At 72.3% G+C, this 56,171-nt stretch carries 52 protein-coding genes and 1 pseudogene (1 of these 53 running past the window's edge); 27 read left to right on the top strand and 26 right to left on the bottom strand.

Annotated elements, in window-relative coordinates; all coding sequences use genetic code 11:
• From pgm to katG, 3 genes are all read left to right on the top strand, one after another.
• Window positions 1-990 carry the 3' portion of a phosphoglucomutase (alpha-D-glucose-1,6-bisphosphate-dependent) gene (gene pgm, locus IE318_RS18970; protein WP_189901881.1) on the top strand. Its footprint begins 651 nt before the window's first position, so 990 of the gene's 1,641 nt are visible here — the last part of the coding sequence; its start codon lies off the left edge, out of view; it ends in the stop codon at window positions 988-990.
• Window positions 991-1,221: 231 nt separating this feature from the next.
• A complete protein-coding gene (locus IE318_RS18965; protein WP_030173590.1) occupies window positions 1,222-1,668 on the top strand; it encodes a Fur family transcriptional regulator in 447 nt (148 codons plus the stop codon).
• 24 nt (window positions 1,669-1,692) lie between these two features.
• Entirely contained in the window at window positions 1,693-3,924 is a 2,232-nt protein-coding gene (gene katG / locus IE318_RS18960) for a catalase/peroxidase HPI (protein ID WP_189901879.1), read from the top strand.
• Between the two features lie 76 nt (window positions 3,925-4,000).
• Here the strand turns inward: katG and IE318_RS18955 are convergent, their stop codons facing one another.
• Window positions 4,001-4,579 carry a hypothetical protein gene (locus IE318_RS18955; RefSeq protein ID WP_189901877.1) on the bottom strand — a complete coding sequence of 193 codons (579 nt, stop codon included), beginning with the start codon at window positions 4,577-4,579 and terminating at the stop codon, window positions 4,001-4,003.
• A 213-nt stretch (window positions 4,580-4,792) separates the two neighbouring features.
• Here IE318_RS18955 and IE318_RS18950 point away from each other — a divergent pair, with 213 nt between their 5' ends.
• The 5 genes from IE318_RS18950 to IE318_RS18930 all read left to right on the top strand — a co-directional run bounded on the left by IE318_RS18950 (window position 4,793) and on the right by IE318_RS18930 (window position 11,305).
• Window positions 4,793-5,287, top strand: coding sequence for a MarR family winged helix-turn-helix transcriptional regulator (locus IE318_RS18950; RefSeq protein ID WP_373311221.1), 495 nt, complete (start codon window positions 4,793-4,795; stop codon window positions 5,285-5,287).
• A complete protein-coding gene (locus IE318_RS18945) occupies window positions 5,284-7,707 on the top strand; it encodes an MFS transporter (protein ID WP_189901875.1) in 2,424 nt (807 codons plus the stop codon). The genes IE318_RS18950 and IE318_RS18945 overlap by 4 nt, the downstream gene beginning before the upstream one ends.
• Window positions 7,708-7,855: 148 nt before the next feature.
• On the top strand, window positions 7,856-8,761 hold the full coding sequence (locus IE318_RS18940) for a serine hydrolase (protein ID WP_189901873.1): 906 nt from the start codon (window positions 7,856-7,858) through the stop codon (window positions 8,759-8,761).
• 88 nt (window positions 8,762-8,849) lie between these two features.
• Entirely contained in the window at window positions 8,850-9,872 is a 1,023-nt protein-coding gene (locus tag IE318_RS18935) for a LacI family DNA-binding transcriptional regulator (RefSeq protein ID WP_189901871.1), read from the top strand.
• Window positions 9,873-10,162: 290 nt separating this feature from the next.
• Window positions 10,163-11,305 (top strand): glycoside hydrolase family 12 protein, encoded by a 1,143-nt coding sequence (locus IE318_RS18930; protein ID WP_189901869.1) that lies wholly within the window; start codon window positions 10,163-10,165, stop codon window positions 11,303-11,305.
• A 212-nt stretch (window positions 11,306-11,517) separates the two neighbouring features.
• On the opposite strand, the gene IE318_RS18925 is transcribed toward IE318_RS18930, so the two are convergent.
• Both IE318_RS18925 and IE318_RS18920 read right to left on the bottom strand, forming a co-directional pair.
• A complete protein-coding gene (locus IE318_RS18925; RefSeq protein ID WP_373311222.1) occupies window positions 11,518-12,696 on the bottom strand; it encodes a cellulose-binding domain-containing protein in 1,179 nt (392 codons plus the stop codon).
• A gap of 206 nt (window positions 12,697-12,902) precedes the next feature.
• Window positions 12,903-13,991 carry a lytic polysaccharide monooxygenase gene (locus IE318_RS18920; RefSeq protein ID WP_189901863.1) on the bottom strand — a complete coding sequence of 363 codons (1,089 nt, stop codon included), beginning with the start codon at window positions 13,989-13,991 and terminating at the stop codon, window positions 12,903-12,905.
• A gap of 233 nt (window positions 13,992-14,224) precedes the next feature.
• Between IE318_RS18920 and proP the strand changes: the two genes are divergently transcribed.
• The 3 genes and pseudogenes from proP (at window position 14,225) to IE318_RS44980 (ending at window position 16,525) form a co-directional block, all read left to right on the top strand.
• Window positions 14,225-15,733, top strand: coding sequence for a glycine betaine/L-proline transporter ProP (gene proP, locus IE318_RS18915; RefSeq protein ID WP_189901861.1), 1,509 nt, complete (start codon window positions 14,225-14,227; stop codon window positions 15,731-15,733).
• Window positions 15,734-15,891: 158 nt separating this feature from the next.
• Window positions 15,892-16,041, top strand: a pseudogene (locus IE318_RS44985) (FAD-dependent monooxygenase); the annotation flags it as partial.
• A gap of 10 nt (window positions 16,042-16,051) precedes the next feature.
• Complete coding sequence (locus IE318_RS44980; protein WP_229903612.1) at window positions 16,052-16,525, top strand: aromatic-ring hydroxylase C-terminal domain-containing protein; 474 nt, start codon at window positions 16,052-16,054, stop codon at window positions 16,523-16,525.
• Between the two features lie 72 nt (window positions 16,526-16,597).
• Here the strand turns inward: IE318_RS44980 and IE318_RS18900 are convergent, their stop codons facing one another.
• Window positions 16,598-17,134: an SRPBCC family protein gene (locus tag IE318_RS18900; RefSeq protein WP_189901856.1), complete on the bottom strand. Its 537-nt coding sequence runs from the start codon at window positions 17,132-17,134 to the stop codon at window positions 16,598-16,600.
• 115 nt (window positions 17,135-17,249) lie between these two features.
• On the opposite strand from IE318_RS18900, the gene IE318_RS18895 reads away from it, so the two are divergent.
• Window positions 17,250-18,701: a WGR domain-containing protein gene (locus IE318_RS18895; protein WP_189901854.1), complete on the top strand. Its 1,452-nt coding sequence runs from the start codon at window positions 17,250-17,252 to the stop codon at window positions 18,699-18,701.
• Between the two features lie 179 nt (window positions 18,702-18,880).
• Here the strand turns inward: IE318_RS18895 and IE318_RS18890 are convergent, their stop codons facing one another.
• Together IE318_RS18890 and IE318_RS18885 are read right to left on the bottom strand one after the other, a co-directional pair.
• On the bottom strand, window positions 18,881-20,095 hold the full coding sequence (locus tag IE318_RS18890; protein WP_229903592.1) for an MFS transporter: 1,215 nt from the start codon (window positions 20,093-20,095) through the stop codon (window positions 18,881-18,883).
• Window positions 20,096-20,164: 69 nt separating this feature from the next.
• Window positions 20,165-21,643 carry a glutamate-cysteine ligase family protein gene (locus IE318_RS18885; protein WP_189901852.1) on the bottom strand — a complete coding sequence of 493 codons (1,479 nt, stop codon included), beginning with the start codon at window positions 21,641-21,643 and terminating at the stop codon, window positions 20,165-20,167.
• Between the two features lie 184 nt (window positions 21,644-21,827).
• Here IE318_RS18885 and IE318_RS18880 point away from each other — a divergent pair, with 184 nt between their 5' ends.
• Together IE318_RS18880 and IE318_RS18875 are read left to right on the top strand one after the other, a co-directional pair.
• Entirely contained in the window at window positions 21,828-22,682 is an 855-nt protein-coding gene (locus IE318_RS18880; RefSeq protein ID WP_189901844.1) for a DMT family transporter, read from the top strand.
• A gap of 59 nt (window positions 22,683-22,741) precedes the next feature.
• Window positions 22,742-23,926, top strand: a complete 1,185-nt coding sequence (locus tag IE318_RS18875) for a PP2C family protein-serine/threonine phosphatase (RefSeq protein WP_229903591.1) — start codon at window positions 22,742-22,744, stop codon at window positions 23,924-23,926.
• A gap of 36 nt (window positions 23,927-23,962) precedes the next feature.
• Here IE318_RS18875 and IE318_RS18870 read toward each other — a convergent pair whose 3' ends face one another.
• Window positions 23,963-24,445, bottom strand: a complete 483-nt coding sequence (locus IE318_RS18870) for a GNAT family N-acetyltransferase (protein WP_078917159.1) — start codon at window positions 24,443-24,445, stop codon at window positions 23,963-23,965.
• A 504-nt stretch (window positions 24,446-24,949) separates the two neighbouring features.
• Entirely contained in the window at window positions 24,950-25,756 is an 807-nt protein-coding gene (locus IE318_RS18865; RefSeq protein ID WP_189901842.1) for an SAM-dependent methyltransferase, read from the bottom strand.
• Window positions 25,757-25,824: 68 nt separating this feature from the next.
• Between IE318_RS18865 and IE318_RS18860 the strand changes: the two genes are divergently transcribed.
• The gene (locus IE318_RS18860) at window positions 25,825-26,238 is read left to right on the top strand and encodes a MarR family winged helix-turn-helix transcriptional regulator (RefSeq protein ID WP_030173655.1); all 414 of its coding nucleotides are present in this window, start codon (window positions 25,825-25,827) and stop codon (window positions 26,236-26,238) included.
• An 81-nt stretch (window positions 26,239-26,319) separates the two neighbouring features.
• Here the strand turns inward: IE318_RS18860 and IE318_RS18855 are convergent, their stop codons facing one another.
• Window positions 26,320-27,204 carry an endonuclease/exonuclease/phosphatase family protein gene (locus IE318_RS18855; protein WP_189901839.1) on the bottom strand — a complete coding sequence of 295 codons (885 nt, stop codon included), beginning with the start codon at window positions 27,202-27,204 and terminating at the stop codon, window positions 26,320-26,322.
• Window positions 27,205-27,355: 151 nt separating this feature from the next.
• On the opposite strand from IE318_RS18855, the gene IE318_RS18850 reads away from it, so the two are divergent.
• The gene (locus tag IE318_RS18850; protein WP_030173657.1) at window positions 27,356-28,174 is read left to right on the top strand and encodes an SAM-dependent methyltransferase; all 819 of its coding nucleotides are present in this window, start codon (window positions 27,356-27,358) and stop codon (window positions 28,172-28,174) included.
• Window positions 28,175-28,241: 67 nt separating this feature from the next.
• On the opposite strand, the gene IE318_RS18845 is transcribed toward IE318_RS18850, so the two are convergent.
• Together IE318_RS18845 and IE318_RS18840 are read right to left on the bottom strand one after the other, a co-directional pair.
• On the bottom strand, window positions 28,242-28,874 hold the full coding sequence (locus IE318_RS18845; RefSeq protein ID WP_189901837.1) for a TetR/AcrR family transcriptional regulator: 633 nt from the start codon (window positions 28,872-28,874) through the stop codon (window positions 28,242-28,244).
• A 125-nt stretch (window positions 28,875-28,999) separates the two neighbouring features.
• The gene (locus IE318_RS18840; RefSeq protein WP_189901835.1) at window positions 29,000-30,055 is read right to left on the bottom strand and encodes a TerC family protein; all 1,056 of its coding nucleotides are present in this window, start codon (window positions 30,053-30,055) and stop codon (window positions 29,000-29,002) included.
• Between the two features lie 225 nt (window positions 30,056-30,280).
• On the opposite strand from IE318_RS18840, the gene IE318_RS18835 reads away from it, so the two are divergent.
• Window positions 30,281-31,414: a PP2C family protein-serine/threonine phosphatase gene (locus tag IE318_RS18835; RefSeq protein WP_051844236.1), complete on the top strand. Its 1,134-nt coding sequence runs from the start codon at window positions 30,281-30,283 to the stop codon at window positions 31,412-31,414.
• On the opposite strand, the gene IE318_RS18830 is transcribed toward IE318_RS18835, so the two are convergent.
• Complete coding sequence (locus tag IE318_RS18830; protein ID WP_189901831.1) at window positions 31,368-31,709, bottom strand: hypothetical protein; 342 nt, start codon at window positions 31,707-31,709, stop codon at window positions 31,368-31,370. The two genes, IE318_RS18835 and IE318_RS18830, sit on opposite strands and share 47 nt — an antisense overlap.
• 320 nt (window positions 31,710-32,029) lie before the next feature.
• Between IE318_RS18830 and nadE the strand changes: the two genes are divergently transcribed.
• A complete protein-coding gene (gene nadE / locus IE318_RS18825) occupies window positions 32,030-32,860 on the top strand; it encodes an NAD(+) synthase (protein ID WP_308438580.1) in 831 nt (276 codons plus the stop codon).
• A 201-nt stretch (window positions 32,861-33,061) separates the two neighbouring features.
• Here the strand turns inward: nadE and IE318_RS18820 are convergent, their stop codons facing one another.
• Window positions 33,062-33,739 (bottom strand): hypothetical protein, encoded by a 678-nt coding sequence (locus tag IE318_RS18820; RefSeq protein ID WP_189901829.1) that lies wholly within the window; start codon window positions 33,737-33,739, stop codon window positions 33,062-33,064.
• Between the two features lie 343 nt (window positions 33,740-34,082).
• Here IE318_RS18820 and IE318_RS18815 point away from each other — a divergent pair, with 343 nt between their 5' ends.
• Window positions 34,083-36,731 (top strand): SpoIIE family protein phosphatase, encoded by a 2,649-nt coding sequence (locus IE318_RS18815; protein WP_189901826.1) that lies wholly within the window; start codon window positions 34,083-34,085, stop codon window positions 36,729-36,731.
• 17 nt (window positions 36,732-36,748) lie between these two features.
• Here the strand turns inward: IE318_RS18815 and IE318_RS18810 are convergent, their stop codons facing one another.
• From IE318_RS18810 to IE318_RS18800, 3 genes are all read right to left on the bottom strand, one after another.
• Window positions 36,749-37,759 (bottom strand): cytochrome d ubiquinol oxidase subunit II, encoded by a 1,011-nt coding sequence (locus IE318_RS18810; RefSeq protein ID WP_229903609.1) that lies wholly within the window; start codon window positions 37,757-37,759, stop codon window positions 36,749-36,751.
• A gap of 62 nt (window positions 37,760-37,821) precedes the next feature.
• Window positions 37,822-39,228 (bottom strand): cytochrome ubiquinol oxidase subunit I, encoded by a 1,407-nt coding sequence (locus tag IE318_RS18805; protein ID WP_189901824.1) that lies wholly within the window; start codon window positions 39,226-39,228, stop codon window positions 37,822-37,824.
• A gap of 372 nt (window positions 39,229-39,600) precedes the next feature.
• Entirely contained in the window at window positions 39,601-40,479 is an 879-nt protein-coding gene (locus tag IE318_RS18800; protein ID WP_189901822.1) for a hypothetical protein, read from the bottom strand.
• Window positions 40,480-40,751: 272 nt separating this feature from the next.
• Here IE318_RS18800 and IE318_RS18795 point away from each other — a divergent pair, with 272 nt between their 5' ends.
• Entirely contained in the window at window positions 40,752-41,555 is an 804-nt protein-coding gene (locus tag IE318_RS18795) for a class F sortase (protein WP_189901820.1), read from the top strand.
• Window positions 41,556-41,558: 3 nt separating this feature from the next.
• On the opposite strand, the gene IE318_RS18790 is transcribed toward IE318_RS18795, so the two are convergent.
• Window positions 41,559-41,978, bottom strand: a complete 420-nt coding sequence (locus IE318_RS18790) for a DUF2267 domain-containing protein (protein ID WP_030185109.1) — start codon at window positions 41,976-41,978, stop codon at window positions 41,559-41,561.
• 288 nt (window positions 41,979-42,266) lie between these two features.
• On the bottom strand, window positions 42,267-43,010 hold the full coding sequence (locus IE318_RS18785; protein WP_189901818.1) for a type 1 glutamine amidotransferase: 744 nt from the start codon (window positions 43,008-43,010) through the stop codon (window positions 42,267-42,269).
• Between the two features lie 157 nt (window positions 43,011-43,167).
• Here IE318_RS18785 and IE318_RS18780 point away from each other — a divergent pair, with 157 nt between their 5' ends.
• On the top strand, window positions 43,168-44,331 hold the full coding sequence (locus tag IE318_RS18780; protein ID WP_051845240.1) for a CapA family protein: 1,164 nt from the start codon (window positions 43,168-43,170) through the stop codon (window positions 44,329-44,331).
• 24 nt (window positions 44,332-44,355) lie between these two features.
• Here the strand turns inward: IE318_RS18780 and IE318_RS18775 are convergent, their stop codons facing one another.
• The gene (locus IE318_RS18775) at window positions 44,356-44,787 is read right to left on the bottom strand and encodes a hypothetical protein (protein WP_189901816.1); all 432 of its coding nucleotides are present in this window, start codon (window positions 44,785-44,787) and stop codon (window positions 44,356-44,358) included.
• A 142-nt stretch (window positions 44,788-44,929) separates the two neighbouring features.
• Between IE318_RS18775 and IE318_RS18770 the strand changes: the two genes are divergently transcribed.
• Together IE318_RS18770 and IE318_RS18765 are read left to right on the top strand one after the other, a co-directional pair.
• Window positions 44,930-45,361: an SRPBCC family protein gene (locus IE318_RS18770; protein WP_189901814.1), complete on the top strand. Its 432-nt coding sequence runs from the start codon at window positions 44,930-44,932 to the stop codon at window positions 45,359-45,361.
• A gap of 37 nt (window positions 45,362-45,398) precedes the next feature.
• The gene (locus IE318_RS18765) at window positions 45,399-45,854 is read left to right on the top strand and encodes an archease (protein ID WP_189901812.1); all 456 of its coding nucleotides are present in this window, start codon (window positions 45,399-45,401) and stop codon (window positions 45,852-45,854) included.
• A gap of 53 nt (window positions 45,855-45,907) precedes the next feature.
• Here IE318_RS18765 and IE318_RS18760 read toward each other — a convergent pair whose 3' ends face one another.
• The 4 genes from IE318_RS18760 to IE318_RS18745 form a co-directional block, all read right to left on the bottom strand.
• Entirely contained in the window at window positions 45,908-47,320 is a 1,413-nt protein-coding gene (locus tag IE318_RS18760) for an RtcB family protein (RefSeq protein WP_189901810.1), read from the bottom strand.
• Between the two features lie 9 nt (window positions 47,321-47,329).
• On the bottom strand, window positions 47,330-47,722 hold the full coding sequence (locus IE318_RS18755) for a DUF2267 domain-containing protein (protein ID WP_189901808.1): 393 nt from the start codon (window positions 47,720-47,722) through the stop codon (window positions 47,330-47,332).
• Window positions 47,723-47,879: 157 nt separating this feature from the next.
• The gene (locus IE318_RS18750; protein WP_229903590.1) at window positions 47,880-48,644 is read right to left on the bottom strand and encodes a PepSY domain-containing protein; all 765 of its coding nucleotides are present in this window, start codon (window positions 48,642-48,644) and stop codon (window positions 47,880-47,882) included.
• A gap of 118 nt (window positions 48,645-48,762) precedes the next feature.
• The gene (locus tag IE318_RS18745) at window positions 48,763-49,425 is read right to left on the bottom strand and encodes a response regulator (RefSeq protein WP_189901804.1); all 663 of its coding nucleotides are present in this window, start codon (window positions 49,423-49,425) and stop codon (window positions 48,763-48,765) included.
• 489 nt (window positions 49,426-49,914) lie between these two features.
• Between IE318_RS18745 and IE318_RS18740 the strand changes: the two genes are divergently transcribed.
• The gene (locus IE318_RS18740; protein WP_189901802.1) at window positions 49,915-50,313 is read left to right on the top strand and encodes a hypothetical protein; all 399 of its coding nucleotides are present in this window, start codon (window positions 49,915-49,917) and stop codon (window positions 50,311-50,313) included.
• 22 nt (window positions 50,314-50,335) lie between these two features.
• Here IE318_RS18740 and ku read toward each other — a convergent pair whose 3' ends face one another.
• From ku to IE318_RS18725, 3 genes are all read right to left on the bottom strand, one after another.
• The gene (gene ku, locus IE318_RS18735; protein WP_189901800.1) at window positions 50,336-51,445 is read right to left on the bottom strand and encodes a non-homologous end joining protein Ku; all 1,110 of its coding nucleotides are present in this window, start codon (window positions 51,443-51,445) and stop codon (window positions 50,336-50,338) included.
• A 124-nt stretch (window positions 51,446-51,569) separates the two neighbouring features.
• A complete protein-coding gene (locus IE318_RS18730) occupies window positions 51,570-52,514 on the bottom strand; it encodes a hypothetical protein (RefSeq protein ID WP_189901798.1) in 945 nt (314 codons plus the stop codon).
• Between the two features lie 15 nt (window positions 52,515-52,529).
• Window positions 52,530-52,823, bottom strand: coding sequence for a hypothetical protein (locus IE318_RS18725; protein ID WP_189901796.1), 294 nt, complete (start codon window positions 52,821-52,823; stop codon window positions 52,530-52,532).
• A gap of 328 nt (window positions 52,824-53,151) precedes the next feature.
• On the opposite strand from IE318_RS18725, the gene IE318_RS18720 reads away from it, so the two are divergent.
• The 3 genes from IE318_RS18720 to IE318_RS18710 all read left to right on the top strand — a co-directional run.
• Window positions 53,152-53,562 (top strand): hypothetical protein, encoded by a 411-nt coding sequence (locus tag IE318_RS18720; protein WP_030185061.1) that lies wholly within the window; start codon window positions 53,152-53,154, stop codon window positions 53,560-53,562.
• Window positions 53,563-53,738: 176 nt separating this feature from the next.
• Window positions 53,739-55,826 carry a SpoIIE family protein phosphatase gene (locus IE318_RS18715; protein WP_189901794.1) on the top strand — a complete coding sequence of 696 codons (2,088 nt, stop codon included), beginning with the start codon at window positions 53,739-53,741 and terminating at the stop codon, window positions 55,824-55,826.
• A gap of 120 nt (window positions 55,827-55,946) precedes the next feature.
• Window positions 55,947-56,171: alcohol dehydrogenase catalytic domain-containing protein (locus IE318_RS18710; RefSeq protein WP_189901792.1), on the top strand; the 225-nt coding region annotated here is incomplete at its 3' end.

The raw sequence follows: 56,171 nt of genomic DNA, 5'->3' as shown, positions 1-56,171 counted from the left end.
GTGCTGGACCTGGACGCGATCCGCGACGCCGGCCTGCGCATCGGCGCCGACCCGCTCGGCGGAGCATCCGTCGCCTACTGGGGCCGCATCGCCGAACAGCACCGCCTCGACCTGACCGTGGTCAATCCGCTCACCGACCCCACCTGGCGGTTCATGACGCTGGACTGGGACGGAAAGATCCGCATGGACTGCTCCTCGCCGTACGCGATGGCCTCCCTCATCGAGCAGCGCGACCGGTTCCGGATCGCCACGGGCAACGACGCCGACGCCGACCGGCACGGCATCGTCACTCCCGACGGCGGGCTGATGAACCCCAACCACTACCTGGCCACCGCCATCTCCTACCTCTACGCCCACCGCACGCAGTGGCCCGCCGAGGCGGCCGTCGGCAAGACCCTGGTGTCCTCCGGGATGATCGACCGGGTCGCCGCCGACCTCGGCCGCCGGCTCGTCGAGGTCCCCGTGGGCTTCAAGTGGTTCGTGGACGGACTGGTCGACGGCTCGCTCGGCTTCGGCGGCGAGGAGTCCGCCGGGGCGTCGTTCCTGCGCCGGGACGGCTCGGTGTGGACCACCGACAAGGACGGCATCATCCTGGCCCTGCTCGCCTCCGAGATCACGGCCGTCACCGGCAGGACGCCGTCCGAGCACTACGCGGCCCTCACCGCGCGCTTCGGCGAACCCGCCTACGCCCGCATCGACGCGCCCGCCTCCCGGGAGGAGAAGGCACGCCTGGCCAAGCTGTCCCCGGCCCAGGTCAGCGCCGACACCCTCGCCGGGGAGCCGGTCACCGCCGTGCTCACCGAGGCCCCGGGCAACGGCGCCTCCATCGGCGGCATCAAGGTGGCCACCGAGAACGCCTGGTTCGCGGCGCGTCCCTCGGGCACCGAGGACGTCTACAAGGTCTACGCGGAGTCCTTCCGGGGCGCCGACCACCTCCGCCGGGTCCAGGACGAGGCCAAGCAGGTGGTCCTGGCGGCGCTGGGCGGCTGACCGGCCCGGGACGGCGTACGCCGCGGGAACGGACGCATGGCGACGGGAGGACGGCAGGAGGACGACAGGGGTGTACGTCGGTCCGGGCGGGGGCAGTCCTCGCCCGGACCGACGCGTTTGCGGCGGGGCGCCGCCCGGACCCGAGCGCCGGCCGGCCCGCGCGACACGATTCCAGACTTTCACCCTTCGTTTTCTTGAACCGTTCGTGTTTATGGGGGTAGGTTCGGCCGCATGACGGAAGCCGAGCCTCCGACGGCGGCCCAGGAGTTGCGCGGTGCGGGCCTGCGGGTGACAGCCGCGCGCGTCGCACTCCTGGAGACCGTCCGGGCGGGTGACCACCTCGGCGTGGAGGCGATCGCGTCCGGGGTGCGTCAGCGCGTCGGCCATGTCTCCCTCCAGGCCGTGTACGAGGCCCTGCACGCCCTCACCGCGGCGGGGCTCGTGCGCCGTATCGAACCGGCCGGCAGCCCGGCCCGGTTCGAGGGACGTGTCGGGGACAACCATCACCACGTCGTGTGCCGGTCGTGCGGTGCCGTCGCCGACGTGGACTGCGCGGTGGGCGAGGCACCCTGCCTGACCGCGTCCGACGACCACGGCTTCTCGATAGACGAGGCCGAGGTCATCTACTGGGGCCTGTGCCCCGACTGTGCCACCAGCCGTAGTTCCTCAGCACCGTGATCCGCCCTGTCCGGAAGGATTCCCATGTCCGAGAACCACGATGCAGTCGTCACCGACGCCAAGACGGAGGCCGGAGGCGGCTGCCCGGTCGCGCACGGGCGCGCCCCGCACCCGACTCAGGGTGGCGGAAACCGTCAGTGGTGGCCGGAACGGCTGAATCTGAAGATCCTCGCGAAGAACCCCGCCGTGGCCAACCCCCTCGGTGAGGACTTCGACTACGCCGAGGCGTTCCAGTCCCTCGACCTGCCGGCCGTGAAGCGGGACATCGCCGAGGTCCTGACGACCTCTCAGGACTGGTGGCCCGCCGACTTCGGCCACTACGGCCCGCTGATCATCCGTATGGCCTGGCACAGCGCGGGCACCTACCGGATCAGCGACGGCCGTGGCGGCGCCGGCGCCGGCCAGCAGCGGTTCGCGCCGCTCAACAGCTGGCCGGACAACGCCAACCTCGACAAGGCCCGCCGCCTGCTGTGGCCGGTGAAGAAGAAGTACGGCCGGAGCCTGTCGTGGGCCGACCTGATGATCCTGGCCGGCAACGTCGCCCTGGAGTCGATGGGCTTCAAGACCTTCGGCTACGCCGGCGGCCGCGAGGACGTCTGGGAGGCCGAGGAGGACGTCTACTGGGGTCCCGAGACCACCTGGCTCGGCGACGAGCGCTACACCGGTGACCGGGAGCTGGAGAACCCCCTCGGCGCGGTCCAGATGGGTCTGATCTACGTCAACCCGGAGGGCCCGAACGGCAACCCGGACCCGATCGCCGCGGCCCGCGACATCCGCGAGACCTTCCGCCGGATGGCGATGAACGACGAGGAGACCGTCGCCCTGATCGCGGGCGGCCACACCTTCGGCAAGACCCACGGTGCCGGCCCGGCGGACCACGTCGGCCCCGACCCGGAGGCCGCCGGCCTGGAGGACATGGGCCTGGGCTGGAAGAGCACCTACGGCACCGGCAAGGGTGGCGACACGATCACCAGTGGTCTCGAGGTCACCTGGACCAACACGCCGACGACCTGGGACAACAGCTTCTTCGAGATCCTCTTCGGCTACGAGTGGGAGCTGTTCAAGAGCCCCGCCGGCGCGAACCAGTGGCGGCCGAAGGACGGCGCCGGAGCCGGGACCGTGCCCGACGCCCACGACCCGTCCAAGACCCACGCCCCGACGATGCTCACCACCGACCTCTCGCTCCGGTTCGACCCGGTCTACGGGCCGATCTCGCGGCGCTTCCTGGAGAACCCCGAGGAGTTCGCGGACGCCTTCGCCCGGGCCTGGTTCAAGCTGACCCACCGTGACATGGGCCCGGTCGCCCGCTACCTCGGCCCGGAGGTTCCGGCCGAGGTCCTGCTGTGGCAGGACCCGCTGCCCGAGCGGACGTACGAGCTCGTCGGCGCCGAGGACATCGCCTCCCTCAAGGCCAAGGTCCTCGACTCCGGCCTCACGGTGTCCCAGCTGGTGTCCGCCGCGTGGGCGTCGGCCTCGTCCTTCCGCGGCAGCGACAAGCGCGGCGGCGCCAACGGCGCCCGGGTCCGCCTGGAGCCGCAGCGCAACTGGGAGGTCAACGACCCCGACCAGCTGGCCCTGGTTCTGCGCACCCTGGAGGGCATCCAGGAGTCCTTCAACTCCGCCCAGAGCGGCGGCAAGCGGATCTCGCTCGCCGACCTGATCGTGCTCGCCGGCGGCGCGGCCGTCGAGCGGGCCGCCAAGGAGGCCGGCTTCGAGGTCGAGGTGCCCTTCACGCCGGGCCGCGTGGACGCCTCGCAGGAGCAGACGGACGTGGAGTCGTTCGCCGCGCTGGAGCCGACCGCCGACGGCTTCCGCAACTACATCGGCAAGGGCAACCGCCTCCCGGCCGAGTTCCTGCTGCTCGACCGCGCCAACCTGCTGACCCTGAGCGCCCCGGAGATGACGGTCCTCGTCGGCGGTCTGCGTGTGCTGGGCGCGAACCACCAGCAGTCGCAGCTCGGCGTGTTCACCACGACCCCCGGGTCCCTGACCAACGACTTCTTCGTCAACCTGCTCGACCTGGGCACGACGTGGAAGGCGACGAGTGAGGACCAGAACACCTTCGAGGGTCGCGACGCCGCCACGGGCGAGGTCAAGTGGGCCGGCAGCCGTGCCGACCTGGTCTTCGGCTCGAACTCCGAGCTGCGGGCGCTCGCCGAGGTCTACGCGAGCGACGACGCGAAGGAGCAGTTCGTGCACGACTTCGTCGACGCGTGGGTCAAGGTCATGAACCTCGACCGGTTCGACCTGGTCTGATCACTCCGGTCACCACGTCCGGGCCGGTCCGCAGGGACCGGCCCGGACGTGCCTTCGCCGCCCCGGCTCCGGGCCGTCAGTGGCCGCCGCTCGGGGGCCGGCAGTCGGTGCCGTCCGGGTAGCCGGCGAAGGCGTCCGCCTCGGTGACTTTGGGGTACATCGTGCCCTCCAGGCACATGGAGGAGGCGTCGATGAGGAAGCCGACCCCCGCCCCGTTCTGGTACGCCTCCACCTTCCCGGCGTCGTAGCCGAGACCGATCAGCACCCGGCGCGTGCCGTCCGGGCTGAAGTCACCGCGCCTGCGCAGCGGTTCGAGCGCCTTCTCGATCCGGGCGACGGCGGCGAGCCCGTCGCAGCGGCGTCGGCCGTACAGCTCGATCGGCACCCGGAAGCCGTGGTTCTCTGCGTAGTGGTCGGTGGGCGGCGTGTCCGGGACGGAGGTGTCCGCGGTCGTGGCCGGCGCCGACGGCGTGGGGCTCTCACCGGGACACCGCACGTTCGCCGATGCACCGGGCGTCGCCGCCGCGGTTCGCGAGGGTCCGTGCGCGCCGACGTCGTCGCCCGCCCGCTCGTTCCCGCACCCAGCCGCCAGCACCGCCAGCAGCGCCACCGGCACCGCGCCCCGCCGGATCCCCACCGTCCTGATCGTCGTCATGCGCCGATCCTGCCGCGCCTGACGGCATGCGGACATGAGCTTTTCCACTCATGCGGCGGGAGACGGCCGGGCTTGTTCTTGCGCCGGGCATGGCCTGTTCCTGCGCCGGGGAGCGGCCTGTTCCTGCGCCGGGGAGTGGCCTGTCCCTGCGCCCGGGCATGTTCTTACGAAGTTTTTATAGCCTGCCTATATAGGCGGCGTGATACTTGAGACGTGGATCAGTCGGACCGCGGGCAGGAACCGCTGGAGACGGCGCGGGCGCTCGCCGAGACGGCCTCCGCCGTGATCAGGGCTGTGACCGACCGGCGGGACATGAGCTTCACCACGGCCTCCACCCTGGCCCGGCTGGAGCGCGAGGGTCCCGCCCGGCTGACCGCGCTGGCGGTGGCCGAGGGAGTCGCCCAGCCGTCGATGACCCAGCTGGTGCAGCGCCTGGAGCGCCGGGGTCTGGTGCGGCGCGTCGACGACCCCGCGGACGGGCGGGTGACCCTCGTCGCCGTCACCGACGCCGGACGTGAGCTGCTCGCCGAGCGCCGGCGGCTGCGGGACAGCCGGCTGGCCGATCTGCTGGCGGCCCTTCCCGCCGAGGAGCAGCAGGCGCTGGGCGAGGCCGTGCGGACCGCCCTCCCCCTGGTGCGACGGATGCTCGAAGGCGCCGCGGGGCCGCGCCACCTGCCCACGCGGCACGACACGGGGAGCACGAGATGACCACCGAGGACACCGGGCGCATACCCGGCACCACCGGCGCCGGACCGCGCACGCGCGGCACCTGGATGGGCGCGGACCACCCCCGCTACAAGTGGGTCGCGCTGACCAACACCACCCTGGGCATGCTGCTCGCCACCATCAACAGCTCCATCGTGCTGATCTCGCTGCCCGGTATCTTCACGGGCATCCGCCTCGATCCGCTCCAGCCGGCCAACGTCAGCTACCTGCTGTGGATGCTGATGGGCTACATGCTCGTCACCGCGGTCCTGGTGGTCGCCCTCGGCCGCCTCGGCGACATGATGGGCCGCGTCCGGATCTACAACGCCGGCTTCCTCATCTTCACGCTCACCTCGGTGGTGCTGTCCCTCGACCCCTTCCACGGCGGCAGCGGCGCGCTGTGGCTGATCGGCTGGCGCATCGTGCAGGCCGTGGGCGGATCGATGCTGATGGCCAACTCCGCCGCCATCCTCACCGACGCCTTCCCCGCCCGGCAGCGGGGGATGGCCCTGGGCGTGAACATGGTGGCGGGCATCGCCGGGTCGTTCCTCGGCCTGGTGCTGGGCGGCGCGCTCGTCACCTGGAACTGGCGCTCGGTCTTCTGGGTCAACGTGCCCATCGGCCTGATCGGCACCGTGTGGGCGTACGCGTCACTGCGCGAGACGGGCGTGCGCCGGCCCGGCCGGATGGACTGGTGGGGCAACATCACCTTCGCCGTCGGGCTGACCGCGCTGCTCGCGGGCATCACCTACGGCATCCAGCCCTACGGCGGCCACACCATGGGCTGGACCAACCCCTGGGTGCTGGCCGGACTGGCCGGCGGGGCCGCGATGCTCGCCGTCTTCTGCGTGGTCGAGACCAAGGTCGCCGAGCCGATGTTCCCGCTGCGCCTGTTCCGCGACGCCGCCTTCGCGGGCGGCAACGCGGCCACCCTGCTGGGCGCGATCGCACGCGGCGGACTGCAGTTCATGCTCATCATCTGGCTGCAGGGCATCTGGCTGCCGCTGCACGGCTACGACTACGCCGACACCCCGCTGTGGGCCGGCATCTACATGCTGCCGCTGACCATCGGCTTCCTGCTCGCCGGACCCGTCTCGGGCGTGCTGTCCGACCGGTTCGGCGCGCGGCTGTTCGCCGCCTCCGGGTTCGTCGTGATGGCGGCGTCGTTCGCCGGGCTGCTCGTCCTGCCCGGCGACTTCGACTACTGGGTCTTCGCCGGGCTGATCTTCCTCAACGGCCTCGGCGGCGGCCTGTTCGCCGCCCCGAACACGTCGATCATCATGTCGAGCGTCCCGGCCGACTCCCGCGGCGCCGCCTCCGGCATGCGCGCCACCTTCCAGAACGCCGGCATGGTGCTGTCCATGGGGGTGTTCTTCTCCCTCATGGTGGCCGGACTCTCCCGCAGTCTGCCGGACACGCTCAGCTCGGGCCTCACCGCCCAGGGCGTCCCGGCGGGAGCCGCCCACCAGGTCGCCGCGCTGCCGCCGGTCGGCGTGCTGTTCGCCGCCTTCCTCGGCTACAACCCGATCGAGCACCTGCTGGGCCCGACCATCCTCGGCCACCTCTCGCCGTCCGCCGCCGCCCACCTCACCGGGCGCGAGTACTTCCCCCATCTGATCTCGCAGCCCTTCCACGACGGCCTGGTCGTGGTGTTCTCCCTGGCCATCGCCATGTCGCTGGCGGCGGCGGGCGCCTCCCTGGTCCGGGGCCGCCACGGCGCGCTCCCCGAGTCGCCCCTGCCCGTGTCGCCGGCCGCCGCGCGGACCCCGGCGCCGCCCGCCGAGACGGGGACCCCGGCCGTGTCCCCGGTGCCTTCGTCCGGCACGTCCGCCGCCGTGTCCCCGGCCCCCTCGCCCGGCACGACCGCCGTATCGGCGCCCTCGCGGAAGGCCGGTCCGACGTCCGGCCCCTCCGCCGGTGCGCTGCGCGGCCGGGTGTGCGACGACGCCGGTCAACCGCTCGCCCACGCCACCCTCACCCTCGTCGACCACGGCGGTCACCAGAGGGACCTCGCCCGCTCGGCCGAGGACGGGACCTACGCCCTGGCGGAACCCGAGCCCGGCGCCTACACCCTGGTCGTGTCGGCCGAGGGGCACCGTCCTCGCGCCGTGCGGGTCGTCGCCGGCAGGGGACCGGTCTTCTCCGAGGTCACCCTGGCGGGCGCCGGCGGCGTGCACGGGACCGTGCGCCACGGGCACACCGGCCACCCCGTGCCCGACGCCCGCGTCACCCTGCTGAACGCGCGCGGCGACGTGGTGGCGTCGGCCACGACCGCCACGGACGGCACGTACACCCTGCGGAATCTGGCCCCGGGCGCCTACACCGTCGTCGCCACCGGCTACCCGCCCGCGGCCGGCGAGGTGGCGCTGGGCGACGGAGGGGCCCACCGAGTCGATCTCCAGGTCGGTCACGCCCCCGGCTGACGGACGCCGGGACCGTGACTGTGGTTGTTGTCTCAATTCGCGCCAAAAGCGGCTTTGAGTGACGGCGGCCACGCCGAAGGGCGCGCGTTTTGTCTACGTTCACTCCTCAGTGCCCCTGTGACGACCCTTCGGTGAGGCCCGTTTGCCTATGTCCTATCTGTCGTATCCGCGTTCCCCGGTCACCGCGAAGACCACCGCCGGGCGCCGTGGCCGCCGCGCCGCCGCGTGCGCCGCCCTGCTCCTGTCCTCCGTGACCACGCTGTTCTCCCTCGGCGCGCTGCACGCACCGCCGGCGGCCGCCGCCACCGGCGCGCCGTCGGGCGAGACCGCCGCGGCGGCGCAGCCCGTGAGCGCGGCGCGTGTCACCACCGCGGTGCTCGACCTCGACGCCCCGGGCCGGGAGCCCACGGTGTACGGCGAGGACGTGCCCTACGACACCGCCAGCATCATCAAGGTCGACATCCTCGCCGCGCTGCTGCTCCAGGCACAGGACGCCGGACGGCACCTCACCGCCGAGGAGCGCGCGCAGGCGGAGCCGATGATCCGGCACAGCGACAACGCGGCGGCGAACGCCCTGTGGCGGCAGATCGGCCGGGCGCCCGGACTGGAGGCGGCCAACAAGCGCCTCGGACTGACGGCGACGAAGGGCGGCTCCGGCGCCAAGTGGGGGCTCACCCAGACCACGGCACGTGACCAGATACGGCTCCTGCGGGCCGTGTTCGACGACACGACGCCGAGCGCGCCCACCACCCACGCGCTGAACGAGGAGTCCCGGGCCTACATCCGCTCGCTGATGAGCCGTGTCGCCGACGACCAGGCATGGGGCGTCTCGGCGGCCGCCGGCTCCGAGTGGGCGCTGAAGAACGGCTGGCTCCAGCGCAACACGACCGGGCTCTGGGACGTCAACAGCGTCGGCCGCATCACCGCGAACGGGCACCACTACCTCGTCGCGGTCCTCTCCAACGGCAGCGCGTCCATGAGCGACGGCGTCTCCCTGGTGGAGAAGGCGGCGCGCCAGGCCCTGTCCTCGACCTCCGCCGTGAAGCAGCCGTGATCGACAGCCGGAACCAGCCGTGATCGACGGTCCCAACCGGCCGTGACCGGCCGTAGTATCGGGTGGTCACCGAGGGGGGTACGCGATCGTGGGGAAGCAGCGCTCCGGCACGCCGACGCTCGAGGAAGTGGCCGCGCTCGCCGGGGTGGGGCGGGGCACCGTCTCACGCGTCATCAACAACGCCGACGGGGTGAAGGACTCCACCCGCCGCGCCGTGGAACGGGCCATCACCGAACTCGGCTACGTCCCCAACCAGGCGGCCCGGTCCCTGGCGGCGCGCCGCGCGGACGCGGTGGCCCTGGCGATGACGGAGACGGACTGGCGGCAGTTCGGCGAGCCGTTCTTCTCCGAGATCGTCTGCGCGGTCAGCGACGCCCTGGCCGGCACCGACATCCAGCTGCTGCTCACCCTGGTGCGCACGGACGCCGAGCGGCGCCGCTTCGTCGAGTACGCGCGCGGCGGCCGCATCGACGGCGTACTGCTCATGTCCGTCCGCGGCGGTGAGCCGTTGCCCGACATGCTCGCCGAACTGCGCCTGCCCACCGTCCTGCTGGGCCGCCGCTCCGGCGACGAGTGTGCCTCCTACGTCGACTCCGACAACGTTGGCGGCGCCCGTGACGCCGTGGACCACCTGCTGCGCAGCGGCAGGACCCACGTCGCCACCATCACCGGCCCCCTGGACATGTACGTCGCCCAGTGCCGGTTGCGCGGATACGAGGAGGCCATGCGCAGGGCCGGTCACGCGCACGGGCCCACGTGGATCGTCGAGGGCGACTTCAGCGAGGAGAGCGGGCGCCGGGCGATGACCGAACTGCTCGGGCGCCATCCCGAGGTCGACGCGGTGTTCGCGGCATCGGACACCATGGCCGCCGGGGCCCTCAACGTGCTGCGTGCCGCGGGGCGCCGGGTGCCCGAGGACGTCGCCGTGATCGGCTTCGACGACTTCCTGCTGGCGCAGCACACCGATCCGCAGCTCACCACCGTGCGCCAGCCGGTCGAGGAGATCGGGCGGGCCATGGTCCGGCTGCTCCTGGAGGCGCTGGAGGACTCCAGCCGCGCCTGGCGCCATGTCATCCTGCCGACCCGGCTGATCCGCAGGGACTCGGCCTGAGCCGTCCTGATGACCCGCCGACCGTAGGTGCGATATGCCTGCTTTTCGGGAGCGCTCCAAGGGCATTCGGCGTCTGTTGTCATCGTCTTGCGCGTACTTCGAGTTGGCGGACCCCCTCGCCGACCAGGTACTTCGACAGAAGTTCGATTCTGCCGCCTCCCGCCTTCTTGTCAGGGTCATGACTGAAGCCTACGCTCCTGGAAGCCGCCGATTGGGAGCGCTCCCATTCCGAAGCCGCTGGGAGCGCTCCCTTTCTCCGGGCCCCACGTACCCCACCGAAAGGACACCCGATGGGTCCGTCGACACTCCCGGTGCGCAGCGCGCGCGGGCTGCTCGCCGCGCTGCTCACCGCCCTCGCCGCGGTGGCCGCCCTGGTGACCGCGACCCCCGCGGCCCATGCCGACACCGAGATCTGCGACGCCTTCGGCTCCACCACCATCCAGGGCCGCTACGTCGTCCAGAACAACCGCTGGGGCACCAGCGCCACCCAGTGCATCACGGCCACGAGCACCGGCCTGCGCATCACCCAGGCGGACGGTTCCGTGCCCACCAACGGAGCGCCGAAGTCGTACCCCTCCGTCTACAACGGCTGCCACTACACCAACTGCTCGCCCGGGACCAACCTCCCGGCCCGGCTGAGCACCATCTCCGCCGCGCCCACCAGCATTTCGTACGGCTATGTCGCCGACGCCGTCTACGACGCGGCTTACGACATCTGGCTCGACCCGACGCCCCGAACCGACGGTGTCAACCGCACCGAGATCATGGTGTGGTTCAACAAGGTCGGCTCCATCCAGCCGGTGGGGTCCGCGGTCGGCACGGCCACCGTCGCCGGCCGCAGCTGGCAGGTCTGGTCCGGCAACAACGGCTCCAACGACGTGCTGTCCTTCGTCGCCCCCTCGGCCATCGGCAGCTGGTCGTTCGACGTGATGGACTTCGTGCGGCAGGCGATCAGCCGGGGACTGGCCGACTCCTCCTGGTACCTGACGAGCGTTCAGGCGGGCTTCGAGCCCTGGTCCAACGGCGCCGGGCTCGCGGTGAACTCCTTCTCCTCCTCGGTCACCGTCGGCGGCGGCTCGGGCGACCCGGGTGACCCCGGCGACCCGGGCACCCCGGTGTCCTGCAAGGTGACGTACAAGACCAATGTCTGGCAGGGCGGCTACACCGCCGACGTGACCGTGACGAACACCGGGACGGCGCCGGTCGACGACTGGCGGCTCGGCTTCACGCTGCCCTCCGGCCAGAAGATCACCAACAGCTGGAACGCCACGGTGTCCCCGTCCTCCGGCGCGGTCACCGCGACGAGCCTCGGGTTCAACGCCCGGATCGCGGCCGGAGGCAGCCAGTCCTTCGGCTTCCAGGGCACCTACACCGGGACGTTCGCCCAGCCCGACCGGTTCACCCTGAACGGCACGGCCTGCACCACCGCCTGAACCGGCTGCACCGCCCGTGCGGTGCCGTCGCCCTGGGACGACGCCCGTGCGGTGCCGTCGCCCTGGGACGACGCCCGTGCGGTGCCGTCGCCCTGGGACGACGCCCGTGGGGCGCCGTCCCAGGGCCTGTCGGACAGAACGTGGGACCACCCGGGCCCGCCCTCTTCCCCCGGTTGGAGAGGGCGGGCCCGGTTGGCGGCCGGTCGCCCGACTCAGCAGGACAGGGGGGACGAGCCGAGCGCCACGTCGTCGTACCAGAGCGTGTCGTCGCCGGTGCCGTAGCTCTCCCAGCCCAGCCGCAGCGTGGTGGGGCGGGGTGCGGTGGTGCGGCTGAGCCACTGGGCGTCGACGTCCTGCGTGGGCGTGCCGTCCACGTGCAGTCCGGCGATCTGCGTGTCGTCCATCCAGGTGTCCATGCTCTGCCGGGTGGTGTCGACGGCGAACCGCAGACACACCCAGCGTCCGGTCGGCAGCGGGGCGCTGAGCGCCACGCCCGCCGGGCTCTGCGCGGGCAGCGTCGCGTCGTCGGACTGGCGGTTCCACTGCAGGGCGCCGTTCTGGCCGCCCATCCTCAGGTCCCGGCCGCCGTCGCGGGCGTCGGCCATGGTGATCATGGTGACGTGCGCGGCGGGCAGCGACGTCGTGTGGCGCACCCACAGTCGGCCGTACACCACAGGGCCCACCGCCGAGACGTCCTTGGTGGTGGCCACGAAGGCGTGGTTGCAGTAACCGGCGGCCCCGTCCACCCGTACCGAGCGGCTTCCGGTGTGGGCCACCGACGTGTCGACCGTCACCTTTCCGGAGCCCTGGCAGTCCGGTGCGACGGTCGTCCAGGCGCCCGACGGCACGCTCCCGGTCTGGTCCTCGAAGCCGGAGCACACCGTGGCGCCGCCGCACTCGGGAGAGGGACCGCCGGACGGCGTGGGCGTGGGGCTGGGCGTCGGGGTGCCACTGGGGGTGGGCGTGGTGCTGGGTGTCGGGTCGGGACTGGGACCCGGCCCCGGGTCCGAACCGTCGCCGCACGGCGCCCCGTCGAAGGTGAAGTCGCCGGGCGCGGGATTGGCGCCGGACCACGTGCCCTGGAGTCCGAAGGACGCCGAACCCCCGGTCGCCAGCGACCCGTTGTAGTCGAGACTGGTGGCGGTCACGGCCGTGCCCGTCTGGTCGACCCGGGCGTTCCAGGCGGAGGTCACCCGCTGGCCGGCGTCGAATGTCCAGCCCAGCGTCCAGCTGCCCACCTGGGGACCGAGGTTGGTCACGGACACCTGGGCGGTGAAGCCCCCGGACCACTGGTTCACCGTCCAGGACACCCGGCACGCTCCGCCCTGGTCGGCTCCCCGCGCCGCACCGAGTGGTCCGTAACCGGCCAGCCAGGCCAGCAGCGCGGACATCAACGCCACGAGCGCCGCCGCCCGCGCCGGCCGCGCCGGCCGCGCCGGCCGCGCCGGCCGCCGGCCCGGCGGTCGCACCGTCCTCGAGACCATGGGTTTTCCTTCCGTGAGGTGGGTGGAAGTTCCTCGATGCGGTGAGGCCGGGCGGCCGCCGGACGGCGCGCCGAAGCGGCCGGCCGGCGGCGCGCCGAAGCGGCCTGTGGCGCCTACGGCGTGGCGCAGCCGACGGAGCCGACCGGCATGTTGTTGCCGGTGGAGGTGGCGGTGAAGCCGAAGGTGACGCTGCCGTCGGCCGGTATGGTCCGGTTGTAGTCGACGTTTCTGACCGTGACCGTGCCGTCCGAGTTCTTCGTCAGCGCACCGTTCCACACACTGCCGATCGCGGTGCCCGCACCCGGCTTCCAGCTCACGGACCAGCCGCTCAGCGGTGCGGTGCCGTGGTTCATCACCTCGACGGAGCCCTGGAAACCGCCGCTCCAGGAGTTCGTCACGGAGTACATGGCCATGCAGGCGCCCGTGCCCGGATCGGTCGGCGTGGGCGTCGGGGTGGGGGTGGGGGTCGGCGTCGGGTTGCCGCCGCCCGAGCCGCGGATGCCGGTGACCTCGCCGTGACCGCCGTCGAAGACGATGTCGGAGCAGGAGAAGAAGTTCTCCTGGCTGTCCGAGCGCACCCACTGGATGAACATCAGCGCGTCACCGGAGCGGCCCGAGGGCAGCTTCAGGTCCCAGTAGTAGTGCCCGCCGTCGGTGCCCGGCGAGCCCGTCTGCGGGGGATTGGTGACCGTCTGGATCAGGTCCAGGTCGTCCCAGCCGAGCTCCGAGGTGGGGGACCAGCCGGGCTTGGTGACGTAGACCCGGAAGTCACCGGGGTGGGCCGCCCAGTTGCTGTACTGCACCTGCATCGAGGCCCCGGACGTCAGATGGGTGCGGGGCCAGTCCGACCGGGCGGCGTTGTAGGCGGAGAAGTCGTACGGCGAACGGTCGCCCGCGCTGCACAGCTTGCCGTCCGGCACATACCCGGGGCCGCGGCCCCCGGCGTTGGAGTCCAGCACGGCGAACCAGTTGTACAGGGCGGTGGCCCCGCTCTGGTTCAGCGCGTCCCGGCAGGCCGGGTTGGTGGGGTCGAGCGCGCCGGTGCTCGTCTGGGCGTCGAGGTAGCACAGATACGTGCGCGAGCCGGGCATCATCGCCACGCCGTGCGCCTGTGCGCTGCCCTGGCCCAGGAGGGTCAGGCCGAGTGCCGCGAACAGGGTGGCCAGCGCCGCGACTAAGGAATACGTCCTGCGTCGGGTCACCGAGGGACTCCCTTCGGAGGGATTGGCGGATGTGATCAGAACATGACAAGTGGACGAAACGATGGGAGCGCTCCCATCCTCACGGTAGCGAGAGGTGGGGCCGATGTAAACGCACCTGCGTCCTCGCCGGTCTCCGCTGTGCCGAATGTCGCACTCGTCCTCTGTGCCGTTTGCTGGTGCCACGACGGAGCATGCGGTCCCAAGCAGCCGTCCGCCGGAAGGAAGGAGCCGTCATGGCGGAGCACGAGGACGGTCTTCGGACGATCGACGCCGCCCCGGACGCCGTCAGACGCCATCGTGTGCTGTTCCGCGCAGTGCAACGGCGCAGGAACCCCCGGTTGCGGCGCACGGACATCACCGTCACGGACGAGGCCGCCGTGAAGCGGGCGGTGAAGGCCGCCGCGCTCGGCAACGCCATGGAGTGGTTCGACTTCGGCATCTACAGCTACCTGGCGGTCACCCTCGGGCATGTGTTCTTCCCGTCCGGGAACGACACCGTGCAGCTGCTGTCGTCGTTCGCGACCTTCGCGGTGTCCTTCCTGGTGCGCCCCGTGGGCGGCATGGTGTTCGGCCCCATGGGCGACAAGATCGGCCGCAAGCAGGTCCTGGCCCTCACCATGATCATGATGGCGATCGGCACGTTCGCCATCGGCCTGATCCCCTCGTACGCCACCATCGGCTTCTGGGCCCCGGCCCTGCTCATCCTCTTCCGGCTGGTGCAGGGCTTCTCCACGGGCGGCGAGTACGGAGGGGCGTCCACGTTCATCGCCGAGTACGCGCCCGACCGGCGCCGGGGCTTCTTCGGGAGCTTCCTGGAACTCGGCACGTTGGCCGGGTACGTCGCCGCGGCCGGACTGGTCACGCTGCTGACCACGTGGCTGGGCGGCGACGGCATGGAGGCGTGGGGCTGGCGGGTGCCGTTCCTGGTGGGCGGCCCCATCGGACTGGTCGGCCTGTATCTGCGGCTGAGACTGGACGAGACGCCCGCCTTCCAGAAACTCGAGGACGCCTCGCTCCACCGGGCGTCCGAGGCCGCGTCCACCGTGGAGACCACCGCCAAGGGAGACGTCGCGAAGATCTTCCGCGAGTACTGGCCGACCCTCGTCCTGTGCGTGTGCCTGGTCGGCGCCTACAACGTCGCCGACTACATGTTCCTGTCGTACATGCCGACCTACCTGTCGGACGAGATGGGGTACTCCGAGACCCACGGCCTGCTGATCCTCATCGGCACCATGGTGGTGCTGATGCTCGTGATCAACCGGGTGGGACAGCTCTCCGACCGAGTCGGCCGCAAACCGGTCCTCATGACCGGCATGCTCGGCTTCCTCCTGCTGTCGATCCCGTCGTTCCTGCTGGTCCAGCAGGGCAGCCTGGCCGCGGTCGCCGCGGGCATGCTGATGCTGGGCCTGTCCCTGGTGTGCCTGCTCGGCACGATGTCCGCGGCGCTGCCGGCGCTGTTCCCCACCCAGGTGCGCTACGGCTCCCTGTCCATCGGCTACAACCTCTCCGCCTCCCTCTTCGGCGGGACGACCCCCCTGGTGATCACCGCGCTGATCTCCGCCACGGGAAGCGACCTGATGCCCGCCTACTACACCATGATCGCCGCGCTCGTCGGGGTGATCTCCGTGGCGTGCATGAAGGAGACGGCACGCCGCCCGCTGGACGGCTCCCCGCCCTCCGTGGCCACGCCGGAGGAGGCCGCGCGCCTGGTGGAGAGCCAGGCACCGGTGCCCAGGTTCTGAACGGGCCGGCACCGGTCGGCACGCACCGCGCGGTCCGGGGCCCGGTGGCGGGGGGCCGGGCCGCGCGCGACCATGGTGAGGAACGGATCCGGCCGCGCGGGCGATCGGCGGTACCTTCACGGGCAGGGCGCGCTCGGGTCGTGTGTCGGGAGTCGCCCATGAGCCAGACCCAAGTCCTGATCGCCGGTGCCGGCCCGGTGGGTCTGACCGCGGCGCTGGAGCTGCGACGACGGGGCGTGCGGTGCCGGCTCGTCGACCGCCTGACGGAACGTCTGCCCTACGCCAGGGCGGCGGGCGTACAGCCGAGGCGCGCGGACCGTGCTGCTGCGCGAGGCCCAAGTGCTCGTCTCCTACCGGGGAAGTCCCGTCGTCGAGCCGGCCGGCGAGGCGAGGAGAGCGGTCGCGGGCGACCGGGCTCCCGACTGCGGCGGCCTGCGCGACCCGCTCGTCGCCCATCCGCTGCGCCTGTACGACCTGCTTCGCGAGCGTGACCACGTGCTCCTGCTCTACGCCGCCACCGGCGATCAGGCCGCGGCCTTCGACGAGCTCGCCGACCTGGCACGCAACACGGCCCGGTCCGCGCTGACCTGCTACGCGGTGCTCGCACCGGACGTCGAGGCGCCACGGCTGCTGCTGCCCTTCGTCCACGACGGCTCGGGGGAGTTCCGCGACGCCTACGGCGCCGAGTCGGCCGCCGCGCTGCTGATCCGCCCGGACGGCCACCTCGCCGCCCGGAGCACTCCGGCGGGCCGGCTGGAGGTGCTGGACGCCCTGGCACGCGTCTTCGACTGAAGGGCAGGCCGCAGGGAGCACGCGGTGCTCGGTGCACCGGCCGCCCGGCCGGTGCGCTGCGCGCCCTCCGCGTCAGCGCCGTTTCCCTTCCTCGGCGAGCGACTTGACGCCGTGCAGGGTGGCCTCCATACCGGCGCGCAGTTCCTTCAGCCGGAGGGCGATGATCTCCTCCTCCCGGTCCGGCCAGCGTTCGAGGGCGAGAGTGACCCCGCTGCGGCCCGGCCCGACGAGGGCCGTCTGGCGCAGCCGCGTACCGCTGCCCTCGGCCTGAAGTTCGTAGCGCCAGGACGCCATGGGTTTCGCCGGATCCAGGGTCGCCTCCCCGTAGCGGCCGTCCGCGTCGGTGACGGCCCAGGCGAACACCCGCGGTTCGTCGAGCTCGACCACATGGGAGACGGTCCGCCACTCACCGAGCACGGCGTGGTGGTTGTAGCCCTCGAAGCGTGCACCCGGCACGGGACGGTCCGCGCCGTCCAGCCAGGCGACGCGCAGCAGTTCCGGGCTGAACCCGGCGGGCAGAGCGATGTCGGTCACCAGTTCCCAGACCCGTTCCACGGGCGCCTCCACGTGCACGTCGCAGCGCACACTCGGGCCGTCGGCAAAGAGCATGTCGTCCCCCTCGTCTCGGTTTCGCCGATCACTCCATTGTCAGTGGCACCTCCTATCGTTCGATCACTGGGATCCGCCGGAGCGACGGCGGATCCGTCATGGGAAGGGGTCTGCCATGTCCACCGGGTCCACCGTGTCGACGACGTATCTGGAGTTGTCGCAGGAAGGCGGCGGCGCGCACAAGTTCTACGAAGTGGCCGTCGACGGCCAGGTGGTGACGGTGCGCTACGGGCGGATAGGCGCCGCCGGGCAGACGCAGACGACGACGTTCCCCACGGCGGAGAAGGCGCGGACGGCCGCGGCGAAGAAGGTCGGGGAGAAGGTCCGCAAGGGATACGCCCCGGCCGTTCCCGGGCAGCGCGCCCCGCGTGCTGTGACGCGTCGTCAGGTCGCCTCCGCCCCGTCCACCGCGCGCGCCGTGGCACCCGTGCTGTGGCGGTTCCGCACCGGCTCCGCGGCGTTCGGCATCCACGTCGACGACGAGCACTGCTGGGTCGGCAACCAGTCGGGCGACGTCTACACCCTGGACCACGACGGCGGCGCCCTCGCCCGCTTCAGCCTGCCGGACGGCGTGAAGTGCCTGGTCGCGGACGACTTCTGGATCTACGCGGGCTGCGACGACGGCAAGGTCTACGACCTGTCCTCCAAGCTGCCGTTCGCGGCGTACGACATCGCCGCGGACGTCGACATCTTCTGGCTGGACATCCACGAGGGCATCCTGGACGTCTCCGACCGCGACGGCCGGCTCACCGTCATCGACCACGAGGACGAGCACCAGTGGTCCCGCCGCAGCCAGGGCGAGCACGCCTGGATGGTCCGCGCCGACGACCGCGCCGTCTACCACGGCCACCACCGGGGCGTGACGGCCTACGCACCCGACGGGACCGGCGAGTTGTGGCACACCCCCACCCGGGGCGGCGTCCTGTTCGGCTGGCAGGAGGACGACACCCTGTACGCGGGGACCGCGCACCGCGTGGTCCAGCGGCTGTCGAAGTCGACCGGCGCGATCCAGGCCACCTACGCCTGTGACGGCGCGGTGTACTCGTGCGCCACCTCACCCGGCGGCCGGTTCGTCTTCGCCGGTGACGCGGCGTCCTCCGTCTACTGCTTCGACCGGGACGGCACGCGCCTGTGGAAGCTCGCCACGGGCGGCGGCTCGGCGCTGTCGATGCAGTACCACGACGAGCGTCTGTACCTGGTCACCACGGACGGCTCGCTGGTGTGCGTCGACGCGAGCGAGGCCGCCGTCTCCGCCGCCCAGCAGGGCACCGTGCCGGTGGCACGGGACGTGAAGCTCGCCGCGGCCCTGCCGACCTACGCACCGGCGACGGCCGCGGCCGCGGTGGCCACCGTCGCCCACGCTCCCGCCGGGGCGATCGTCGTCGAATGCGTCCAGCAGGGCGGCCGCCTGCGCGTGCACGTGGTGTCCGGCGGCTACGACGCCTCCTGGAACGTCCAGTTCCCGCGCGCCATACGCGAACCCGGCGCGCGCTACGTCGTGGACGCCCTGCATCCGGCGGCGGGCGGTTTCTACCGGGTGCGCGGTGACATCCGGCGGCTGCTGTGATGCGAGACGACAGGACCTAAGGGGGTGTCTCGTCGATCATGCCGGGCTCGCGGCGCCTGGCACCGCACCTCGCGGCGTTGTCGTCGGTCGCCGATGCTCCGCATCGACTCCCTCCTCCGCCTTGCGATGTACGGCACCAGCCGCCGCTCCCTGATCCGGCCTGATCGACGAGACACCCCCTACGGCTCGTTGCCCCACCGCGCGCCGGCCCAGCAGACGCCCACGAACGCGGTGGTGGCGGCGAGGACCGCGTAGGCGACCGTGTAGGAACTCGCGGTGGCGAGTGCTCCGGCCGCGAGGGCTCCGAGCCCCGTCCCCGCGTCGAAACCGATGTTCCAGGCGACGCTGACCGAGGAACGCGCCGGTTCGCCCGCCGCGGCGAAGGCGTGAACCAGTGTCAGGTTCTGCAGGCCCCCGTAGGCGACCCCCACGACGAGCATGCCCGCCACGACCAGGACCGGCCCGCCCGCGCCCAGGCCGCGCGCCGTGCCCGCACCGATGACGGCGAGCCCGGCCGCGCCGGCCAGCAGCAGCGGCGCGATCGCCGGGGCCGCCCCCTTGCGGTCCGCGACGTGTCCGAACCTCCACCGGCACAGGGCCGCCGTCGCCGTGAACGCCAGGAGCGCCACGTAGACGGCGGTCGCGTCGGACAGCAGGCTCGGCGTGAAGGTGAGGATGGCGCCGCCGGCCGCGGTGATGGCGAGCAGCGCCGCGATCGGCCCGACCAGGACACGGCGGAGCCGGCCGGCATCCCGCCCTTCGGCCGGTGCCGCACCGGGGTCCTCGGCGCCGCGCAGCGCGTGGGCCACCCGTGGCGCCAGCGGCACCGCGAGCAACGGCACGGCGGCGCACGCGAACACCAGCCCGAAGCCGACGCGTTCGGCGAGCCAGGGCGCGATCGGGACCAGCAGGCACTGCGGGACCGCCACGGCGAGCCCGTAGGCGCCGACCGCGCGGCCGCGGCGCTCGGGCTCGACGAGCGCCGCCACTCCGGTCGCGCCGCACACCGTGAGGATCCCGAACCCGAGCCCCCGCACCGCCGCGAGGGCGACGACCACGCCCACCCGGTCGCTGAGGAAGTGCCCGAGGGCGGGCAGTCCCAGCAGACACGCCCCGAGGGCGAGCGTCCAGGCCCAGCCGAGACGCCGGAGCAGGCGTGCGACCAGCAGCTGGGCGACCACGGTGAAGAGCATCAGCACCGTGTTGACCAGCCCCGCGCCCAGTTCGTCCGCACCGCCGCACTGCGTCCACAGGGGCGCGACCGGCAGCAGCAACGACAGGCCGGCGAAGCCCAGCGCCGCCGAACCGAGCAGCGGCCCCATCCCCGGCGCCCGCCACACGGGTGAACGCACACACTCCTGGTGGGCGCGGCCGGCGCCTGCTCCGTTCGACATCCCGCAGATGCTATTCGCCCGTGACGGATCACGGGACAGCGGGACGATCTCTCCTCCGGGGCGCGGCCGTCAGTCGACCGGCCAGGTGTGGACGGGGGCGTTGAGGTGCATGTACTCGACGTACACCTGCGTCATCCGCCGCAGGGCCTCGTGCCGACTCGCCCGGGAGGTGGCGTCGATGTGGTGGAACATCTCCTTCTGCCACATCGCCCCGTTGCGGCCGGCGACGCACCGCTGCTCGATGATCCCGAGCAGCGGCTCACGCCACGCCTCGTCCATGCCCGAGCGCTCCAGTCCGCGGTGCGCCAGCGGCAGCAGGCGCCGCAGCACGAGTTCGGGCACCGGCACCTCGCCCATCCCCGGCCAGTACAGCCGTGCCTCGATGCCGTGCCGTGCCGCCGTGTGCAGGTTGTCCTCGGCGGCGGAGAAGGACATCCGCGACCACACCGGCCGCTCCTCCTCCACCAGGGCGCGGGTGAGCCCGTAGTAGAAGGCGCCGTTGGCGAGGGTGTCGGCGACGGTCGGGCCGGCGGGCAGCACCCGGTTCTCCACCCTCAGGTGCGGCTTGTCGTGGGCGATGGCGTAGACCGGGCGGTTCCAGCGGTAGATGGTGCCGTTGTGGAGGGTCAGTTCGGCCAGCTCGGGGACGTCGCCGCGGTCCAGCGTCTCCAGCGCTTCCTGCTCGTCGCACAGGGGCAGCAGCGCGGGGAAGTAGCGCAGGTTCTCCTCGAACAGGTCGAAGACACTGTTGATCCACCGTTCCCCGAACCACACCCGCGGCCGCACGCCCTGCACCTTGATCTCCTGCGGCCGGGTGTCGGTGGCCTGCTCGAACAGCGGGATGCGGGTCTCGTGCCACAGTTCCTTGCCGAACAGGAACGGGGAGTTGGCCGCCAGCGCGACCTGGATCCCGGCGATGGCCTGCGCCGCGTTCCAGTACCCGGCGAACTCCTCCGGGGACACCTGGAGGTGAAACTGGGTGCTGGTGCACGCGGCCTCCGGGGTGATCGTGTCCGCGTAGGTCCGCAGCCGGTCGACGCCGTCCACGTCGATGCGCAGGTCCTCGCCCCGCGCGGCGAAGACCTGGTCGTTGAGCAGCCGGTAGCGCGGGTTCTCCGACAGCGCCGCCTCGCCGACGTCCTCCTGGCGCAGCGTGGGCAGGATGCCGATCATGATCAGGTGCGCGCCGACCGATGCCGCGCGCCGCTCCGCGTGGTTCAGCGCGGCGCGGATCTCTGCCTCCCAGGCGTCGGGGCCGCCCGCCGTCAGACGGCGGGGCGGAATGTTGATCTCGAGGTTGAACCTGCCCAGCTCGGTGGACCAGGCGGGGTCCGCGATCGCCTCCAGCACGTCGCTGTTGCGCATCGCCGGTTCCGCCACGTCGTCGCCCAGGTTCAGCTCGATCTCCAGTCCCACCTGAGGCCGTTCGGACTCGAACCGTGACGCGCGCAGCATCTGCGCCAGCGCCTCCAGGCACTCCTGCATCTTGATCCGGTACCGGCGGCGGTCCTCGCGGGTGAAGACCAGCGCCGGGACGTCCCGTCCCATCGGCCCTCCCGGTTCCCCCTCCTCGGACACCTCTCCACCCAGCGTCCCACCGGCGGGCGGCCCGGACCACGCGGGACGGGAGCGTCGCACGGCGGGTCCGACGGTGGGTCCAGGCGGTGCGGCGACAGGACACGGCGGTCGTGTCGCCCAGGGGCCGGCGGGCGGCTCGGCCAAGGATGAGCGCATGGGAATCGTCCTGCCGACGCTGTTCGCACTGCTGGCCGCACTCAGCAACGCGCTCGCCACCGTGCTGCAGCGCAGGGCCGCGCTGACCGTGCCGCAGTCCCAGGGCTTCCGCCCCGGGCTGATTCTCGACCTGCTGCGCCGGCCCGTCTGGCTCGCCGGGGTGCTCACCGTGATCGCCGCCGGTGTGTGGCAGGCGGCCGCGCTGGCCACCGGCCCGCTCTCCCTGGTCCAGCCGCTGTTCGTACTGGAGCTGCCCCTCACGCTGCTGCTGGCGTCGCTGTGGCAGCGCCGTCGGCCGTCCGGTGCGATGCTGCTGAGGCTGTGCGCCGTGGTCGCCGGGCTGGGACTGGCACTGCTGGCCGCCGCGCCCTCCGGGAACCGCACCCATGTGTCCATCGACCGCTGGCTTCCCGTGCTGGCCGCCTGTGCCGGCGGGGCCGCCGCGCTGACCGCGGTGGGACTGCGCAGACCGCCGGGCAGGGCCCGTGCCGCCTGCCTCGGCACGGCCACGGCGATCTGCTTCGCGCTCACGGCCGGCCTGATGAAGACGGCCGTGCACATCCTCACCGAGGACGGCCTCGCCGGGTTCCTCACCTCCTGGCAGACGTACGCCTTCGGTGCGAGCGGCGTCTGCGCGATGCTCCTGATGGAGCACGCCATGCAGGGCGGGCCGCTGATCGCCTCCCAGCCCGCCCTCACCCTGGGCGACGCCATGGTGAGTTTCCTGCTCGGCGTGCTGGTCTACGAGGAGCACGTACGGGCCGGCTGGTGGGTGCTGCCGCAGCTGCTGGGCATCGGGCTGATCGTCACGGGCGTGTTCGCGCTGACCAGGTCCGAGGCCGGGACGCTGTAGGCGCGGCGGCGGGGAGCGGCGTCTGTTAGGGCCGGGGGGAGAGGGGCAGTGGGAAAGATGTGAAGTTCGAGCGAGGCCCGGCAGTGATCCGGCAGCCTTGGCACTGGCCGTCGAGCAAATTGCTGCTGCTGATCCCGATCACCCTGATCGTCGTGATCACGGTGGTGGACCAGCTGGTGCCGGCCGACATCCATCTAGGCCCCCTGCTGGTCATCGCGCCCGCGATCACCGCCTCGTTCGCCGGTCCCTGGGTGACCGGCGTGATCGGGTTCCTGGCCGCCGGGGCGCAGGCGTACATCGGGTGGCACTTCGGCGTGTTGTTCCAGCGCAACGTCCTGGTGCAGATCCTCGCCCTGGCGGTGCTGTCGGCCCTGACCGTCTTCTACTGCGTGATGCGCGAGCGCCGCCGGCGCCAGCTGGAGCGGGTGCGTGCCGTCGCCGAGGCGGCGCAGCACGTCCTGCTGTGGCCGCTGCCGGAGCGGATCGGCCCGTTGACGATCGCCTGTCTGTACCTGGCCGCCGAGGACGAGGCGCAGATCGGCGGTGATCTGTACGCCGCGACCGCCACCGGTGCGGGCGTACGGGTCATGATCGGCGACGTACGCGGCAAGGGCCTGTCCGCCATCGGAGAGGCCGCGCTCATCATCGGCGCTTTCCGCGAGGCCGCGCACCAGCACCCGACCCTGCCCGACCTGGCGGTCGCCCTGGAGCAGAGCGTGGCCCGCAACCTTCCCCATCTCGCGCCCGCGGAGCACCCCGGGGAGCGGTTCGCCACCGTGCTGCTGGCGGAGATCTCGGACGACGACAACACCACGCGCGTCCTCAGCTGCGGCCACCCGCCGCCCCTGCTGCTGAGTTCCGCCGGCGCCGACACGGTCCCGGTGCACCCCGCGGCCCCGCTCGGGATGCAGGCACTGCACCCCACGGACTACACCCTGGACGTGTTCTCCTTCGAACCCGGGGACACGCTCCTGCTCTACACCGACGGCGTCGTCGAGGCCCGCAACGCGGTCGGCGAGTTCTTCCCGCTCGCGGAGCGGGCCGCGCCGTGGGGCGGCAGCAGTCCCGAGGAACTCCTGCACCGCATCCGACGCGACCTTCTGGCCCATGTCGGCGGACGCCTCAACGACGACGCCGCGCTCATCGCGCTGTGCCGCGCCCCGGAGGCCCCCCGGGAGCCCCGGCACCGTCTGGGCATCCACGCGCCCATGTTCGGGCAGGGCGCCGGAACCGCCCTTCCCTGAGCCGCCGCATCCCCCGGCCGCCTCTTCCCTGAGCCGTCAGCGGAGGGCGCCGACGTGCCACGTCGCCTCCAGGGTGGCCTGCTGCCACTGCCACTGGAGCCCGCCGGCGGGGAGGTGCCGCAGGAGCCGTCTGGCCCGGCCGTTGCCGGCCTCCACCGAGAAGCCGACGACGGCGATCCCGGCGCTTCGGGCGCAGGCCGGCACGGCGTCGAGCAGCCGGGTGCCGATGCCCCGGCCCTGCCGGTCGTCCTCGACGAGCAGCGCCATCTCGGCCCGCGGCGCGCCGGGGGCGCGCCGGACGAGCTCCAGGCAGCCGACCGTCCTGTGCCGCTCGGCGGCCACCAGGACCGTGCCGTCCCCGTGGAGCACGGTGTCCCGCATCTCGCGCAGGAGGTCGTCGCGCCGGGTGCCACCGTGCATGCGGTCGCGAATGCTCTCGGCCGAGCACCGCAGGACCATCCGGCCCAGCCCGTCGAGGTCACCGGGCCCGGCGCGCCGCACACACACGGCAGGAGGCATGGGGAGCACCTCTCGTTATGACTACCGTCATAAGCCAGGCTCCTCCATGACAGCCGTCATAGTCAAGTGAAGGGTGGGAGCCGCGCCGAAGGGCGCCGATGAGGTCATGGAGATCGATCTCCTGTCCCCACATGGGAGTGCCATGGAACTCGACTCCCGTACGTCCCCCGGCCGTCGGGCGCTGCTGCGCACCGGCACCGGCACCGGCGCCGGGCTCGCCGTGCTCGGGCTCGGATACGGCGCCCCGAGCGCTTCCGCCTCCGTGAGCACGACCCCGCGGTGCGTGTCCAGCAGAGCTTCGCCTTCGACTGGGTCAACAAGCGGCTGTTCGTCGCCGCCAAGCGGGTCGGCAGCGCGGAGTCGGCCGGGGACCTGTGCATCAGCCACCTGGACTTCCACGCCGACTACGTACATGGACCTCAACGGCTCACGTACGAGCACGTACGGGCAGCACCTACGAGAAGGCGCCGGGCCGGCGCGAACACGCCGGTCCGGCGCGGTGGTTCAGGCGGCGGTGCGCTCGGCGCTGACGAATCCGGCGGAGGTCGCCGTCGGGACCGTCCGGCCGTAGCCGGCGGCCACGCCGCCGAGGTCGCTGACCTGTACGGACCAGCCGTGCCCGGCGAGCCACTCATGGGTGCCGGGACCGAGTCCGCCCTTCCACAGGCCGGTGATGTGCGTCAGGTTCGCGTCCGGGGGAGTGGCGGTCACGTCCCTGCCCCGTTCCAGGAAGAGCCGGCTCCCCGGCGCCGACAGACGGCCCACGTCCGACAGCAGCCGTGCGGCCTCCTGAGCCGTGAGGTAGACGAGGAGTCCCTCGGCGAGCCAAGCCGTGGGCCGCGCCGGATCGAAGCCGGCCCGGCGCAGCTGCTCCGGCCAGTCGTCGTGCAGCAGGTCCGCGGCCAGGGCCGTGCGGTCGCAGCGGGCCGTGGCGCCCTGCTGGGTGAGAACCCGCTCCTTGAACGCCAGCACGGGCGCCATGTCCAGTTCGAACAGGCGGGTTCCGGGCGGCCAGTCGAGCCGGTAGGCGCGGGCGTCGAGTCCGGCCGCGAGCAGGACGACCTGGGTGCAGCCCGCCTCGAGGAGCCGGTCGTCGTAGAAGCGCGTGCGGATGATCCCCTGGAAGACGAGTCGCCGGGCGAAGCCTTCGACGGGACCGGCGGAGGGCATCGGCATGTCGGACGCGTCGACGAAGGCCGCGGCGTACGGGTCCTGGAAGAGCGGGTCGGGACGGGCGCTCTCGTAGGCCCGCACCAGTGCGACGGCGAGGGCGGTGCGGGAGACCGGGCTCAGGGGTTCCGGAGTCGTCATGCCGGCGAAACTATATCTGCACAGATACATCTGTAAAGATCCATCTGTGCAGATGCATAATGTGGCGCATGGACGGTGTACGGCTGCTCAGACTCGGCAAGCGCCTGACGGAACTGGGGCGGGACGTGGTGGCGGACCCGTCCTCCGGCACGCTCACACCCGGCGAGATCGCCGTGATCGCGGACGTGTTCAAGCACCCGGGAAGCTCGGTCCAGGACATCCGTGCCCGGACCGGCTTCGTCCAGAGCCATGTCTCCACCTCGGTCCAGCGGCTGAGGGAACGCGGCCTCCTGCGGGCCACCCCGGACCCCGCCGACGGCCGCCGCACCCTGCTCGAACTGACCGACCGGGCGCGCCGCGCGGTGCGCGAACGCGCCACCCGGCCCGCCGAGCAGGCCGTCTCCGCCGCCCTTCCCGACCCGGCGCAGGCCCGCCGGGTCGTCGAACTCCTCGACGAGCTCGCCGAGCACCTTCTGCCCTGACCGCGCACCGCCCACGGCGAACCGCGCACCACGACCAGCGCACCGCGACCGTGCCGGCCAGGGCGAGGGCGTGAGCCGGGGTCAGCGGCCGCGGCGGTGGAGCAGGAGGTCGGCGACCACCGGACGGTGGTCCGACGCCGCGGTCTCGGCGATGCGCGCACCGGTGACGGTGACGTCGGGGGAGACCGTCACGAGGTCGATGCGCTTGACCGGGTCGATCGCCGGATAGGTCTTGCCGTCCTGCGGGGCGGCGTCGGCCAACGGACCCCACAGTTTCCCGAGTTCCGGCGCGTCGGGCTCGGCGTTGAAGTCACCGACGAGGACCTTGGGCCCGCGGTCCTCGGCGAGGATGCCCAGCATGTCGTCCACCTGGGCCCGCCGGACCGAGGGGTCGGAGCGGTAGTCCAGGTGGGTCGCGTAGACGTGCACGAACGTGCCCCCGACCTGGACCGTCACCTCGGCGAAGCCCGGTGCGGGGGCCGGTACCGGGTCGGGGACCTGGGTGGACAGCCGGGTGATCTCGTGGTTCTCGGCGGCGATCACCGGGTACCGGCTCAGGACCGCCACGCCGTACTGGCGCCGCTGCTCGCCCTCGGACGCGGGCGGCAGATCGTAGATCGGGGCGAAGTAGGCCCGCATGTGCAGCCGTTCGGCCAGCTCCTCGGCCTCGTCGGCGAAGTCGCTGCGGGCGCCCCAGTGCACGTCGACCTCCTCGAGGCCGATCACGTCCGCGTGGAGATCCCGGATCGCCCCGGCGGTGCGGTCCAGGTCGAAGACGCCGTCCTCGCCGGCTCCGGCATGGATGTTGTAGGTGGCCACCCGCAACGGCACGGGCGGTGCGGCGGATCCCGCGCCGGCCGGCTCGGCCGCCGAGGCGACCGGGGACGAGACCGCGCCGAGCGCTGCGGCGGTCAGGGCGGCGGCGATCAGGGTGCGACCAGCGGACCGTCGGATCTTGCGATGCACAGAACCTCCCGATCAGAACTGCGGTGAGAATACCCGTGCGTGAGTGTGACAACTGGGACCGGAATGATGAAGTGGTCTGCACCGCCGGGATGTTGGAACGATAGGTTGTGCGGTGAATGATCCACGCATCGACTCACGACGGACGGTGGCCATGACCGACCCCGCGACCACGCCCGGGCCCGCGGCGCATCAGAAGATCGACACTTCGGTGCCGCACTCGGCCCGGATCTGGAACTACTGGCTGGGCGGGAAGGACAACTACCCGGTCGACGAGGAGGCCGGCGACGCGTACACCGCCGTCTTCCCCGGCATCGTCACCATCGCCCGCAGCAGCCGCGCCTTCCTGCGCCGCAACATCACGTATCTGGTCACCGAGGCGGGCATCCGGCAGTTCCTGGACATAGGCACGGGCCTGCCGACGGCCGACAACACCCATGAGGTCGCCCAGCGCATCGCCCCCGAGACCCGGATCGTCTACGTCGACAACGACCCGATGGTCCTGGCGCACGCCCGGGCTCTGCTCTACTCCACCCGGGAGGGCGCGACCTCCTACGTCGACGCCGACGTGCTGGACCCGGACCGCATTCTGGCGGCCGCCGCCGAGACGCTGGACTTCACCCGTCCCACCGCGCTCATCCTGAGCAACATCCTGGGCCATGTCGCCGACTACGACCAGGCCCGCTCCATCGTCACCCGCCTGATGGACGCACTGCCGCCCGGCAGCTACCTCTCCGTCAACGACGGCTCACGGGGCATCGACCCGGTCTTCGAACAGGCCCAGGACGCCTACAACGACAGCGGTGCCGTCCCGTACATCCTGCGCACCGTCGACCAGATCACCGCGTACTTCGACGGCCTGGAACTCGTGGACCCCGGCGTCGTCTCGGTCCCGCTCTGGCGCCCGGACCCCACCGGCCCCACTCCGGCACCCATCGGCGAACACGGCGGCCTCGCCCGCAAACTCGCCTAGCATCCATCGGCGTCGACGACACGTCCGGCGGGCCACCGCGTCCCGCCCGCCGGGCCGGCGAGTGTCGTCAGGACCCGGTGCGCCGGCCGGTGGCGGCGGGCTCGGAGACGGCCTCGACCAGCAGCGGCAGATAGGTGACCGCCAGCTCTTCCGGGGCGAGCCGGTCCGGTTCGACCAGGCTCTGGGCCAGGGAGCCCTCGTGGACGGCCGTCGTGAGTCGGGCCAGGGAGTCCAGGTCGACGGTGGGCCTGCGGCCGAGGCGGTCGAAGAGCCGGCCGAGGAGACGGACGATCTCCTCCCGCAGGCGCCGGTCGTGTTCGGCCAGGGAGCGCGCCGTGGCCGGGTGCCTGATGGCGTGCAGGGTGAACTCGGTCGACAGCAGGTACCACCGGCGCTCGGCCTCGTCGAGCGCGCTCATACGGCGGAGCACCGCCCGTACCGGGTCCTCGGCGGCGTCCAGTTCGTCGACCGCGGCGGACAGCCGGTCCACGACGCGCTGCGCGTGCAGGTCGAACAGCGCGAAGAACAGCTCTTCCTTGGTGCGGAAGTTGGAGTAGAACGCGCCGCGCGTGAGCCCCGCCCGCTCGCAGATCACCTCGATGGAGGAGCCGTAGAAGCCACGCTCGGCGAACGTCTCCTGCGCCGCCGCCAGCAACCGCGCGGTGGTCTGCGGACGGCGTTTGGTGGGCCCCTTCGGCACGGCGCTCCTTCCCGTCCCTGGACTTCCCCCGGGTGACCGGCACACCCTGCGAACCGCTTCACGATACAGCACTGCATGGGATACAGGCCCGTATCCGATGCGACCGCACGCCGGGCCGCGACGGCCTACGGCGGGCGGTCGCCGTCGCGGCGGTCGTCGGGTGTGCGGTCGGCTCGCTCATCGGGCGTGTGCAGTCCGGCGGCCGGCTCCTCGAGCCTCCCGGGGCCGGCCTCGCCGGGTGAGGCCGGGCTCGGTGGGCGCAGCAGGCTCCATGCGACGGACACGGCCAGGACGGCGATGATGACCGCGAGGCTCACCAGGGAGGGGATCTCCGGAACCCCGGTGTGGATCGTCTTGTGCGCGGCCTGGAGGATCAGCTTCACGGCGATGAAGGCCAGGATGACGGCCAGGCCCTTGCTCAGGTGGTGGAAGCGGTCCAGCATCCCCGCCAGCATGAAGTACAGCGCGCGCAGACCGAGAATGGCGAAGGCGTTGCTGCTGTAGACGATGAAGGCGTTGTCGCTGACCGCCAGCACCGCCGGCACACTGTCCACGGCGAAGACCAGGTCGGCCGCCTCGATCGCGGCGACCACCGCCAGCAGCGGTGTGGCGACGCGCCTGCCCCCCTCCTCGACGAAGAACCTCGCCCCGCAGTACTCCTCCCGGACCGGGACGACCCTGCGCAGCATCCGCACGGTGAGACTCCGCCCGGGGTCGAAGCCCTCGTCCTGACCGCGCAGGATCTTGTAGACGCTGTAGAGCAGGATCGCGGCGAAGACGAACAGCACCGCGGAGAAGCGGGTGACCACCGCGACACCGGCGGCCAGGAAGAGCCCGCGGAACACCAGCGCGCCGATGACACCGAGGAACAACACCCGGTGCTGGTAGGCGCGGGGCACCTTGAAGTACCCGAAGATCAGGGCGAAGACGAACAGGTTGTCGACCGACAGGCTCTTCTCCAGCAGCCACGCGGTCGTGTACTGGACCCCCGCCGTCGTGCCGAGCACGGCGAACACCACCCCGGCGAAGGCCAGCGCGAGACCGACCCAGACCACGCTCCACACCACGGCTTCCCGGAAGCCGATGACATGGGTGTCGCGGTGCGCCAGCAGGTCCACCGCCAGCGACACGACAACGGCCGCGGCGAACGCCGTCCACAGCCACAACGGGACGTCGGGCACGCTGTTGCCTCCCGCGGCGCCGGCACGACAGGGATCATCCGCTCTCGGCACGAGTCTGGGACACGGCGCCGCTCCTGTCCTGCGGACCTGCTCCGTCCCCCCCGGGCCGGTCAGCGGGCCGGAGGCGCGCCCGGACCACCCGTGTCACGCGTCCGGCTGGCAGACCCCGGCCGATGTCCGCAAGTGTGGTGGGTGGGGTTGCCCACACGACGGCGGGAGCGGCATGTGACAGGGCCTGACGATCGCCGTCCCCGGCGAGCCCTGCGGAAGGGCGGCGTCCTGCTGCTTCCCCTGCTGCTGCTCGTCGGCGGCGTCGTGCTCGACCTGGAGACACCGCGCGGTGTCAGCGCCGCGGCATGCTTCTCGGCCGCTCCGGTGGTCGCCGCCCCGCTGCTGTCCCTGTCAGGGACCGTGCTCGTCGGGCTGGCCGCCTGCGCGACCGACCTGGCCGTGCTCGCGCACTTCGGCGCCCTGCGGGATCCGGGCGCCTTCAGCGAGTGGGTCACCGTCGCCGTCATGGCCGTCGTCGCGGTGCTCCTCAACCTTCTGCTCCGCCACCGGGAGATGCGGTTCCAGTCGGTGCGGAGCGTCGCGGCCGCGGTACAGCGCGCCGTGCTGCCGCAGCCCCCGCCGCGCATCGGGACCCTGAGCATCGCCGCCCGCTACGAGGCCGCCCAGGCCGATGCGCAGCTCGGTGGCGACCTGTACGCGGTGCAGGACACCCCGTACGGGGTGCGCTGTCTGATCGGTGACGTACGCGGCAAGGGAATGGGCGCGGTCGAGGCGGTCACCGTCGTCCTGGGCGCCTTCCGGGAGGCGGCCCAGCACGAACCCACGCTGACCGGGCTCGCCGCACGGATCGACCAGTCACTGCTGCGGGAGTCCGCGCTGCGGGACGGGATCGACCAGGTCGAGGACTTCACCACCGCCGTACTGGCCGAGATCCCCCGGCCGGGTGACCGGGTGCGTCTGATCAACCGAGGGCACCCGGCGCCGCTGCTGCTCCTCGAGGGCACGGTGCGCACCCTGGAGCCGGCGCGGCCCGCCCTGCCGCTGGGCCTGGCCATGCTGGCCGCGGATCCCGGCCGCACCGACACGGTGGCCTTCCCGCCGGGAGCCAGCCTGCTGCTGTACACCGACGGGCTGACCGAGGCCCGGGACCCGAGCGGGACCTTCTACGACCCCGCCGACCGGCTCGCCGGCCAGTGCCCCCGCAGCCCGGACGCGCTCCTGGCCGCCGTCGTCGCCGATGTCCGCCGGCACACCCGCGGCCAGGTCACCGACGACATGGCTCTGCTCGCCCTCACCCGGCTCATGCCGACAGGCCGTGCTCCTGGGCCCACTGGATCTGGCCGATGACCCACTGGAGACGGGCGTCCTGGTCGTGTCCGTCCGCGGCCCACTGGATCTGACCCATGACCCACTGCTGACGGGCGTCCTGGTCGTGTCCGTCCGCGGCCCACCGGATCTGACCCATGACCCACTGCCGACGGGCGTCCTCGTCATGACCGTCCGCGACCCTGACGAGGCCGGGCTGTCCACTGCCCGGAAGCGTCGCGGCGGAGGCGGTGCCTCCCGTGGCGATCAGCCCTGCCACGGCGACCGCCGCGGAGGCGACGGCGACGGCGGCCCGACGTGCGATCTTGTGTGTCATGGTCATTCCTCCTTGGCGGTCCCACGATCTCGGCCGTCCGGCGGTGGCGTGGACGAATCATGGTGGTTGTCCCGGTTCGGGCACTGGAGACAGTACTCCGCGTTGGTTGAACACTGAACTAGTTCCGGTGTGAGGTGCGCCATGCCGGGCAGCGGCCGGCGGACATGCCGGGAGCGGCCGGGTTCCGCGCAGCCAAGTGGCACACGCCGATCGGCACTTCGCGGCCGTCCTCTAGAGTGCTGCCGTCCCCCGCACGCGTCCGCGGCCCCGGCCCGGCGGCGCGTGCCGACCGTGCCCAGGGGCCCGACCGAGGAGCAAGCGTGACCGACCTGGCGACCATGTCCCTGCAGCAGGAGATCGCCCGGGATCTCCAGGTGAGCGCGTCCTTCGACGCGCAGGAGGAGATCGAGCGCCGGGTGGCCTTCCTCGCCGGACAGCTGACCTCGACGGGCCTGCGCTCGTTGGTACTGGGCATCAGCGGGGGAGTGGACTCCCTGACCGCGGGCCGGCTGTGTCAGCTCGCGGTCGAACGGGTCCGTGCCGCCGGGCGGGAGGCGGAGTTCTTCGCGATGCGGCTGCCCTACGGCGACCAGGCCGACGAGAAGGACGCGCAGCAGGCGCTGGAGTTCATCCGGCCCGACCGGGTCCTGACCGTCGATGTGAAGCCCGCGAGCGACGCCGCGCTCCAGGCGGCGCTGGCCGGCGGGACGGAGTTCCGCGACGCGCACCACCAGGACTTCGTGCACGGCAACATCAAGGCCCGGCAGCGCATGATCGCCCAGTACGCGGTCGCGGGCGCACACGAAGGCCTGGTCGTCGGCACCGACCACGCCGCCGAGGCGGTCTCCGGCTTCTTCACCAAGTTCGGTGACGGCGCCGCCGACGTGGTTCCGCTCACCGGCCTCACCAAGCGGCGGGTGCGGGCCGTGGCACAGGCCCTGGGCGCCCCCTCCGCGCTGGTCCTGAAGACCCCGACCGCGGACCTGGAGACCCTGAATCCGGGCAGGCCCGACGAGGACGCGCTCGGCGTCACCTATGACGACATCGACGACTTCCTGGAGGGCAAGGCCGTCGGCGAGGCGGCCTTCGAGGCCATCGCCCGCCGCTACCGGCTCACCGAGCACAAGCGCCGGCCGCCGATCGCTCCCTGACCCCGGCACCGGCGAACCGGCGGCCCTTCACGAGCCGCGCACCCGGTGTGTCACCGGATCCGGTGACACCGGCACACGATCCGGTGTGACGCCGGCACACGATCGGACGTGAGACCGGCACACCGCTGATGGACGGCACCGGATCGGCGGTGGCCGTCCATCAGCACCGCGGTGACACCTGTCCCCTCGACGACGCCCGGTTCAGGCCGGCTGCTGCTCCTCGCTCGGCTCCGGTGCCGACGCGGGCTCGCTCGGCTCGGCCGTCGTGTAGAAGACGGACGTGCCCTGCTTGCTTCGCTGAGCCTGGTTCTTGGCCACGAGACCCTCGAGCGTGGTGCGCACGACGGTCGTCTTGACCGTGCGCTCGGGGTGCTGCCGGTCCAGCTCGGTGGCGATCTCGGCCGCGGAACGCGGTTCGCTCTGCGCGGCCAGGTGAGCGCGGACGATCTCGACGAGAGTGGGCCGCGCCGGAGCCGAGCCCGCCGTCGTGTCCTCGGCCTTGCCCTTGGCCTTGTCCCCGGCCTTGCCGGTCGCGGCCTTCTTGGCGGACGCCTTCCGGGCCGGCGTGGCGGACTTCTTCGCCGGCGTCCGCTTGCCGCGACCCCCACCGGTGGCCGTGGCCGTCTTCTTGCGCGGGGCGGGCACCGCCACGGCGGCCGGTTCGGCGGCGGGCGTACGGGGCGCCGCGGCCACCCCCAGCGCCTGCTGGACGTTCACCAGGACGGCGTGGTCCTGCTGGAGGGCGGCCAACTGCTCCTGCAGGGCGGCGATCTCCTCGCTGATGCGTTCCTGTTCCTTGAGATTGTTCTCGAGGTCACCGGCGACCTGGGCGGCGTACTGCGATGTCAGGCCGGAGGCCGCCGTGTCGATCTGCGACATGTTCCTCATAACCCCTTCCGGGTTCGTCGGCTCGCGTGCAGAGGCCCGCGGACGTGTGCGGTGCCAAACACGTGTGCGTGTTCGCCTGGTGCCGCACCAGCGGCGGCGGTTACTGCTGCAAGCCGTTTTCCAGCGATAGTACGGAAGATGGACGCACGGTGGTGTCGGATGTGCCGTGCCCGGTCAACTCCCTTGGCACGACCACCGCGGCACCGGACCTCCCGCGCGGCCGCCGCGGCACCTAGGGAGTGTCTCGCCCGGCAGGCGCACAGCCGCGCCTGCCGTCCCGGTGGCGGGCGTGGCAGCACACCGCGCGGCGGGCCCGCGGAGGCACACTGGTTACATGGGCGACCCTGGTCATTCGGATGCGGTCACGCGGCGCTTTCCGCAGGCACCCGCGAGCGCGGCCGCGGCTCGGAGGTTCGTGGCGGAGGCACTCGCCGACGCCCCCTCCGACCTGGTCCACACCGCTCAGCTCCTGGTCAGCGAGCTGGTGACCAACGCGGTGCTGCATGCGCGCACCCAGGTCGAGGTGGGCGTCCGCGTCCACGGCGGCAGGGTTCGCGTACAGGTCGGTGACGAGCGGCCCAGCCGCGGACTCGTGCCGCAGGACTGTCCGCCGTACGCCGGCACCGGACAGGGCCTGGCCCTGGTGGAGCACCTGGCGTCGCGCCATGGTGTGCACGCCGACGACCGGCAGAAGACGGTGTGGTTCGAACTCTGGGCCGACGGACCGCCACCGCCGTCACCCGGATGGGCGGCCCATGTCCCGCCCTGCGCCACCAAGGGGACGGTGACGCTCGTCGACGTGCCCAGCGCCCTGTACGCGGCCTCCCAGCAGCACCGGCACACACTGCTGCGTGAACTCACCCTCGCCGCGTCCGCCGGTGCCGACCTCGGTGTGGCGTCCCAGGACCTCGTCACCGCCAACGACATCAACAACGTGCTCAGCGCCTGTGTGACGGCCGCGCTGGAGGAGCCGCTGCCCGACGTGGACCTCCGCGCCCTGTCCCTGGCGCTGCCCGCCGACGCGGCCCCCGCGGTACTCATCCTGCGCCGCGTCCTGGAGCTGGCCGAGGACGCCGCACGCGAGGAACGCCTCCTCACCCTGCCGGCTCTGCCGCGCAGCCGCGCCTTCCAGGACTGGCTGTTCGACCAGATCACCGACCAGTTGACCGGCGGCCGTCCCACGGCCTGGACCGTGCTGCCCCGCGAACCGGACGTCAGCCCCTCGGAACTGGTGCCGTGGGACGCCGGCCACCTGCGGGTCAGCAGGGTGCCGGCCATCGCGGCCGACGAGGGCAATCGCATCATCGCGGTCAACGGACTGGCGGCGGACATGCTCGGCTGGGAGGTGGACGACCTCGTCGGGCGCCCGCTGACCACACTCATCCCGAAGCACCTGAGGCAGCGTCACCTCGCGGCGTTCGGCTCCCTGCTGCTCACCGGGCAGAGCCGCATCATGGGCCGCTCCGTGCCGCTCCCGGCGCTCCACCGCGACGGCCGTACGGTTCCCGTCCGGCTGCTCATCCAGAACCAGGAGATGGCCGACGGACGCAGCGTCTTCGTCGCCCAGCTCGTCCCCCGGGCGGACACGACCGACGGCATGCCGAGCCCGGCCGGCGTGAAGAGCCGGATGGATCACGAGCCCGTAGTGGCCCCTGTGCCGGCCGCCGGCGAGCGTGCCGGGACGATGGCCGACGCCGGAGGGGACATGTCGGCGATGGAACGGCTCGCGCTCCTCGCGGACACCGGGGCCGAGTTGAGCAACACCCTGGAGCTGGACGACGCCCTGGCACGCGTCGGCCGGCTCGTCACCCGACGACTGGCCGACTGGTTCGTGGTGGACATGTTCACCGAGTACGGCCAGGTGGACCGGGTCTGTGTCGTCCACCGCGATCCCCCGGGGCCGCGCCCCACGCCGTACGAGGGCAGGCTCCCGCCGCTCTCCGAGGCCTCCGGCGGCCCGCTGGCCCGGGTACTGCGCGGTGCCGGACCACTGCTGCTGACGGAGGCACCGCCGCCCAGCCGGGCCGACAGCGCGCTCGACGTCCACTACCGGCAGCTGTTCCGGCACCTCGGTGCCGCCAGCGCCGTCGTCGCCCCGATGCGGGCTCGCCGCGAGAACTTCGGCGCTCTGACGGTGGCCCGGGCCCGCGGACGGCAGCCCTTCACCGAAGAGGACCTGTCCCTCATCGACGACGTGGTGCACAACCTCGCTCTGGGCGTGTCCAACACGCGTCTGTACCAGGAGACCCGCAACATCGCCCAGCGCCTCCAGCGCTCCCTGCTGCCCGTGCTCCCGGACGTCGAGCACCTGCAACTGGCCGCCCGCTACGCCGCGTCCTCGACCACCGCGCAGGTCGGCGGCGACTGGTACGACAGCTTCGTCGTCCCCAGTGGCGACACCGCCGTGGTCATCGGCGACGTCACCGGGCACAACCTCGACGCGGCCATCGCCATGAGCCAGCTGCGCAGCATGCTCCGCGGCATCGCCGTCGACCGCCAGGAACCGCCCGAGATGGTGCTGCGCCGCCTGGACCTGGCCAACCACAGCCTTCACCGGGAGGCCACGGCCACCTGCATCTACGGCCTCATCAAGGGTTCCGCGCACGGTCCCTGGGAGCTGAGTCACTCCGCCGCCGGTCATCTGCCGCCCCTGCTCACCACCGCGGAAGGCGACACCCACTATCTGGAGCAGGGCGCGGGCCTGCTGCTCGGCATGGACCCCGAGATGCCCCGCCATACGGCCGTCGACTCCCTGCCGGCCCACTCGACCCTGCTGCTGTACACCGACGGCCTCATCGAGCGCCGTGGCGAACCCCTCGGCCACGCGCTGACCCGGCTGCGCCGGTACACCGCCGACCTGGCACGCGAATCCCTCGACACCTTCTGCGACGAACTGCTGATCGGCCTCGGTGCCGACAACACCGACGACATCGCCATCCTCGCCGTCCGCCCCACACCTGCCTCGGCCGACGGCGGCGGGTAGGACACTCACCGGCGGGCTCACCCCGGCGAGGACCGCTCCGGCGCCTCGTGCTGGAAGGTGGCATAGAGCAGCCACAGCGACGGCACGAGCACCACGGCGCCCACGCCCAGGGACACCAGGACCGCCCACAGGACGGAGGAGGTCGCCGCGGCCTGGGACACCGTGGTGCTGCCCACCAGCATGGCCGGGTACTGGGCCGCACCCCATGCCCACAGGATGGCGGCCACTGCCAGAGCCGCCGCCGCGCGGGCCGCCACATAGCGCCGGCGGATCAGCAGGCCGATGCCGGCGACACCGGCCACCGCGCTGAGCACGACCAGCGGCAGCGCGCGATGGGTCAGCCCGTGGAACAGCACGGGCGCGTCCGCGGCGAGCACCGCGATGCCCGCGAGGGCCACCACGCCCGCCCCCGAGCCGGTGACCACGGCGTCACGGGCGAAGGCGGAGGCCAGCTCCGGCCGTCCCGCGCGGTTCGCGTCGGCGCACAGGTAGACGGCCGCCAGGTGCGCGCAGGTCACCACGGCCAGCACCCCGCCGAGCAGCGACGTCGGATTGAGCCAGCCGGTGACCACGTCGCCCGCGGCGAGGCCCGGCGGGACGCGGCCGGAGGCGACGCCGCCCGCCACCGCGCCCAGGAAGAACGGTGTGAGCAGCGACGACAGCGCGAAACACGCCCCGAACAGGCGCTGCTGCCACAGCTCGGTACTGGCCTTGCGGAAGGCGAAGGCGGCGCCCCGGGCGATGATGCCCAGCGCCGCCAGCGTCAGCGGGATGTACAGCGTGGACATCACCGCGGCGAACACGGGGGAGAACGCCGACCACAGCATCACCACCACGAAGATCAACCATACGTGGTTGGCCTCCCACACCGGTCCGATGCTGTGCTCGATGAGCCGCCGCCGGGCCCGGCCCTGCTCGGCGCCGCCGGCCACCAGATCCCAGACGCCCGCGCCGAAGTCGGCCCCGCCGAACAGGGCATAGCACGTCAGGCCCACCCACATCACGGCGAGCGCCGCATCCGCGAGCACGGTCACCTCCAAGGGCTCCTACGACGGCACGAGAGGGGTCACGAGAGGGGGCAGGAGAGGGATCACACCACCGGATACCGCGCGACGTCCTCCTCCTGCGGGGCGCGTGGCACCGGCGTGCCCCGCGCCATCCGCCGCAGGACGTACACCGTCGCGACGGTCATCGCCGCGTACACCACCAGCACCAGCCACAGTCCGCCCATGAGCCCGGGAGCCGGGTTGACCGCGTCCCGCACCCTCATCACCCCCCACACGATCCACGGCTGCCGGCCCAGCTCCGTCACGCTCCAGCCGCACTCCAGCGCCACCACCGACGCCGGTCCTCCCACGGCCGCCAGTGCCAGGAAGAAGCGAGGCGTCGACAGCTCGCCGCCGGTGCGCCGGCGGCGCCACCACAGCCACAGCAGCCACACACCCATCGCCAGCAGGAAGAAGCCGACGGCGACCATCAGGTCGAACGCCCAGTGCACCGCGGTGACCGGGGGCCGCTGCGCCGCCGGGACGCGGTCCAGGCCCTGGACGACCGTGCCGGGGCTGTAGCCGACCAGCAGCGACAGGCCGTCGGGGACCTCCAGGCCGTACTCGAGGCCGTGGTCGCCCGCGACGCCGCCGATCGTCAGCGGGACGTGCGGGCCGGTGCGGTACACGCCCTCGATCGCGGCGAGCTTGGTCGGCTGGTAGTGCGACAGAAACCGTGCCGCCCAGTCGCCCACATACACCTGAAAGGGTGTCACCACGACGCCGAGCGTGAACGGGATGAGGAAGCCGGCCCGGTGGTAGGCGTCGCGCCGCCCGCGCAGCATGGCCACCGCGTACACCGAGGCGGTCAGGAAGGACGCCACCATGAACGCGGCCAGGATCATGTGCACGGTCTGCGGCGGGCTCGCCGGGTTGAGCATCGCCGCCCACGGGTCGACGTGCACCACCTTGCCGTCGCGCAGGGTGAAGCCGCGCGGCTGGTTCATCCAGGCGTTGGCGCACACGACGAAGAACGCCGACAGGGTGCCCGCGATCACGATCGGAACGCCGGTCAGCAGATGACGGCGGGGCGGCAACCGGTCCCAGGCGTAGAGGTAGATCCCGAGGAAGACGGCCTCGACGAAGAAGGCGATGCCCTCCAGTGCGAACGGCAGTCCGATGACCTGTCCGAACCTGCCCATCAGCCCCGGCCACAACAGGCCCATCTCGAAGCTGAGGATGGTCCCCGACACGGCGCCCACCGCGAACAGCACGCCCATGGCGCGCGCCCAGTGACGCGCCAGCAGCCGGTGCGCCGGATCGCCGGTGCGGATGCCGTACCACTCGGCGAGCAGCGTCAGGGCCGGCAGGCCGACGCCGAGACAGGCCACGACGATGTGCCAGGCGAGCGAGAAACCCATCTGCGCCCGCGCCGCCGCCAGGTCGCTCTCCTTCACCCGCTCGGCCATGTACACGGCGAGCACCCACGGGCCGGAGAGCACAGTACGCATCACGAGAACCGTCAGTACCCGGTTCCGACGGCGCACACCGGCGAGCGTCGCAACAGCAACCCGAAGGCGTGAACCTGCGTCAGGCCCGGACCGCCGGGGGGTCGCTGCCGAGCTGCCCGACGCGAACTCTCCTTCCGCGTCGCCCACATGGCGACGCATCACCGATCGCGGTACCGGCCGGCAGCCGCCCGGACCAGCCCTGATCGTCCGCGGCCGAACGGGACGGGCTGCCGATACCACGGCCTGTGACCTGGGCCCTGTCGTCGGTTCCCCGCCGGCGCTCGAGTTCCCTCGCCCGGATGAAGGGAGGGACCGTCAGTAGTCCGAATGCGACGCTCCAATGGTGCGTGTCGGTCATTGAGCTGAAGGTGATCACGTCGCACCTGCGATCCCGACTGAGTGGGCGTCGTGCCGACTCTCGCAGTCGCGACGGAAGGAATACCCATGCGCATTACTCGTACTTTGTTCGTCTCCACGGCGATCGCCACGGCCGTAGCGTTCTCCGCTCCGGGCGCCGGCGCCGTGGAGCTGACCGCACTCGGCCATTCTCCCGGCCACACCCCCGTCAGCAGCACCTCCTACGGTGGCGACTCCGACGACGGCGGCCGCGGCGACGAAGGTGGCCGCGGCGACGAGGGTGGCCGCGGTGGTGACGACGGCGGTCGTGGTGACGACGGTGGCCGTGGTGACAACGGCCGTGGTGACGAGGGCGGCCGCGGTGGTGACGACGGTGGCCGCGGTGGTGACCACGGTGGTCGTGGTGACAAGCCGCACGGTGGCGTGCACGCCGGTGGTGGTGCCCTGGCGATGAAGGGCACCGACCACGGTGGCGGCCGCGGTGACGACGGTGGCCGTGGCGATGAAGGTGGTCGCGGCGGTGACGAAGGTGGCCGTGGCGGTGACGACGGTGGCTACGGTGACAACGGCGGCTACGGCGACGACGGCGGCTATGGTGACGACGGCGGCCGTGGCGGTGACCGCGGTGGTCGTGGTGACAAGCCGCACGGTGGCGTGCACGCCGGTGGTGGTGCCCTGGCGATGAAGGGCACCGACCACGGTGGCGGCCGCGGTGACGACGGTGGCCGTGGTGACGAAGGTGGTCGCGGCGGTGACGAAGGTGGCCGTGGCGGTGACGACGGTGGCCGTGGCGACGAAGGTGGCCGTGGCGGTGACGACGGTGGCCGTGGTGACGAGGGTGGTCGCGGCGGTGACGAAGGTGGCCGTGGTGACCGTCCGCACGGTGGTGTCCACGCCGGTGGAGGCGGCCTCGCGCGGTCCTCGGACAACTCGGACACCGCACTGGAACTGGGTGCGGGGGCCGCGCTGGTGCTCGGCGGCCTCGGAGCGGGCGTGTACATGCTGCGCCGCCGCCGCGCATCGGGCACCTCCGCGGCCTGAACGGCTCCTGAGCTTCACCCTGCTGTCGCGGCCTGCGTCACGTCCCGCGAGGAACGCGCAGGCCGCGGAAGCGGCGTTCCCCCGCCGCGCACGATCAGCTCCACTTTTGACGAAAGGCACCGTCCATGGCCTCTCAGCACCCGTCTCGGACGGGGCAGTACGGGAACGGGTCCGCCCCGCGGCGCGGCCGGCTCCGCCTGCTGTGGCCTGTGGCAGCGGTCGGGCTGGGATTGATGCTCATTCAGCACTCCCTGGGCAGCCCGGTCAGCGAGGCCAGGCAGCAACCCCGGCCCGCGGCCGTCGCCTCGCACGCGGTCCCGTCGGCGCCGCCGTCCACGCTTCCCGAGACGACCACGATTCCCACGCCGTCCACACCGTTCACACCAGCCGCGCCGTCCACGGCACTCCGCCCGTCCACACCGACCACGCCCGCCGCCGGCTCCCTCGACAAGGGACTGCCCCGATCGACACCCGTACGCATCTCCATCCCGGAGATCGGCGTCGACGCGCCCTTCACCAAGCTGTCCCTCGACGCCTCCAAGCACCTGAGCCCGCCACCCGCCAACGACAAGAACCTGGTCGGCTGGTTCCAGGGCGGGGCCTCACCCGGTGAGCGCGGGGCGGCGATCGTCGTGGGCCACGTGGACACCAAGACCGGTCCCGCGGTCTTCGTCGACCTGGCATCGCTGGAGCGGGGCGATCCCGTGAGCATCACCCGCGCCGACGGCGTCGTCGCACGCTTCAAGGTCGACCGTGCGGAGAAGTTCAGCAAGGCCGCCTTCCCCGACGACCTGGTCTACACCGACACGCCGACCGCCGAACTGCGCCTGATCACCTGCGGTGGCACTTTCGACCGCAGCAAGCAGGACTACGAGGACAACCTGGTCGTCTTCGCCCACCTCGACTCGATCAAGATGACCCGACCGTAAGACCTATTCCTCCGTGGCGCGGCCGGCGGGCAGGAGTTCCCGGATGTCCGCCGGCAGCGCCCCGCCGACCTTCTCGGTCAGCTCCGGAGCGAGGGCGGCGTCGAGCACCTCCAGCACCGCGGCGGCCTCGCGTACGGCCGCGTCCTCGTCCGTACCCGCGCGCCCGGCGATCCTCCCGGCGAACACGGTGAGGTCGAACCGCTCACCGGAGGCATGCGTGCCCCCACCGGCGGCCGACTGCGTCACCTCCCGCATGGGGGCGGCCAGTTCGTGCGGAAGCTGGGCGGCCACGTGGTCCGCCAGCCCGGACGGCAGCCGTTCGGCGAGCGTGCTCAGCACGGCCCGCGTCGCCCGCTCGGCCGATCCCCGGTCCGGCAGCTGAGCGAGCGCCTGCACCTTTCCGATCATCTCGTCGTGTCGCATGAGGCGCGTCTCCTTTCCCAGCGTGTGGTGCGTACGATCCGGCTGGGAACACCCGTGTCCCGACACCGGGCGAGTACCCGGTGCGCCGCCCCTACACCGGACCCGCCCGACGACGCAGGCCGCACGGCGGGCCGGGTGCCACGCGGGCCGCACGACCGGCCGGGTGCCACACGAACCCTCACGACACGGCGCCACGTCCTGCGGCGCACCGCGGCGGCGGCCGTGCACGAGCGCGGCGGACCGAAGCGCCGCGCAGGCCGCACGAGCGGCCGGGTGTCGCGCGAATCCTCACGCCGGCGCGACGCCCTGCGGTGCACCGCGGCCGCGGTCGTGCACCAGCGCCGCGAAGCGCAGCGCAACCTCCCGCCACACCGGTACGGCGGCCGGGTCCGCACGCAGCGCGACGCGGTGCAGCTCCGCACGGTCCAGCCCGTGGCGCTCCAGCCGGGCCGCGGACCACCGCACGATCCGCTCCGGGTCCGCCTCGGGGTGGAACTGGACGCCCCACGCCGCCTCGCCGACCCGGAACGCCTGATACGGACACCGGTCGCTGCGGGCCAGCCACCGCGCTCCCTCGGGCAGCCGCACGATCGCGTCCACGTGGTGCTCGATCGCCGTCGGCCGCTGCGGAAGCCCCTCGAACAGCGGGTCGTCCGCCGCCTCCGGCCGCAGCGTCAGCGCCGTGCTCCCGAACTCCGGTTCGCCGTGCGCGCCCGCCACCTTCCCGCCCGCCACCTGCGCGAGCATCTGCCCGCCGAGGCAGATCCCGAAGACCGGCACGCCCCCTGCCAGCGCCTGTGCCATCAGCGTCCGAGCCCCCGCCAGCCACGGCGCCCGGTCGTCGTCGTCCGGCAGAAAGCCGCCGCCCAGCACGATCAGCGCGCCGTGCTCCAGCCGCTCGGGCAGGGGCTCCCCGGCGTCCGCCCGCACCACCTCCATGCCGACCCCGCCCTCGGCCAGCCACTGCGCCCACCGACCAGGCCCGCCGTAGGCGCTGTTCTGCACCACCAATGCCGTGGCCGCACTCCGCATGGCCCGATTCCACCCCTCTCCCGCACCGACCGGCCGACCCGCGCGGCCCCCGTGATCCTGCCCCCCTGACCGGCCCGGCCATGCCGGGTACCCGCCCCCCGAAGCGGGAACTCGCCGTTCGAACCCGTTCGCGTCCTCGGTCCCCAAGGAGGCGATCATGGTGGAAGCGGCGCAGCCGGTGGCCGCGCGGCGGGGCGTGGTGACGCTGTTCCTGTGCGGTGACGTGATGCTGGGCCGCGGGGTCGACCAGATCCTGGAGCACCCCGGCGCTCCGGCCCTGCGCGAGGACTGGATACGGGACGCGCGAGCCTATGTCGAGCTGGCGGAGGCGGCCTGCGGCCCGATCCCCGCGCCGGTCGCGCCCGCCTGGCCGTGGGGCGAGGCACTGCCGATGCTCAGGGACGCCGCACCGGACGTCCGGATCGTGAACCTGGAGACGGCGGTGACGTGCAGTGACGCCTTCGCCCCGGGCAAGGCGGTCCACTACCGGATGAACCCGGCCAACCTGGCCGCCCTGACGGTGGCCCGGCCCGACGTCTGCGTGCTGGCCAACAACCACGTGCTGGACTTCGGCCGCGCCGGTCTCCTGGAGACGCTCGACACCCTGCGCACCGTCGGACTGCGGTCGGTGGGCGCGGGCCGCAACGCCGAGGAGGCGTACGCGCCCGCCGTGTGCCCCGTCGCGGACGGCGCCCGCCTGCTGGTGTTCGCCCTCGGGACGATGTCCAGCGGCATACCGCCGAGCTGGGCGGCCACGGCCGACCAGGCGGGCGTCGCCTACGTCGCGGAGCCGACGGAGCGGGCCGCCGCCGCGGCGGCCGGACGGGCCCGGGAGTTCCGGCGCCCCGGCGACATCGCGGTGGTCTCCGTGCACTGGGGGTCGAACTGGGGCCACCACATCCCCCGGGAGCAGATCCGCTTCGCGCACACCCTGGTCGACGGCGGGGTGGACGTCGTCCACGGGCACTCCTCGCATCACCCGCGCGCCATCGAGATCTACCGCGACCGGCTGATCCTGTACGGCTGCGGCGACTTCATCGACGACTACGAGGGCATCACCGGCTACGAGCAGTACCGCGACGACCTGCGCCTGGCCTACCTCGTCTCGCTGGAGGCGGAGACGGGCCGGCTGCGTGACCTGCGGATGACGACGCTGCAGGCTCGCAGGATGCGGCTGGAGCCCGCCGCCGAGGAGGACCGGACGTGGATGGCGGCCACCCTCGCCCGGACCAGCCCCGGCACGGCCGTCGTGCCCGATCCGGACGGCGTGCTCCACGCGGTGCCGGGCACGCCGGACACCGGCGGCCCGAAGGGGTGGTGAGGGCGGTGGATCCGGCCGCGCCGGTCACCCGCCGGGATCCTCGGTTTCCGGCGGCACGGGCAGCGGCTGCCGCCAGGGCGTGGACTCGTCGATCCTCGGGGCGGCCCGGCGCACCGCGCGTGCCAGCGCCTCGGCCTGGGACTGGGTGCGCGCGGCGACGACGAGGAGACGCAGCGGGGCGGAGGGCCGTAGCTCGACACACACCAGGGGTCTCCCGGGCCGTACGGCGATGAAGTCCTCCCCGCCCTGATGAGCGCGGGTGCCGATGCACACCAGGCCGGGCACGCAGGTGCCGCGCCGCCGGCTTCCGCGCACCGTGCGCCACCAGTCGGTCTCCACCGTCACACGGCACACCGCCGTCAGCGGCACGCGCACGTTCCCATGACGGGCCGCCGCCTTCTCCCACAGCGCCGGCCGGACGACCAGATCGTCACCCTCGACGCGCATCCGTGCCATTGCTCCACACCTCCCTTCCATCGTCGCTCCGGTCTCCCACCGCCGCTCCGGACGACGTCGGCGACCGCCGCCGGCCGACCGCCACGGGGCGCACACTGGAATCAGAAGCTGAACGCACACGAGTCGCACGTGGAGGCCGGCCATGAGCACCCTCGAAGAACACGTCGACGTCGGAGTTCCGATCGACGAGGCCTGGGACAGCCTGCACCGGGTCGAGAACTATCCGCGCTTCGTGGCCGGAGTCCGCGAAGCCCGCACGGAGGCGGGAGGCCGGGCGCACCTCGACATCGAGGCCAGTGGCCGGTCCCGGGAGATCGAGGCCGAACTGTCCGACCGCGCGGCGGAACGCGTGATGGAGTGGCAGACCACCGGCGCCCCCGACCTCATGGGCTCCTTCACCCTGCAGCCCATCGACGACAACCACACCCGCATCCAGGCACGGCTGGAGTACGACCCCGACACCGTCAGGGAGGCCCTGGGCGGACCGAAGGGCTTCGCCCAGGCCAACGCGATCGAGCGCACGGTCCGCAGCGATCTGGAGCATTTCAAGGAGTGCGTGGAACAGGGGCGGTGAGCGCGATGAGCCGCCGCCGAACGGGCACCCGGTGAGCATGGTCGGCGACACGGGTGACGACAGGGAAGCGCGGCGGCAGGGCGAGAACGGCCACCGGGCCGTGCCGCACACCGCCGATGTGCGCCTCGAGGCCTGGGCCACGAGCCGGGAGCGCTGTCTGACGGAGGCGGCGCTGGCGATGGTGGACTGCTTCGCCGACGTGTCCGGGGTGCGGCCCGCCGCCGTGGAGCACGTACGGCTGGCCGAGGGCAGCGACGAGGATCTGCTCGCGGCGCTGCTGGACGAAGTGATCTACCGGCTGGAGGTGCAGGGCCGGATACCGGTCGACGTGGCGGCCGCCGAGGTCGACGACGGCCTCGACGTCCATCTGGCGATGGCCCCGCTCGCGGACGTGGAGATCATCGGCGCCGCGCCCAAGGGCGTCTCGTGGCACGGGATGCACATCGGCCCCGATTCCTACGGCTGGTCCTGCGCGGTGACCGTCGACGCCTGAGCCGCGGCGCCCGATGCGTGGCGCCCGAGCCGGGGGCTTGAAGGGGCGGGGGTTCAGCCCTTGACCACGCCCAGCGGCACCAGCCGCGCCACCGTGCGGCACAGCCCGGCCGCCTCGCTCACCGCGACCACCACGCCGACGTCCTTGTACGCCTCGGGCGTCTCCTCCGCCAGACCGCGCAGCGAGCGCGGGCGCACCGCGATGCCCTCGTGCTCCAGCCGGTCCCGCAGCTGCCTGCCGCTGACCGTGCGGGCGGCCTGATGGCGGCTCAGCGTACGGCCCGCGCCATGGCAGGTGGAGGCGAACGCGTCCCCGCCGGGCACGCCCGCCAGCACGTACGAGGCGGTGCCCATGGTGCCGGGGATCAGCACGGGCTGCCCGGCCTCGCGCAGATCCTCCGGCAGGTCGGGGTGGCCGGGCGGGAAGGCGCGGGTGGCGCCCTTGCGGTGGACGCACAGCCGGCGCCGTACCCCGTCGACCGTGTGGCTCTCGATCTTGGCGAGGTTGTGCGACACGTCGTACACGAGCGAGAGCGAGGTGCCCGCGCTGCGCCGGAAGATGGTGCGGGCCGCGTCGGACAGCAACTGGCGGTTCGCCCGGCCGTAGTTCGCGGCCGCGGCCATCGCCCCGAGATAGGCCTGCCCCTCGGGCGACTCCACGGGTGTGCAGGCCAGTTGCCGGTCGGGTACGGAGATGCCGTACCTGGCCATGGCCCGGTCCATCGCCTTGACGTGATCGGTGCAGATCTGGTGACCGAGGCCGCGGGAGCCGCAGTGGATCATCACGCACACCTGGTCGCGGGCGATCCCGAAGGCCGCCGCCGCCTTCTCGTCGTACACCTCGGCGACCTGCTGCACCTCCAGGAAATGGTTCGCCGACCCCAGACTGCCCACCTGACCGAGGCCGCGCTCCCGCGCCCGCTCGCCGACCTGCGTCACATCGGCCTCGGCGACCGCCCCGCGGTCCTCGCACCGGACCAGGTCGCGCTCCTCGCCGTGGCCCTGCTCCACCGCGTACCGTGAACCGCCGCGCAGGATCCGCTCCATCTGCTCGGGGCCGGCCAGCCGCCAGACACCGCCGGGTCCCGCGCCCCGGGGGATCGTCCGGTCGAGGGCGTCCATCACCGCGGGCAGCGACCGCTCGAACTCCTTGCGTTCGCAGCCGGCGGCCAGCAGCCGCACCCCGCAGGAGATGTCGAAGCCGACCCCGCCGGGCGAGACCACACCGCCCTCCTCCACCGCGGTCGCCGCCACCCCGCCGATGGGGAAGCCGTAGCCCCAGTGGATGTCGGGCATCGCGTACGAGGCGCCGACGATCCCCGGCAGGGTGGCCACGTTCACCACCTGCTGCAGCGACTGCTCGGCGTCGGCGAGCAGCTCCCGCGAGGCGAACACCACCCCGGGCACCCGCATGTCCCCGTGCCGTTCGATGCGGAAACGGTGGGGACGCTCCTCGACCAGTTCCATCGTTCCCGCTCAATCCGCGAGGTCCGCCTTGCCGAACAGGGCGGCGTAGCCGGACGGGAGCTCGCTGATGACGTGGTTGAGTTCGCCGCCGGAGATGGCGTCGGCGACGGTCGTCAGCACGGCGCTGGCGTCCCACTGGGCGGTCCGCGGCCGCGCACCCGTACGCTCGGCCACTTGGTGGTAGAACTCCTCGACACCGAAGCTCTCCGCCCGCTCCCGCTTGGCCTCGGTCAGCAACTGCCCCAGCGGCATGGGCAGCTGGGAGGCGAGATCGTCGACCTCACCGGGGCTGATCCTTGTGGCCAGCACCCCGAGAACGTCCTCGGTGATCTTCTGGGCTTCGTCCTGGCTGTAGAACTCGCCGCGCTCGCGCACCCGGGCGAGGAACTCGTCGCACTTCATCGCCGCCTCGCTTTCCCGCGCCGTACCCGGCGCGGCACCCTCGGTCGAGACCTCTGCCGGTTCTGCCGACGAGTACCCCGATCGGTCCCGTATGACCGAAGGCGCGCGGGACGACTGAAGGCGCGCGGGACGACCGAAGGCGCGCGAGACGCGGAGCTCAGTCGTGGTCGACGTGTTCGCGCACGATCTTGCCGTTGGCCGCGTCGACGTCGAAGGTCGTCTTGTTCCAGTTGTCGGTCGTGACCACGTCGACGGACCAGACGAGGCGGTGGTCGTGCTCGTCGAGGCTGATGCCGGTGACGGTGCCCTTGGTCTTGTCCGTGGCCGTCTTCACGGCCTGGGCCGAGGTCTGGGTGGCCTTATGCAACCGGTCGGCGACCTCGCGCTTGTCGTCGGCGTCCTGGTTCGGTTCCGTCCGGCTGCGGGAGACGGTTCCGCTGACCGCGTCGATGTCGACCCGGTGCACCGTCCCGTCGGCGGCGGCGACCTTCGCCTCCCACTCGGGGGCGCCCGCGGAGGGGGACGGACTCGGGCTGCCGGTGCCGGGACTGGGCGTGCCGGGACTGGGCGTTCCGGGGCCGGCGGTGCCGGGGCTGGCCGTGCCCGGTGAGGCGGTCGCGCCGCCGGAAGCGGTCTTCAGGTCGAGATCGACGAGCTTGCCCCCGGGGACCTCCTTCACCGCGGTGGCGGCGGCCTTCTCCCAGCTCACGTGCGTCTTGGTGATGAGGTCCCTGCGGTGTGCCTGGTCCTCGTTCAGCGACGGGGTGGGGGAGGCCGGGGTGGGGGAGGCCGGCGAGGCGGCGGTGGGGGACATGGCGGTGGGGCTCGTCGGAGCGGCCTCGGCGACGCTCGAATGTGTCGCGTCGGTGCCGCAGGCGGCCATCAGCAGGACGGAACTGCCCAGGGCACAGGTCAGGGCCATGGTACGGAGTGGCGGAAGACGTCGCGCAGTGGTCATGCAGCTCTCGGTAACCATGGCACGGTCCCTTGACACCGGCCCGGAGGCGAAACCACCGGAATGGCCGGGCACGCGGCACCGCTCAGCGGCGGATGTGGACCAGACCGGTCTCGTAGGCGACCGCAACCGCCTGGGCCCGGCTGCTGAGGTCCAGCTTCGCCATCATCCGGTTCAGATGCGTCTTCACCGTGGCGATGGTCACCGTGAGCCGGTCCGCTATCTCCGGATTGGACAGCCCCTGCCCGACCAGACTGAGCACGTCCCGCTCGCGGTTGGTCAGCGACATCAGGGGTCCGTCCCCGTCCACGTCGGGCGACGGGCAGCGCAGATAGGTGTCGATGAGCCGCCGGGTGACCGTCGGCGCGAAGAGCATCTCGCCGTCCGCGATGGCGCGGATGGCGGTGAACAGCCGCTCCGGCGGCGTCTCCTTGAGCAGAAAGCCGCTCGCGCCCACCCGCAGCGCGGCGTACACCAGCTCGTCGAGGTCGAACGTGGTCAGCATGATGATGCGCGGCTTGGGCTCGTCCGACGCGGCGAGGATGCGCTCGGTCGCCGCGACCCCGTCGAGGCCGGGGAGCCGTATGTCCATCAGGATCACGTCCGGCCGCCGCCCGGCGGCCAGTTCGACCGCCTCCTCACCGGTCGCCGCCTCCCCGCACACCTCCAGGTCGGGCGTGGCGCGTAAGAGGGCCGACAGGCCGCTCCGGACGAGTACTTGGTCGTCGACGACGAGCACGCGTGTCATCTTGTGCAGTCCCCCGAACTTGGTTCCCATCACCGGCCCGCAGGGGGCACCGCGTCCGGGTGGTCGTCCCGGTCCGCGCGGTACGGGCGGGCGGCGTGAACGCCACCTCGAACCCCGCCGCGGGCCTGGGCCCGGCGCGGAAACCGCCCCCGTAAAGCCTCACGCGTTCATACATGCCGATCAACCCGTGCCCGGTTCCCCATGAGTTTTGTCCGATTCCTGTCGGGCACGCACCGACTCCTGTGTCGTGTGAGGCGCGGGTGTGCTTGCGGTGAACTCCAGGTCAACCCAGGGGCCGACCCCTCTCAGCCCGTGGGTTGAATCCAGGCCCGACCGCCCCGGCCGACCCACGCCGAAGACCAACCCGCTGCCCGACGCGCCCGCCGCCGCCGGATCCGTAGTTTCTCCACCGCAACCGGCTCTCGCAGCCGTGCAACCCACCGTTCGGCCCGGCTCCGACGGGGGACCGGACCGGAAAGGAAGGACGTCATGAACGTACGCAAGAGCCTGGCCATCGCGTCGGCGACGGTGGCCCTCGGAGGCGGTCTCGCCCTGGCGGCACCGGCGGCGCAGGCCACGCCGGCATCCCACGGCGGCACCGCCGCCACCGCGGCCATGCAGTGCAAGCAGCACAAGATCACCGTGCCGTCGGACCGGGGCGCCGTGGCGTACTGGGAGTGTCACCGGACGTACCACGGCCACAAGCAGGCCAGCACCCAGATCTGGGTGTACGACAAGAAGGCCGACGGCAAGTGCGTCTACGGCACCGTCAAGATCGGCAGCTGGCGGCACACCTACAAGGCCTGCCCCAAGGGCCACAACGTGAGCGGGGCCCGCTCCGGTTGGCACAACGGCGCCGACGCCCAGGTCATCATGTCCATCCGCTGATCCGGCACCGCCGGTCCGGAGGTCAGGCGGCGGTCTTCGCGGTCTTCTTCCGCCTGCCTCCGGCACGGGCGAGCGCATCGATGAGCTCCTCGCGGCTCATCTTCGAGCGGCCGGGGACGTTCTGGTCGGTGGCGCGCTCGTACAGCTCCGCCTTGCTCAGCCGCCGCAGCTCGCTCTTCTCGCTCTTCGTGCTCTTCTCGCCGCCGGGGCCCCGGCCGGTCCTCGCCGGGGCCTCCTCACGGGCGGGCTTCTTCGCCGCCTTCGCGGCTTTCGTGGCCTTCGTAGCCTTCGTGGCCGGAGCCTTTCTCTCGGGCTCCTTCTCCCGAGGCCGTTCGGCGCCCTCGCCACGGGCGCCGCGGGCCTGGTCCACGCTGCCCTGAAGGACCTTCATCAGGTCGATCACATCGGTCGCCGAGGGCGGTGCCTGAGCCGCCACGATCTCTTGGCCCTCCGCCTTCGCCCGCACCATCTCCAGCACCTTCTCCTGGTACGTGTCGTGGTACCGGGCGGAGTCCCACGGTCCGCTGAGTGCCTCGACCAGCTGGACCGCCATGTCGAGCTCCTTGCCCTTCGCGGCGTGGCCGGAGGGCAGCTCGGGCAGCTCCTTGCCGGGGTCGCGGACCTCGTCGGCCCAGTGCAGGGTCTGGAGCACCAGGAGGTCGCCCTCGGCGCGCAGCGCGGTCAGGTACTGCCTGTTGCGCATCACGAACGTGGCGATGCCCGCCTTGCCCGCCTCCGCCAGGGCCGTGAGCAGCAGCTCGTAGACCTTGAGGTACTCCTTGCCGCGGGGAGCGACGTAGTAGGTTCGGTAGAAGTAGACCGGCTCGATGTCCGCGAGGTCGACGAAGTCGGTGATCTCGATGGTCTGGGAGCGTCCCGGCGCGATCTCGTCCAGTTCGTCGGGCTCGACGACGACGTACTCGCCCTCGGCCAGCTCGTAGCCCTTGACGATGTCGTCCGGGGACACCTCCTCGCCGGTGCGTTCGTTGACCCGCCGGTTGCGGATCCGGTCCGTGGTGCCGCGCTGCAACTGGTGGAAGTGGACGGTGTGGTCCTGTGTTGCGGTGAACAGGCCCACCGGGACGCTGACCAGCCCGAAGGTGATCACGCCGGTCCACATCGCGCGTGCCATGACTACCCGCTCCCGTCCTGCCTGCCCCGGCCGCCACACCGGCACGACGCTCCTGTCCACCACGCTGACACCTCCCCGCCCGGAGCGCGCGTCGAGCGCCGTCCGGCGGTGCGCCGCCCACCCTCTACCTGACGCGTGCGGCCAGGCGGTCGACTTCCTTCGCGGCCTTTCGGGCCTCCTCCTCGGCACGGGCGAGGGCATCGGAGGTCTCCGCGCGCCGCTCCTCGGCATCCCGTTGGTCGTCCTCGGCCCGGCCCAGGTCCTCGCGGGCCTGGTGCAGTTGGCGCTCGGCGGCGGACACCTGCTGTTCGGCCCGATCGCGACGGTCACGGGCCTGCCCCACCGCCGCCTCGGCGTCCGCCTGCTCGGCCCGCAGGGCGGCGAGGCGCCGCTCGGCCTCCTCGGCCGCCTTCCGGGCCGCCGCGAGCCGGGCCTGCCGCTCGCGGCGCCGTTCGGCGAGTTCGTCCTTCGGAGCCCTCCGCGCCGGTGGAGCCGCAGTGCGTGCCGGTCCGGGCGCCGACCGGGGCCGCTTCGGGGCTGCTGCTCCCGCCTCCCCGCCGCCGGTGGGGAACACCGACGGCGGGCTCAGGGCACTGTGCAGGCGGCCCGTGGCCCACTGCCCGGCCGCCTCGGGATCGGTGAGCACGGCGAGCAGCGTGGATTCGACGTCCTGCCGTACGGCGTCGGACAGCCGGTGACCGCTGTCCGACGCGAGCTGTGCGGCCTGCCGGGACAGGCCCGAGACCACCTGGCGGCGTTGCGCGGACAGCTCCTTGAGTCCCGCCGCGTCCAAGGTGCGGTACGCCTCGCGCAGCGCCTCGCCGAGCTCGAGGAACTGCCGGCTCTCCTCCGGCCGGGAGCGCAGCAGCAGGTTCGCGGCCCAGGCCGCGAGGGTGGGACGGCGCGCGCCGTGGATCCGGCGGGCGTCCTCGGTCCGGCCGTCCGCCTTGAGGGCGGCGGCCAGCTCTTCGCGGCGGGCGACGAAGTCGGCCGGCGGCGTGGTGTGGAGCTCGTCGAGGACCGCCTCCACGTCCTGCGGCCCGCCACGCCGTCCACCTTTGCGCCCCATGGTGCTCGTCGCCGGTCACACGCTGTCGCAGATCCGTTCCGCCTGCGCGGCAGCGGTGCTGCGTGCGACGTCGGCGTCCGCCAGTGCCTGGCGTTGGGAGGCGTCCGGGTGGCCTCCGGCGGCGACGAGGTCCTGGAGCTCCTTCTTCAACTGGTCGTAGTCGCGTGCGGCCTGTTCGGCCGCCGCCGTGGCCCTGTCGCAGTCCTGCTGAGTGGCGGCGGGCACGGCTGTGGCCGGGCGGGCTGCCCCGGAGAGGGCGAGGACCAGGGCGGCACCGGTCGTCGTGGCGAGCATGCGTACCGAAGTCATGGGGTGACCTCCAGTCCGGCGGTCCGGCGCGGAGACGCTCAGGTGGGGGGACGCCGCCCGACCACCATGAGCCAAGAGCCCCGCCGCTGCCACTCGCGGGGCACCGAGCGGGAGGGCGCGTTCCCGGACCGCGCGCTCTCGGCCGGCGCGCCTTCGGACCGCGCGGTTTCGGGTCACTGTTCACCCCTGCGGGTGAACATGTGAATGGATGTCCAGACTGATCCCGGTCGGTGCGCTCTCCTGAGGCACGAACGCCACGAGGCGTGCGAACGCCCCGCGGGACGGGACGGGGCGCGACGGAACACTGACCGAGGGGGGAGCGAGGGGCATGCGTGTCTTCGTTCTGTGGGTGTGGCTGCTGACCGCGAGTCTGGGCGGCTATCTCGCCACGGTGTGGATCCGCCACGGCGGCCTGCGGCAGCGCACGCCCGGGGTGACGCGGCTGCCGCTGTGGCTCGTCGTGGGTCATGTGGCGCTCGCCGTGGCCGGACTGGCCGCCTGGACGGTGTACCTCGTGGGAGGGCTCAGAGGCTCGGCGTGGACGGCCTGCGCGGTCGTCCTGATCGTGGCCGCGTTCGGCTTCATGATGCTGCTGCGCTGGCTGCCCAGCCCAGGACGGCACTCCCACGGCGCCGTCACCGCCGAGCGGCACTTCCCGCTCACGGCCGTCGTCGCCCACGGCATGTGCGCCGGAGCCACCGTGCTCCTCGTGGTGCTGGTGGTGCTCGGCCAGATGTGAGACCTCGCCGCCGGTCGTGCCGGTGCCCCACCGTGCCGCGTCGTCGCCCGCGCCCGCCGCGTCCGTTTCGTGCCACCTCCCTCTCCGGTTCGTGCCACGGCCGATTCGGGAGAGCATGGAAGGGCGGCCTCTCAGCAGTCGCGGCCATCGGCTGCTGTCGAGGAGGGAGCTTGAGGATGACCACACGGGAATCGTTCCGGGGCGACGAGGAGGCCCGTCAGGTGGGCGCCTCGCCGCCGGGAGGGCTGCTCGATCTGCTCAGCGTGTCCGCGGTGGTGCTGGACGACCATGGGCGGATCGTTTTCTGGAGCCCGCAGGCCGATGACGTGTTCGGCTACACCGCCGAGGAGGCGCTGGGCCAGTACGCGGCCCGGCTCCTGGTCCACGAGGAGCACCGGGATCTGGTGATCAAGCTGTTCGCCGAGGTGATGGGCACCGGGGCCAGCTGGGCCGGCGCCTTTCCCATCCGGCACAAGGACGGCAGCAGCCGCTTGGTGGAGTTCCGCAACATGCGGCTGCTGGACGACCTCGGTGACGTCTACGCCCTGGGCATCGCCGCCGACCGGGCCATGCTGGAGCGGGTCGAGACCGAGCTGGCCCTGTCCGAGCGGCTGGTGTCCCAGTCGCCCATCGGCGTCTCGCTCCTGGACACCGAGCTGCGCTACCTCCTGGTCAACCCCGCGCTGGAACGCATCAACGGCATCCCCGCCGCCGACCACATCGGCCGCCGCCCGCGCGACGTCCACCCCCTGACCGGCATCGACACCATGGAGTCCGCCCTGCGGCAGGTGCTGGTCACCGGCACCCCGCTGATCGACCAGTACATCGTCGGCCGTACGCCGGCCGACCCGGACCACGATCACGCCTGGTCGGTGTCGTACTACCGGCTCGAAGGGGCCGGCGGGCAGGTGATCGGTGTGGCGAACTCGGTCGTCGACGTCACCGAACGCCACCGGGCCGCGACCGAGGCGGACCGGGCCCGGCGCAGGCTGGCGCTGATCGCCGACGCCGCCGCCCGGGTCGGGACCACCCTGGAGGTGGAGCAGACGGCCCATGAACTGGCGAAGGTGGCCGTGCCCGTCCTGGCCGACGTGGCGGCGGTCGACGTCCTCGACGCCGTGCTGGCCTTCCGCCGCACCGGAGGCCCGCACGAGGGGCCGGAGTTGTTCCGCGCGCTCGCCATGGTCTCCGACCACCCCACCGAGGCCACCGCCGCCGCGGACAAGGTCGGTGGCCTGGCCGCCTACGGCCCGGACCGTCTGATCACCAGGTGCGTGCACACCGGGCAGCCGGTCATCGTGGCCCACACCGGTGAGGAGGAGCTGCAGCGCATCGCCCGAGACCCGGACGCGGCGGAGGCCTTCGCCCGGGCGGGCGTGCACTCCTACCTCGCTGTGCCGCTGATCGCCCACAACGAGGTGCTCGGCGCGTTCGACCTGCTGCGCATCGACAACCCGCTGCCCTTCGACGAGGACGACGCGATCCTCGCCGGGGAGCTCGCCGCCCGGGCCGCGGTGGCCATCGACAACGCCCGCTGGCACCAGAGCGTGCGCAACTCCGCGGAGACCCTCCAGCGCAGCCTGCTGCCCGGCCGCCACCCCCGCCTCGTCGGTCTGAACGTCGCCTCCCACTACCAGCCCGCCCAGGCGTCCTGCGAGATCGGGGGCGACTGGTACGACATCGTGCCGCTGGACGGCGACAAGACCGCCCTGGTGGTCGGCGACGTGATGGGCAACGGCATCGACGCCGCCGCGGCCATGGGCCGTCTGCGCACCGCCACCTGCGCCTACGCCGACCTCGACCTCGCCCCCGACGAGGTCCTCCATCACCTGGACAAGATCACCCGCGGGCTGGAGCACTACATCGCCACCTGCCTCTACGCCGTCTACGACCCCCACCAGGGCCGCTGCCGCATAGCCAACGCCGGACATCTGCCGCCCGCCCTGATCCGTGCCGGGCAGCACCCCGAACTCCTCGACCTGCCCACCGGCGCACCCCTCGGCGTGGGCGGCGTCCCCTTCCGCACGTCCGCCTTCGACTTCCACCCCGGCGACCGGCTCGTCCTGTACACGGACGGCCTGGTGGAGACCCGGCACCACCCGATCGACGAACGCCTGAACACCCTGCTGCACGTCCTCGAGGGCGAGCCGCGTCCGCTGAAGGACACCTGCCAGTGGCTCCTGGACAGCCTCCGTGAGCCCGAGGACCACGACGACGTCGCACTCCTCATCGCGCAGGCCGAGCCGATCACTCCGGGACCTTGACCCCTGGTCGGCGCTCCGTGATGCTGTGTTGCGGGACATGAGATGCGTGCCGTATTGAGCAACTTCGTGTCGCTGTGACGAGCACCATCCGACGCGGATTCGTACAGTCGAGGAGTGGTCATGACTCACCAGGTTCGTGCCGTCGTCGCTCGTGGGAAGGGCGCACCCGTCAGCCTGGAAACGATCGTCGTGCCCGACCCGGGTCCGGGCGAGGCGCTGGTGAAGATCGAGGCCTGCGGGGTCTGCCACACCGATCTGCACTATCGCGAGGGCGGCATCAACGACGAGTTCCCCTTCCTCCTCGGCCACGAGGCGGCCGGCGTCGTGGAGTCGGTGGGGGAGGGG

This window comes from Streptomyces spiralis (assembly GCF_014654675.1).
Lineage (GTDB): Bacteria > Actinomycetota > Actinomycetes > Streptomycetales > Streptomycetaceae > Streptomyces > Streptomyces spiralis.
Note: the sequence above shows the minus strand (reverse complement) of the source record. Positions and strands in the feature narration are given on the sequence as shown.

Coding starts and splice junctions, on each gene's coding strand:
- IE318_RS18965 (WP_030173590.1), top strand. CDS start 1,222: ATGACGGAAGCCGAGCCTCCGACGGCGGCCCAGGAGTTGCGCGGTGCG.
- katG (WP_189901879.1), top strand. CDS start 1,693: ATGTCCGAGAACCACGATGCAGTCGTCACCGACGCCAAGACGGAGGCC.
- IE318_RS18955 (WP_189901877.1), bottom strand. CDS start 4,579: ATGACGACGATCAGGACGGTGGGGATCCGGCGGGGCGCGGTGCCGGTG.
- IE318_RS18945 (WP_189901875.1), top strand. CDS start 5,284: ATGACCACCGAGGACACCGGGCGCATACCCGGCACCACCGGCGCCGGA.
- IE318_RS18940 (WP_189901873.1), top strand. CDS start 7,856: ATGTCCTATCTGTCGTATCCGCGTTCCCCGGTCACCGCGAAGACCACC.
- IE318_RS18930 (WP_189901869.1), top strand. CDS start 10,163: ATGGGTCCGTCGACACTCCCGGTGCGCAGCGCGCGCGGGCTGCTCGCC.
- IE318_RS18925 (WP_373311222.1), bottom strand. CDS start 12,696: ATGTCCGCGCTGCTGGCCTGGCTGGCCGGTTACGGACCACTCGGTGCG.
- proP (WP_189901861.1), top strand. CDS start 14,225: ATGGCGGAGCACGAGGACGGTCTTCGGACGATCGACGCCGCCCCGGAC.
- IE318_RS18900 (WP_189901856.1), bottom strand. CDS start 17,134: ATGCTCTTTGCCGACGGCCCGAGTGTGCGCTGCGACGTGCACGTGGAG.
- IE318_RS18895 (WP_189901854.1), top strand. CDS start 17,250: ATGTCCACCGGGTCCACCGTGTCGACGACGTATCTGGAGTTGTCGCAG.
- IE318_RS18890 (WP_229903592.1), bottom strand. CDS start 20,095: ATGTCGAACGGAGCAGGCGCCGGCCGCGCCCACCAGGAGTGTGTGCGT.
- IE318_RS18885 (WP_189901852.1), bottom strand. CDS start 21,643: ATGGGACGGGACGTCCCGGCGCTGGTCTTCACCCGCGAGGACCGCCGC.
- IE318_RS18880 (WP_189901844.1), top strand. CDS start 21,828: ATGGGAATCGTCCTGCCGACGCTGTTCGCACTGCTGGCCGCACTCAGC.
- IE318_RS18870 (WP_078917159.1), bottom strand. CDS start 24,445: ATGCCTCCTGCCGTGTGTGTGCGGCGCGCCGGGCCCGGTGACCTCGAC.
- IE318_RS18865 (WP_189901842.1), bottom strand. CDS start 25,756: ATGACGACTCCGGAACCCCTGAGCCCGGTCTCCCGCACCGCCCTCGCC.
- IE318_RS18860 (WP_030173655.1), top strand. CDS start 25,825: ATGGACGGTGTACGGCTGCTCAGACTCGGCAAGCGCCTGACGGAACTG.
- IE318_RS18850 (WP_030173657.1), top strand. CDS start 27,356: ATGACCGACCCCGCGACCACGCCCGGGCCCGCGGCGCATCAGAAGATC.
- IE318_RS18830 (WP_189901831.1), bottom strand. CDS start 31,709: ATGACACACAAGATCGCACGTCGGGCCGCCGTCGCCGTCGCCTCCGCG.
- IE318_RS18820 (WP_189901829.1), bottom strand. CDS start 33,739: ATGTCGCAGATCGACACGGCGGCCTCCGGCCTGACATCGCAGTACGCC.
- IE318_RS18815 (WP_189901826.1), top strand. CDS start 34,083: ATGGGCGACCCTGGTCATTCGGATGCGGTCACGCGGCGCTTTCCGCAG.
- IE318_RS18805 (WP_189901824.1), bottom strand. CDS start 39,228: ATGCGTACTGTGCTCTCCGGCCCGTGGGTGCTCGCCGTGTACATGGCC.
- IE318_RS18795 (WP_189901820.1), top strand. CDS start 40,752: ATGGCCTCTCAGCACCCGTCTCGGACGGGGCAGTACGGGAACGGGTCC.
- IE318_RS18790 (WP_030185109.1), bottom strand. CDS start 41,978: ATGCGACACGACGAGATGATCGGAAAGGTGCAGGCGCTCGCTCAGCTG.
- IE318_RS18785 (WP_189901818.1), bottom strand. CDS start 43,010: ATGCGGAGTGCGGCCACGGCATTGGTGGTGCAGAACAGCGCCTACGGC.
- IE318_RS18780 (WP_051845240.1), top strand. CDS start 43,168: ATGGTGGAAGCGGCGCAGCCGGTGGCCGCGCGGCGGGGCGTGGTGACG.
- IE318_RS18775 (WP_189901816.1), bottom strand. CDS start 44,787: ATGGCACGGATGCGCGTCGAGGGTGACGATCTGGTCGTCCGGCCGGCG.
- IE318_RS18770 (WP_189901814.1), top strand. CDS start 44,930: ATGAGCACCCTCGAAGAACACGTCGACGTCGGAGTTCCGATCGACGAG.
- IE318_RS18765 (WP_189901812.1), top strand. CDS start 45,399: ATGGTCGGCGACACGGGTGACGACAGGGAAGCGCGGCGGCAGGGCGAG.
- IE318_RS18760 (WP_189901810.1), bottom strand. CDS start 47,320: ATGGAACTGGTCGAGGAGCGTCCCCACCGTTTCCGCATCGAACGGCAC.
- IE318_RS18755 (WP_189901808.1), bottom strand. CDS start 47,722: ATGAAGTGCGACGAGTTCCTCGCCCGGGTGCGCGAGCGCGGCGAGTTC.
- IE318_RS18750 (WP_229903590.1), bottom strand. CDS start 48,644: ATGGCCCTGACCTGTGCCCTGGGCAGTTCCGTCCTGCTGATGGCCGCC.
- IE318_RS18745 (WP_189901804.1), bottom strand. CDS start 49,425: ATGACACGCGTGCTCGTCGTCGACGACCAAGTACTCGTCCGGAGCGGC.
- IE318_RS18740 (WP_189901802.1), top strand. CDS start 49,915: ATGAACGTACGCAAGAGCCTGGCCATCGCGTCGGCGACGGTGGCCCTC.
- ku (WP_189901800.1), bottom strand. CDS start 51,445: ATGGCACGCGCGATGTGGACCGGCGTGATCACCTTCGGGCTGGTCAGC.
- IE318_RS18730 (WP_189901798.1), bottom strand. CDS start 52,514: ATGGGGCGCAAAGGTGGACGGCGTGGCGGGCCGCAGGACGTGGAGGCG.
- IE318_RS18725 (WP_189901796.1), bottom strand. CDS start 52,823: ATGACTTCGGTACGCATGCTCGCCACGACGACCGGTGCCGCCCTGGTC.
- IE318_RS18720 (WP_030185061.1), top strand. CDS start 53,152: ATGCGTGTCTTCGTTCTGTGGGTGTGGCTGCTGACCGCGAGTCTGGGC.
- IE318_RS18715 (WP_189901794.1), top strand. CDS start 53,739: ATGACCACACGGGAATCGTTCCGGGGCGACGAGGAGGCCCGTCAGGTG.